The sequence below is a fragment of the Dermacoccus barathri genome, assembly GCF_015070805.1.
Taxonomy (GTDB): Bacteria; Actinomycetota; Actinomycetes; order Actinomycetales; family Dermatophilaceae; genus Dermacoccus; species Dermacoccus abyssi.
The window spans coordinates 115,344-169,309 of sequence record NZ_JADCTK010000005.1 but is presented as its reverse complement, the minus strand read 5'-3'; the positions used below and the strand labels follow the sequence as shown (position 1 = coordinate 169,309).

General features: G+C 69.0%; 60 protein-coding genes and 2 pseudogenes (2 of these 62 cut by a window edge). 27 read left to right on the top strand and 35 right to left on the bottom strand.

The window, feature by feature from the left end; all coding sequences use genetic code 11:
- Nucleotides 1-465, top strand: partial view of a GH25 family lysozyme gene (locus IM689_RS11020; RefSeq protein WP_227484747.1) — the 3' portion only. The gene continues 204 nt to the left of window position 1, outside the view; only the last 465 of its 669 coding nucleotides appear in the window; its start codon lies off the left edge, out of view; its stop codon occupies nt 463-465.
- Here the strand turns inward: IM689_RS11020 and IM689_RS11015 are convergent.
- Together IM689_RS11015 and IM689_RS11010 are read right to left on the bottom strand one after the other, a co-directional pair.
- The gene (locus IM689_RS11015) at nt 426-1,370 is read right to left on the bottom strand and encodes an AAA family ATPase (protein WP_193644008.1); all 945 of its coding nucleotides are present in this window, start codon (nt 1,368-1,370) and stop codon (nt 426-428) included. The genes IM689_RS11020 and IM689_RS11015 overlap by 40 nt on opposite strands.
- 26 nt (nt 1,371-1,396) lie before the next feature.
- A complete protein-coding gene (locus IM689_RS11010) occupies nt 1,397-1,996 on the bottom strand; it encodes an LOG family protein (protein ID WP_193644007.1) in 600 nt (199 codons plus the stop codon).
- A gap of 146 nt (nt 1,997-2,142) precedes the next feature.
- Here IM689_RS11010 and IM689_RS11005 point away from each other — a divergent pair, with 146 nt between their 5' ends.
- A complete protein-coding gene (locus IM689_RS11005) occupies nt 2,143-3,525 on the top strand; it encodes a threonine/serine exporter family protein (RefSeq protein ID WP_193644006.1) in 1,383 nt (460 codons plus the stop codon).
- On the opposite strand, the gene IM689_RS11000 is transcribed toward IM689_RS11005, so the two are convergent.
- Together IM689_RS11000 and IM689_RS10995 are read right to left on the bottom strand one after the other, a co-directional pair.
- Nucleotides 3,516-4,040, bottom strand: coding sequence for a DUF1697 domain-containing protein (locus tag IM689_RS11000; protein WP_193644005.1), 525 nt, complete (start codon nt 4,038-4,040; stop codon nt 3,516-3,518). The genes IM689_RS11005 and IM689_RS11000 overlap by 10 nt on opposite strands.
- Nucleotides 4,041-4,110: 70 nt before the next feature.
- On the bottom strand, nt 4,111-5,646 hold the full coding sequence (locus tag IM689_RS10995; protein ID WP_193644004.1) for an amino acid permease: 1,536 nt from the start codon (nt 5,644-5,646) through the stop codon (nt 4,111-4,113).
- Between IM689_RS10995 and IM689_RS10990 the strand changes: the two genes are divergently transcribed.
- Nucleotides 5,645-5,887: a hypothetical protein gene (locus tag IM689_RS10990; RefSeq protein WP_193644003.1), complete on the top strand. Its 243-nt coding sequence runs from the start codon at nt 5,645-5,647 to the stop codon at nt 5,885-5,887. The genes IM689_RS10995 and IM689_RS10990 overlap by 2 nt on opposite strands.
- Before the next feature lie 3 nt (nt 5,888-5,890).
- Here the strand turns inward: IM689_RS10990 and IM689_RS10985 are convergent, their stop codons facing one another.
- A complete protein-coding gene (locus IM689_RS10985; protein ID WP_193644002.1) occupies nt 5,891-6,580 on the bottom strand; it encodes an HAD family hydrolase in 690 nt (229 codons plus the stop codon).
- Between the two features lie 62 nt (nt 6,581-6,642).
- Nucleotides 6,643-7,968 (bottom strand): hypothetical protein, encoded by a 1,326-nt coding sequence (locus IM689_RS10980; protein WP_193644001.1) that lies wholly within the window; start codon nt 7,966-7,968, stop codon nt 6,643-6,645.
- A 130-nt stretch (nt 7,969-8,098) separates the two neighbouring features.
- Between IM689_RS10980 and IM689_RS10975 the strand changes: the two genes are divergently transcribed.
- The 3 genes and pseudogenes from IM689_RS10975 to IM689_RS10965 all read left to right on the top strand — a co-directional run bounded on the left by IM689_RS10975 (nt 8,099) and on the right by IM689_RS10965 (nt 10,850).
- Nucleotides 8,099-9,034, top strand: a complete 936-nt coding sequence (locus IM689_RS10975; protein ID WP_193644000.1) for a hypothetical protein — start codon at nt 8,099-8,101, stop codon at nt 9,032-9,034.
- Between the two features lie 55 nt (nt 9,035-9,089).
- Nucleotides 9,090-9,526 (top strand): annotated as a pseudogene (locus tag IM689_RS10970) (VOC family protein).
- A 55-nt stretch (nt 9,527-9,581) separates the two neighbouring features.
- The gene (locus tag IM689_RS10965) at nt 9,582-10,850 is read left to right on the top strand and encodes a hydroxyacid-oxoacid transhydrogenase (protein WP_193643999.1); all 1,269 of its coding nucleotides are present in this window, start codon (nt 9,582-9,584) and stop codon (nt 10,848-10,850) included.
- A gap of 104 nt (nt 10,851-10,954) precedes the next feature.
- Here IM689_RS10965 and IM689_RS10960 read toward each other — a convergent pair whose 3' ends face one another.
- Nucleotides 10,955-11,188, bottom strand: coding sequence for a hypothetical protein (locus tag IM689_RS10960; protein ID WP_129665893.1), 234 nt, complete (start codon nt 11,186-11,188; stop codon nt 10,955-10,957).
- 149 nt (nt 11,189-11,337) lie between these two features.
- Between IM689_RS10960 and IM689_RS10955 the strand changes: the two genes are divergently transcribed.
- The 5 genes from IM689_RS10955 (at nt 11,338) to IM689_RS10935 (ending at nt 15,162) form a co-directional block, all read left to right on the top strand.
- Nucleotides 11,338-12,066: a DsbA family oxidoreductase gene (locus IM689_RS10955; RefSeq protein WP_193643998.1), complete on the top strand. Its 729-nt coding sequence runs from the start codon at nt 11,338-11,340 to the stop codon at nt 12,064-12,066.
- 148 nt (nt 12,067-12,214) lie between these two features.
- A complete protein-coding gene (locus IM689_RS10950; RefSeq protein ID WP_319803863.1) occupies nt 12,215-13,108 on the top strand; it encodes an amidohydrolase family protein in 894 nt (297 codons plus the stop codon).
- A gap of 110 nt (nt 13,109-13,218) precedes the next feature.
- Entirely contained in the window at nt 13,219-14,502 is a 1,284-nt protein-coding gene (locus IM689_RS10945; protein WP_193643996.1) for a threonine/serine exporter family protein, read from the top strand.
- Nucleotides 14,499-14,660, top strand: a complete 162-nt coding sequence (locus IM689_RS10940; RefSeq protein ID WP_193643995.1) for a hypothetical protein — start codon at nt 14,499-14,501, stop codon at nt 14,658-14,660. The genes IM689_RS10945 and IM689_RS10940 overlap by 4 nt, the downstream gene beginning before the upstream one ends.
- A gap of 118 nt (nt 14,661-14,778) precedes the next feature.
- A complete protein-coding gene (locus tag IM689_RS10935; protein ID WP_193643994.1) occupies nt 14,779-15,162 on the top strand; it encodes a hypothetical protein in 384 nt (127 codons plus the stop codon).
- Nucleotides 15,163-15,231: 69 nt separating this feature from the next.
- Here the strand turns inward: IM689_RS10935 and IM689_RS10930 are convergent, their stop codons facing one another.
- The 9 genes from IM689_RS10930 to IM689_RS10890 all read right to left on the bottom strand — a co-directional run bounded on the left by IM689_RS10930 (nt 15,232) and on the right by IM689_RS10890 (nt 25,033).
- A complete protein-coding gene (locus IM689_RS10930; protein ID WP_193643993.1) occupies nt 15,232-16,524 on the bottom strand; it encodes a lipase family protein in 1,293 nt (430 codons plus the stop codon).
- Between the two features lie 121 nt (nt 16,525-16,645).
- Complete coding sequence (locus IM689_RS10925) at nt 16,646-17,650, bottom strand: 5,10-methylenetetrahydrofolate reductase (RefSeq protein WP_227484746.1); 1,005 nt, start codon at nt 17,648-17,650, stop codon at nt 16,646-16,648.
- A 39-nt stretch (nt 17,651-17,689) separates the two neighbouring features.
- Nucleotides 17,690-18,097, bottom strand: a complete 408-nt coding sequence (locus tag IM689_RS10920) for a hypothetical protein (RefSeq protein WP_193643992.1) — start codon at nt 18,095-18,097, stop codon at nt 17,690-17,692.
- A gap of 283 nt (nt 18,098-18,380) precedes the next feature.
- A complete protein-coding gene (locus tag IM689_RS10915; protein ID WP_193643991.1) occupies nt 18,381-19,046 on the bottom strand; it encodes a DedA family protein in 666 nt (221 codons plus the stop codon).
- A 76-nt stretch (nt 19,047-19,122) separates the two neighbouring features.
- Entirely contained in the window at nt 19,123-20,409 is a 1,287-nt protein-coding gene (locus IM689_RS10910) for an ABC transporter permease (protein WP_193643990.1), read from the bottom strand.
- 89 nt (nt 20,410-20,498) lie between these two features.
- Nucleotides 20,499-22,244, bottom strand: coding sequence for a pyruvate dehydrogenase (locus IM689_RS10905; protein WP_193643989.1), 1,746 nt, complete (start codon nt 22,242-22,244; stop codon nt 20,499-20,501).
- Between the two features lie 212 nt (nt 22,245-22,456).
- Complete coding sequence (locus tag IM689_RS10900; RefSeq protein WP_193643988.1) at nt 22,457-23,704, bottom strand: Dyp-type peroxidase; 1,248 nt, start codon at nt 23,702-23,704, stop codon at nt 22,457-22,459.
- A gap of 64 nt (nt 23,705-23,768) precedes the next feature.
- Nucleotides 23,769-24,386, bottom strand: a complete 618-nt coding sequence (locus IM689_RS10895; RefSeq protein ID WP_193643987.1) for a copper chaperone PCu(A)C — start codon at nt 24,384-24,386, stop codon at nt 23,769-23,771.
- Nucleotides 24,387-24,487: 101 nt separating this feature from the next.
- On the bottom strand, nt 24,488-25,033 hold the full coding sequence (locus IM689_RS10890) for a hypothetical protein (protein WP_193643986.1): 546 nt from the start codon (nt 25,031-25,033) through the stop codon (nt 24,488-24,490).
- A gap of 87 nt (nt 25,034-25,120) precedes the next feature.
- On the opposite strand from IM689_RS10890, the gene IM689_RS10885 reads away from it, so the two are divergent.
- From IM689_RS10885 to IM689_RS10875, 3 genes are all read left to right on the top strand, one after another.
- Nucleotides 25,121-25,690: a dihydrofolate reductase family protein gene (locus tag IM689_RS10885; protein WP_193643985.1), complete on the top strand. Its 570-nt coding sequence runs from the start codon at nt 25,121-25,123 to the stop codon at nt 25,688-25,690.
- A 165-nt stretch (nt 25,691-25,855) separates the two neighbouring features.
- Nucleotides 25,856-26,164, top strand: a complete 309-nt coding sequence (locus tag IM689_RS10880) for a hypothetical protein (RefSeq protein ID WP_193643984.1) — start codon at nt 25,856-25,858, stop codon at nt 26,162-26,164.
- An 80-nt stretch (nt 26,165-26,244) separates the two neighbouring features.
- Nucleotides 26,245-26,388: a hypothetical protein gene (locus tag IM689_RS10875; RefSeq protein ID WP_182434735.1), complete on the top strand. Its 144-nt coding sequence runs from the start codon at nt 26,245-26,247 to the stop codon at nt 26,386-26,388.
- Nucleotides 26,389-26,520: 132 nt separating this feature from the next.
- On the opposite strand, the gene IM689_RS10870 is transcribed toward IM689_RS10875, so the two are convergent.
- The 7 genes from IM689_RS10870 to IM689_RS10840 all read right to left on the bottom strand — a co-directional run bounded on the left by IM689_RS10870 (nt 26,521) and on the right by IM689_RS10840 (nt 33,708).
- Nucleotides 26,521-27,339 (bottom strand): GNAT family N-acetyltransferase, encoded by an 819-nt coding sequence (locus tag IM689_RS10870; RefSeq protein ID WP_193643983.1) that lies wholly within the window; start codon nt 27,337-27,339, stop codon nt 26,521-26,523.
- Between the two features lie 121 nt (nt 27,340-27,460).
- On the bottom strand, nt 27,461-28,345 hold the full coding sequence (locus tag IM689_RS10865; protein WP_193643982.1) for a Rossmann-fold NAD(P)-binding domain-containing protein: 885 nt from the start codon (nt 28,343-28,345) through the stop codon (nt 27,461-27,463).
- 46 nt (nt 28,346-28,391) lie between these two features.
- Nucleotides 28,392-29,762 (bottom strand): NAD-dependent succinate-semialdehyde dehydrogenase, encoded by a 1,371-nt coding sequence (locus tag IM689_RS10860; RefSeq protein WP_193643981.1) that lies wholly within the window; start codon nt 29,760-29,762, stop codon nt 28,392-28,394.
- Between the two features lie 145 nt (nt 29,763-29,907).
- On the bottom strand, nt 29,908-30,927 hold the full coding sequence (locus tag IM689_RS10855; protein ID WP_193643980.1) for an FAD-dependent oxidoreductase: 1,020 nt from the start codon (nt 30,925-30,927) through the stop codon (nt 29,908-29,910).
- A 37-nt stretch (nt 30,928-30,964) separates the two neighbouring features.
- On the bottom strand, nt 30,965-31,525 hold the full coding sequence (locus IM689_RS10850; protein WP_047310932.1) for a rhodanese-like domain-containing protein: 561 nt from the start codon (nt 31,523-31,525) through the stop codon (nt 30,965-30,967).
- Nucleotides 31,526-31,549: 24 nt separating this feature from the next.
- Nucleotides 31,550-32,347: a sulfite exporter TauE/SafE family protein gene (locus IM689_RS10845; protein WP_193643979.1), complete on the bottom strand. Its 798-nt coding sequence runs from the start codon at nt 32,345-32,347 to the stop codon at nt 31,550-31,552.
- Nucleotides 32,348-32,352: 5 nt separating this feature from the next.
- Nucleotides 32,353-33,708, bottom strand: coding sequence for an MBL fold metallo-hydrolase (locus tag IM689_RS10840; protein ID WP_193643978.1), 1,356 nt, complete (start codon nt 33,706-33,708; stop codon nt 32,353-32,355).
- 283 nt (nt 33,709-33,991) lie between these two features.
- Between IM689_RS10840 and IM689_RS10835 the strand changes: the two genes are divergently transcribed.
- The 3 genes from IM689_RS10835 (at nt 33,992) to IM689_RS10825 (ending at nt 36,557) form a co-directional block, all read left to right on the top strand.
- Nucleotides 33,992-34,255: a metal-sensitive transcriptional regulator gene (locus tag IM689_RS10835; protein WP_047310930.1), complete on the top strand. Its 264-nt coding sequence runs from the start codon at nt 33,992-33,994 to the stop codon at nt 34,253-34,255.
- A gap of 77 nt (nt 34,256-34,332) precedes the next feature.
- Nucleotides 34,333-34,926, top strand: coding sequence for a glutathione S-transferase family protein (locus IM689_RS10830; protein ID WP_193643977.1), 594 nt, complete (start codon nt 34,333-34,335; stop codon nt 34,924-34,926).
- 230 nt (nt 34,927-35,156) lie between these two features.
- The gene (locus IM689_RS10825; RefSeq protein WP_319803862.1) at nt 35,157-36,557 is read left to right on the top strand and encodes a purine-cytosine permease family protein; all 1,401 of its coding nucleotides are present in this window, start codon (nt 35,157-35,159) and stop codon (nt 36,555-36,557) included.
- Here IM689_RS10825 and IM689_RS10820 read toward each other — a convergent pair.
- The gene (locus IM689_RS10820) at nt 36,508-36,975 is read right to left on the bottom strand and encodes a carboxymuconolactone decarboxylase family protein (RefSeq protein WP_193643975.1); all 468 of its coding nucleotides are present in this window, start codon (nt 36,973-36,975) and stop codon (nt 36,508-36,510) included. The genes IM689_RS10825 and IM689_RS10820 overlap by 50 nt on opposite strands.
- A gap of 267 nt (nt 36,976-37,242) precedes the next feature.
- On the opposite strand from IM689_RS10820, the gene IM689_RS10815 reads away from it, so the two are divergent.
- From IM689_RS10815 to IM689_RS10805, 3 genes and pseudogenes are all read left to right on the top strand, one after another.
- Nucleotides 37,243-38,196, top strand: a complete 954-nt coding sequence (locus tag IM689_RS10815) for a pirin family protein (protein WP_193643974.1) — start codon at nt 37,243-37,245, stop codon at nt 38,194-38,196.
- A 33-nt stretch (nt 38,197-38,229) separates the two neighbouring features.
- Nucleotides 38,230-38,562 (top strand): annotated as a pseudogene (locus IM689_RS10810) (GNAT family N-acetyltransferase); the annotation flags it as partial.
- A 5-nt stretch (nt 38,563-38,567) separates the two neighbouring features.
- The gene (locus IM689_RS10805; protein ID WP_193643972.1) at nt 38,568-39,971 is read left to right on the top strand and encodes a dihydrolipoyl dehydrogenase family protein; all 1,404 of its coding nucleotides are present in this window, start codon (nt 38,568-38,570) and stop codon (nt 39,969-39,971) included.
- A 79-nt stretch (nt 39,972-40,050) separates the two neighbouring features.
- On the opposite strand, the gene IM689_RS10800 is transcribed toward IM689_RS10805, so the two are convergent.
- From IM689_RS10800 to IM689_RS10790, 3 genes are all read right to left on the bottom strand, one after another.
- The gene (locus IM689_RS10800; protein ID WP_129665847.1) at nt 40,051-41,958 is read right to left on the bottom strand and encodes a BCCT family transporter; all 1,908 of its coding nucleotides are present in this window, start codon (nt 41,956-41,958) and stop codon (nt 40,051-40,053) included.
- 188 nt (nt 41,959-42,146) lie between these two features.
- Nucleotides 42,147-42,566, bottom strand: coding sequence for a DUF6157 family protein (locus IM689_RS10795; protein WP_193643971.1), 420 nt, complete (start codon nt 42,564-42,566; stop codon nt 42,147-42,149).
- 157 nt (nt 42,567-42,723) lie between these two features.
- Complete coding sequence (locus tag IM689_RS10790; protein WP_193643970.1) at nt 42,724-43,407, bottom strand: type 1 glutamine amidotransferase domain-containing protein; 684 nt, start codon at nt 43,405-43,407, stop codon at nt 42,724-42,726.
- Between the two features lie 205 nt (nt 43,408-43,612).
- Here IM689_RS10790 and IM689_RS10785 point away from each other — a divergent pair, with 205 nt between their 5' ends.
- Nucleotides 43,613-44,533, top strand: a complete 921-nt coding sequence (locus IM689_RS10785; protein ID WP_193643969.1) for a DUF2797 domain-containing protein — start codon at nt 43,613-43,615, stop codon at nt 44,531-44,533.
- Between the two features lie 45 nt (nt 44,534-44,578).
- Nucleotides 44,579-44,995: a GNAT family N-acetyltransferase gene (locus IM689_RS10780; protein ID WP_193643968.1), complete on the top strand. Its 417-nt coding sequence runs from the start codon at nt 44,579-44,581 to the stop codon at nt 44,993-44,995.
- Here the strand turns inward: IM689_RS10780 and IM689_RS10775 are convergent, their stop codons facing one another.
- The 3 genes from IM689_RS10775 to IM689_RS10765 form a co-directional block, all read right to left on the bottom strand.
- Nucleotides 44,996-45,835: an alpha/beta fold hydrolase gene (locus tag IM689_RS10775; RefSeq protein ID WP_193643967.1), complete on the bottom strand. Its 840-nt coding sequence runs from the start codon at nt 45,833-45,835 to the stop codon at nt 44,996-44,998.
- Between the two features lie 56 nt (nt 45,836-45,891).
- Complete coding sequence (locus IM689_RS10770) at nt 45,892-46,491, bottom strand: DUF1648 domain-containing protein (protein WP_193643966.1); 600 nt, start codon at nt 46,489-46,491, stop codon at nt 45,892-45,894.
- Nucleotides 46,492-46,587: 96 nt separating this feature from the next.
- A complete protein-coding gene (locus IM689_RS10765) occupies nt 46,588-46,989 on the bottom strand; it encodes an SRPBCC family protein (RefSeq protein ID WP_129665837.1) in 402 nt (133 codons plus the stop codon).
- A 160-nt stretch (nt 46,990-47,149) separates the two neighbouring features.
- Between IM689_RS10765 and IM689_RS10760 the strand changes: the two genes are divergently transcribed.
- Entirely contained in the window at nt 47,150-47,806 is a 657-nt protein-coding gene (locus tag IM689_RS10760; protein WP_193643965.1) for an FMN-binding negative transcriptional regulator, read from the top strand.
- 7 nt (nt 47,807-47,813) lie between these two features.
- Here IM689_RS10760 and IM689_RS10755 read toward each other — a convergent pair whose 3' ends face one another.
- Nucleotides 47,814-48,140, bottom strand: coding sequence for a DUF3072 domain-containing protein (locus tag IM689_RS10755; protein ID WP_047310920.1), 327 nt, complete (start codon nt 48,138-48,140; stop codon nt 47,814-47,816).
- Nucleotides 48,141-48,238: 98 nt separating this feature from the next.
- A complete protein-coding gene (locus IM689_RS10750; RefSeq protein WP_047310919.1) occupies nt 48,239-48,439 on the bottom strand; it encodes a hypothetical protein in 201 nt (66 codons plus the stop codon).
- 155 nt (nt 48,440-48,594) lie between these two features.
- Here IM689_RS10750 and IM689_RS10745 point away from each other — a divergent pair, with 155 nt between their 5' ends.
- From IM689_RS10745 to IM689_RS10730, 4 genes are all read left to right on the top strand, one after another.
- Nucleotides 48,595-49,368, top strand: a complete 774-nt coding sequence (locus tag IM689_RS10745) for a GTPase domain-containing protein (protein ID WP_193643964.1) — start codon at nt 48,595-48,597, stop codon at nt 49,366-49,368.
- 83 nt (nt 49,369-49,451) lie between these two features.
- A complete protein-coding gene (locus IM689_RS10740; protein ID WP_193643963.1) occupies nt 49,452-50,027 on the top strand; it encodes a class I SAM-dependent methyltransferase in 576 nt (191 codons plus the stop codon).
- A 94-nt stretch (nt 50,028-50,121) separates the two neighbouring features.
- Nucleotides 50,122-50,976, top strand: coding sequence for an SDR family oxidoreductase (locus IM689_RS10735; RefSeq protein ID WP_193643962.1), 855 nt, complete (start codon nt 50,122-50,124; stop codon nt 50,974-50,976).
- Nucleotides 50,977-51,143: 167 nt separating this feature from the next.
- Complete coding sequence (locus IM689_RS10730) at nt 51,144-52,574, top strand: MFS transporter (protein WP_319803861.1); 1,431 nt, start codon at nt 51,144-51,146, stop codon at nt 52,572-52,574.
- 126 nt (nt 52,575-52,700) lie between these two features.
- Here the strand turns inward: IM689_RS10730 and IM689_RS10725 are convergent, their stop codons facing one another.
- The 3 genes from IM689_RS10725 to IM689_RS10715 form a co-directional block, all read right to left on the bottom strand.
- Nucleotides 52,701-53,132, bottom strand: a complete 432-nt coding sequence (locus tag IM689_RS10725; protein ID WP_193643961.1) for a universal stress protein — start codon at nt 53,130-53,132, stop codon at nt 52,701-52,703.
- Between the two features lie 172 nt (nt 53,133-53,304).
- Nucleotides 53,305-53,475: a hypothetical protein gene (locus tag IM689_RS10720; protein ID WP_187036799.1), complete on the bottom strand. Its 171-nt coding sequence runs from the start codon at nt 53,473-53,475 to the stop codon at nt 53,305-53,307.
- A gap of 56 nt (nt 53,476-53,531) precedes the next feature.
- Nucleotides 53,532-53,966, bottom strand: partial view of an LssY C-terminal domain-containing protein gene (locus tag IM689_RS10715; RefSeq protein WP_319803860.1) — the 3' portion only. Its footprint extends 999 nt past the window's final position; the window shows 435 of its 1,434 coding nt (coding positions 1,000-1,434); the start codon falls outside the window, past its right edge; the stop codon is at nt 53,532-53,534.

The window sequence follows — 53,966 nt, the reverse complement described above, 5'->3', positions numbered from 1 at the left end:
CGCACGTGGATCAACGACTTCGTCACCCAGTACCGCACGCGTACCGGCGTGAACCCGATGATCTACACCGCCTCGATCTGGTGGAACCGCTGCGTCAGCACCGATGCGAGTGCCGCAGGTTCGAACGGGACGCTCCCGCAGACCGGAACGACGCAGCAGGCCGTCGTCGTCAAGGATTCCGTTCTCGCCCAGAACCCGTTGTGGCTCGCGCGCTACAGCAGTTCGGTCGGCCCGCTGCCGACCATGTGGTCGTCACAGAACCGCAAGCACGCGATCTGGCAGAACGCCGCGCTGGATGCGAAGGGCTACGACACGAACATCTTCAACGGCTCGCTGACGCAGCTGCGTGCCTACGCGACCACCGGCAAGCTCCGATCCCCGCGTGAGCGGCGCCCGGGCCTTCGCTCGGGCGCCGCTCACCTGCGTCAGGACTCGAGGAACGTAGCCGGATCGTTCATGAAGTGACGCCACTGCCGCACGAGCCCGGCGTCGTCGTGATCGACCTCGCGGAAGCCCCGATCGTCGAGTTCGATGATGGTGGCGCCTGGCAGCGCCGCGAGGATCGGTGAATGGGTGGCGAGCAGGATCTGGTGCCTGCCCGTGCCCATGAGCGCGGTGAGGTGACGCAGGAGGCGCAGTTGGTTGTCGAACGACAAGGCTGACTCCGGCTCGTCGAGCACGTAGAGGCCGGGCCGCTTCGGCTTGAACCTCAGTTCCACGAGCGCGACGAACGACTCGCCGTGGCTGAGCTGGTGGAAGAGCGGCTCTTCGGGATCATTGCCCGGGTTGTCCTCGAGGTAACTGAAGAACGAGTGCATCGTCTCGGCGCGCAGGAAGTAGCCGCCCTTGCCCGCACCGGCGTTGCGCACGATGTGCAGCTGATCACCGAGACCGGCCTCGGTGTTGCGCGTGCGGTGCCTGCTGCCCGTCGATCCGCCCTCGGGCGCAAGGCCGTAGGCCATGGCGATGCCCTCGGCGAGCGTCGACTTGCCGCTGCCGTTCTCGCCGAGCAGCACCGTTGCGGGGCCGGGCGTGAACCCCTCGAGCAGGAACTGACGGACGGCGGGGATGCCCTCCCACCAGTGGTAGCCGGGTTCGAGCGGCGCTTCGGACTCGTCCTCTTCGGGCTCCTCCAGCGACAACCACTGACGTTGGAAGTCGGTGAGGCCGTCGCCGGGTTCGGCGGCCTGCTCGGCCGCTGCCGGCTCGGGCGTCCCGGCGGTCTCGGGTGAGTCGTCGGCTTCTTCGCCGGGCCACTCGACGACCTCATCGTCCTCGAGCGAGTGCGCGATGAGCCGCTCGCGGACCTCGGGCCAGGCCTCGATGGTGCGCACGGGAAGGCGCGAGCGCACCCACTCCTCGTCACTCATGAGACCCCTCCTTGAGGCGACCGTGCTCAGAAACCGGGGCGCAGTTCTTGGCCGGTCACCGTGCATCGCGCGGCGAGGGCGTCGAGGGCCCGCTCGATGGTCGGCTCGACGACGGCGTCGTCGATGACGCTGCCGCGCACGAACCCTGCGTCACTGATGCCCCGCAGCGCGTCGAGCAGCGGCCGCCAGAAACCGTCGACGTCGAGGAAGCCGACGGGCTTCGAGTGGTAACCGATGGTGCGCCAGGTCCACACCTCGAAGATCTCCTCGAGCGTGCCGAGGCCGCCGGGCAGGGCGAGGAAGGCGTCGGCCCGCTCAGCCATCCCGGCTTTGCGGGTGTGCATCGTGTCGACCACGTGGAACTCCGTGAGGTCGCTGCGACCCCACTCGCGCTCGACCATGAGCGTCGGGATGAAACCGACGACCTCGCCGCCGGCGTCGAGGGCACCCTGGCTCACCGCGCCCATGAGACCCCCGCCGCCCGCGCCGTAGACGAGCACGAGGCCACGCTCGGCGATGACGCGCCCCGCCTCGTAGGCGGCGTCCATGAGGGCAGGGTCGTTACCGGGCGTCGAACCGCAGAAGACGGCGACGCTGCGAAGCGGTGACTGGGATGACGTCGACATGCGGCACACCCTAACGGGCCGGTCCGACACGACCCGATGCTGCGTCGTGGCCCCACCCTTGCGATGAGGCCGACAACCACGACTCCAGTGCCGCGGCATGCCACGGCACCCCGGCCGACCCAACCTTCGTCGAGACGGTGATATCCTTGCCCAGTTCCAGCCCTCCCGAGCGCACAGCGCGCAGTTCAGCGACGGCGAGCGCTGACGACCTCTTCTCCTTCGCTCTGCGGATCGGGGAGTCACTCCTGCGCAATGGCGCGTCCTCGGAGGTCGTCACACGGGCCCTCCTCGCACTGGCGCGCACCAACGGTTACCCCGACTGCACGGTCAACGTGACGATGGGGCAGATCACGCTGGGCTACGTACCGTCCGAGACACTGCAACCGGTGACCCTCGTCAAGAACGTGGGATCCGTCGAACTCGACATCCCCACGTTGACGGCCATCGAGGACCTCGTGGGGGAGACGGTGACGGGGCGCGTCGGTGTTCTGGAAGCGTTCGAGAAGCTCAACTTCATCATCGACCACGGTCGCTCTCCTCTGACCCTCCGGTTGATGGGTGCCTTCCTCATGGCGATGGGGTTCGCGTGGTTGCTCGGGGCGGATCTCGCCGCTGCACTCGTGGCCGCCGCGACGGCGGTGCTCACCGAGTTCCTCTCGACCGGTGCGAGCCGCATCATGCTCCCCCCGTTCTACGCGCGTGTGCTGAGCAGCGTCCTCGCCGTCGGTGCAGCCAGCCTCGCGCTCGCCTTGACACCGCTCACGCAGCCCGGTGTCGTCATCACGGCGTCCATCGTCACGCAACTTGTCGGCAGCGCTTCCGTGAGCGCCGTGCAGGATCTCCTCACCGGCTGGCTCCTGACCGCATGTGGCCGACTCATCGAAGCCGCCCTGCTCACCACGGGACTCGTCGTCGGGACGATGGGTGGCCTCACCCTCGCCGAGAAGGCGGGACAATCGCTCGAACTGACCGCCGTGCAGCCGGCGTTGGATCTCTCCCAGACGTCGGTCGCTGCCGTCCTCATCGCCGCCGGTTACGCCGTGTACTGCCAGGCGGGGCCGCGCAGCATCATTCTGTTCTCCCTCCTCGGCGCCCTCGGGCACCTCGTCTACACCGTGTCCGATCGCTCGGGTGTCTCGGGCATGAGTTCTACGGCCGCCGCCGCTACTGTGCTCGGCATCCTCACGGTCCTCCTCGCTCGCCCCATGAACTGGCCTGCCTCGGGGGCCCTCGACATCGCCGTCATCCCCCTCGTGCCGGGAATGGCCTTGTACCAGGCTCTGGCCGGGTTCGTGAACCACGATGCCAGTGCGGCGGCCCATCTCTTCGAGGGCCTTGCCACGTCCATCGCCATCGGCGCCGGCGCCGTGCTGGGGCAGTTCGTCTCGAGTCGTGTGCTGTGGCAGGCGCGCAGAGCGCAGGTCAACCACCTCGCGAAGCGTGACGGCACGTCGATCGCCGAGGCCGAGTTCGAGGCGCAGGGCCTGACGACTCCCGACTTCCGACGCCCCTTCCACCGTCAGGCCTGATCGGGCACCATCTTCTCGAGGGTGTTGAGGTTGCGCGTGGTCGTCGTCGCCTTGTACTCCCGCTTCGCGAGCAGCTTCGCCACGGGCGTCGAGGTCGTCGAGCCCTTGAGACAACGCCAGTAGAGGTCTTCCCCGAACGCCGCGACGTGCTCGTCGGTGGGCGCCGCATCGATCGCAGCCTGGGCTGCCTCGAAGGCACTGCCACCGCCCAGCACGATGTAGCGGTGGTGGGCCTCGTCGGGCGTGAACGGCCAGCTCTCGACGAGCTCGCGCAGCGACTCGGCGTCACGCACGAGCACGTACGCCTCGTAGTCGAACGCGTCCCCGATGGCCTGCTCGGCCACCTGCTTGAGCTCCTCGGCACTGCCGTCGAAGTCGAGGCGGACGTTGCCCGTGGCGAGCCACGTCGTCACGTCGCGGCACCTCGCGTCGGCGAGCACCTTCCGCAACTCGGGCATCGGCACGCGAATGCCGCCGACGTTGATGCCGCGCAGGAACATGACGTAGGTGCTCATGGGTCGAGTCTGCACCGTCGCGAGCTACGGCGAGCAGCGGCCGGGCTCTCACGGCCCACACGGGCGGTCGTCAGAGCGCGTCAGAGGTCTCGGCGATGCCCTCCTCGGCTGCCTCGACGATCTCGCGGTCGCTTCCTCCCGTGACCCCGTGGCGCACGAAGGATGCCACGAGGACGACGGCGGCCACAGCGAGGCTGAACCAGAGGTTCTGGCGCTGCCCGGGGTCGAACGCCATCATGACGAGCACGAGGACGATGAAGGCGATCGTCGCGTACGTGAGGCCCGGGAAGAGCCACATGCGCACACGCACGGCGACGCCGGCGGCATCCATCGCCCGGCGCGAGCGCAACTGCGTGAACGAGATGCACAGGTAGACGAAGAGTGCCGCGCACCCGGCCGTCGAGAGCAGGTAGCCGAAGATCTTGTCGGGCAGCACGTAGTTGAGCCCCACGCAGAAGAACCCGACGACGACACTCGCGAGAATGGCCGCCACCGGCACGCCGCGGCTGTTCGTCCGCCCGAACGCGGCGGGAGCGTCACCGCGTTGGCCGAGGCTGAACGCCATGCGGCTCGCAGTGTAGAGCGCTGAGTTGAGGCAGCTCGCGACGGCGGTGAGGATGGCGAGGTCGAGCAGCGTCGTCAGGCGTCCGAGGCCGATCGTCTCGAGGGTGAACTGGTACGAACCGACCTCCGCGAGCTTCGGGCTTCGCCAGTTGACCAGGGCCACGACGACGAAGATCGAGCCCAGGTAGAAGATCGAGATGCGCCAGATGACGCTGTTGACCGCGCGGCGAATGCCGCTGACGGGGTTCTTCGACTCGGCCGCGGCGATCGTCACGATCTCCGTGCCGAGGTAGGTGGTGGTCGTCGTGAGCATGGCGGCGAAGATGCCGCCGAGGCCGTCGCCGAAGAAGCCGTTGGCCGTGAGGCCGGAAAGGCCCGAGACGTCACTCGTCGGCAGCAGGCCGAGGATCGCGAGGAGGCCGACGGCGATGAACGCGATGATGACGACAACCTTGACGAGGGCGAACCAGAACTCGAACTCGCCGTAGTTGCCGACGCTCACGAGGTTGGTGGCCGTGAGGATCGCCGTGATGAGGAAGGCGAAGACCCACTGTGGCCAGTCGATCCAGTTCGTCAGGATCGTCGCCCCGGCCGTTGCCTCGACGGGGATGATGAGCGCCCAGGCCCACCAGTAGAGCCATCCGATGGAGAAGCCCGCCCACTTGCCGAGCGCGCGGTCGGCGTAGACGCTGAACGACCCGGTGTCGGGGTTGACCGTGGCCATCTCGCCCAGCATCCGCATGACGAGGACGACGACGAGACCTGCAGCCGCGTAGCTGATGATGGCGGCGGGCCCGGCCAGTTTGATCGCGTTCGCCGACCCGACGAACAGGCCCGCGCCGATGACGCCGGCGATGGAGATCATCGTGACGTGACGCGGCTTGAGGCCGGATTCGAGGTGGTCGGCGCGCGGCTCGGTGCTCGTCGCGGGCCCCTCCGGGGGCGACGCGCACGTGCGCACCGGCTCGTCGTGGCGGGTGTCGTTCTGCTGCTCTGGACTCGGTGACGAACTGCGTTCGTCACCGCCTTCGTGAGTCGACATGGCGTCCACCTTCCTCCTCAGCGGCGGTGAACACCACTCGAACGCCACGATCGGCTCACGTCGTGACGGCGTGCGGCGTCAGCTCGGGCAGGGGGCGCCCTCGCAGCACGGGCGGATCCAGCCGCAGCCGTCGCAGCGTTCGTGGGAGGTTTCCCAGCGCATCATCGTTCCGCAGTTGGGGCAGGGTTCGGTGAGGTCGGCCATGCGTCACACCATGCCACGCACCGGAGACAACCCGTGAGCCTCAGGCGAGTTCGTCGATCCACGCACCGTCGCGCAGGTTGGTGACGGCGTCGTGCACGGCCACCGCACCCGCATCCTTCAGCTCTGCGGCGGAGAAACCGCCGGTGCGGACGGCGACGCAGAGCATGCCCGGCTGCGGCACGCGACCGGCCGATTCGGCGTCCCAGGTGGCGTCACCGACGAGCACACCGCGACGGCCACCGGCCCCCTCGAGTGCCGCGACGAGGATGTCCGGCTCCGGTTTGCTGTTGTCCGCGTCGTCGGAGGAGGTGACGGCGTCGACGTCGTCCCGCGTGAGCCCGAGCTTCTCGAGCGCGGCGTCCGTGAACTCACTCTCACCCGAGCTCGCGAGCGCCACCTTGTAGCCCTTCTCCTGCACGGCCCGCACGGCGTCGGCCGCGCCGTCGAAGGCCCGCACGTCTGGCAGCATCTGGCGGTACTCGCCCTCCCACGCGGTGCGCAGTTCGTCGCCGAGGCGCTCCTCGACGTCGTCGCCGACGACGCTCGGCACGAGCTGGTCGCCGCCCATGCCCACGGCGCGGTGGATGCGCCACATCGGCGGGTGGAGGTCGTGCTGCGCGAAGGCGCGCGACCACGCGACGGCGTGGTGGTAGGTGGAATCGATCAGCGTGCCGTCGACGTCGAACAGGACGGTGTCGATGGCCTCCGCGGCCTCATCGTGCGTACTCATGCGATCAGCCAACCGCCCTTCGGGTCGCCCGGCAAGGCAGGACGCCCGAAGGGGTGACGGCGTCAGTCGCGCAGAGCCGCGAGGGCCGCGGCGCCGCCGGAGACGAGCGAGAAGAAGATGACGAACACGAGGCCCCAGCCCACCGACGCGACGTCACTGACGGTGCCGTAGTCGATGAGCCCGACGATGAAGGAGATCGCAGCGGCGGCCACGATGCCCCACAGGAACTTCGCCGGAACCTTGCCGAGAAGGTGCGCGACACCGAGGCCGATGATGGCGAGCGACAGCAGCAGGACGATGACGCCGTCGCCGTTCATGCCCGAGACCGAGCTGCCCCACACGCTGGCCCACGGGCCGAGGCATCCGATGATGACGAAGAACTGCGCCGCGAGGGAGGCGAGCAGGCCGACGCGCCCGATGCGCAGCGACCCGTCCGGGTTCTTCACCTGCAGGGCTGCGGCAGCACCCTGGCCGCCGGCACCGAACGGGCTGTTCGCGTTGTTCGCGTCACCGCCCTGCCAGGCGTTGTTCTGGCCGTACTGTCCGTTGTGGCCGGGCTGACCGTACTGGTGGCCCTGCCCGCTCTGACCCGGGAAGCCGTACTGGTTCTGGCCGTACTGACCGCCCTGCGGGGACGAGTTGTACTGGTTCTGGTTTCCCTGCGGGCTCGACGAGTCGTACCCCGCACCGACCTGGGGCGCTGAGTCGTACTGGTTCTGATGGGTCGAGAAGCCCTGGCCGATCGACGAGTTCGCACCCTGGGAGTTCTGGCCGTACTGCGCGTTCTCGGTCTGGTTGGGCTGACCGTACTGGCCACCCTGCGGCGTCGAACCGGAGGAGTTCTGACCGTACTGACCATTCGACGGCGGGGCGGAGTCGTACCGGTTCTGGTTGCTCTGCGGGCTCGACGAGCCGTAGCCCGCATCGCCTTGCGGCGCCGAGCCGTACTGGGGCGAGCCGTACTGGTTCTGCCCGTTCGAGAAGCCCTGACCGATCGACGAATTGTCCTGCCCGTACTGCTGGCCCTGAGCGTTGGCGCCGTAGGGAGACTGGCCGTACCGTCCACCCTGCTGCTGCCCGTTCTGGCCACCCGCCGCGGGAGACGAACCGTACTGAGCCTGGTCACCGGCATTCTGGGTGCCCAACTCGTTGGGAGCGGTGAAGGCCCGCGTGCGGTCCTCCGAGGAGTCGTTCTGTCCCGTCGCGCCGGTGTTCTGGGCGCCTGACTCGTTGGGGGCGGTGAACGCGCGGGTGCGCTCTTCGGACGAGTCGTGCGGGGCCCCGGCGTTGTTGCTCCTCTGAGCCGGCGAGGCACCCCACTGACGCGTCGCGTCGTCCTCCTGCCCGGGCGTGCCCTGCTCGCGCTTGGTCCAGTCGTTGTCGCTCATGACGCTCCCCCGTCGGTGGTGCTCGGTCGGTCCGATGCCGCGAGAATATCCGCCCCGCCCCCGCTACGGAGCGGTTCGGCCCACACGCGCCGTAGCGGGCCACAACTCGCCCCCGACCTACGATGGCAGCATGATCGACCCGAGCCGCCACGCCGTCCTGTGGCTGCTCATCGCGTTCGTCTTCACGACGGCGGCCACCCGCACGACGACGCGCTACATCCGCCACAAGGCCGACCGCGCCGAGGCATACCTCAAGGAGAACGCCGAACCCGGGCTCATCCGCAACATCGTCGTCGCCGGCATCCACGTGCACCACCAGGTGTGGGGCATCCTCATGGTGCTCTTCAGCGGTCTGCTGCTCATCACCTACATGCCCGAGCGGGGGCTCGCGCTCAACGTCCTCGCGGCCCTGTTCGGCATGGGCGCGGCGCTCACGCTCGACGAGTTCGCCATGTGGCTCCACCTCGACGACGTGTACTGGCAGGAGGAGGGACGTCAGTCGGTGACGGCGCTCATCGTCGCGGTGACGATCACCGCGGCGCTCGTCATCGGTGCCAACCCGCTCGACGTCGTGCCCACCGGCGACGACCTGCCCGGTGCACTGCTGTCGGCGCTCGGCATCGTCAACCTCGGCTTCGTCGTCGTGACGATTCTCAAGGGCAAGCTGCCCACCGGCCTCGTCGGCGTCTTCGTGCCGCTCGTCGGGATCATCGGCGCCGTGCGCGTGGCGAAGCCGGGGTCGTGGTGGGCGCAGCGGCGCTACAAGAAGGACGGATGGCTCGCGCGACGGGCCGAGCGTCGGTTCGACGCGACGTACGACGCGCGCTGGAACGCCATCCGCGACATCATCGGCGGCCGCCCCTACCCACGCGAGCAGATGCGCGAGGCGGTGCGGGAGCAGATGAAGGCGGCGCGCGTGCGTCGTCAGGAGCTGCCGCTCGAGCGCGCCCAAGCGCGGGTGGCACGCCAGGCCCGACGACGCGAGCGCCTAGGCAACATGCCTGGTGCCGCACAGCGCACCGGCTCCACCCGAGCAGGCGACGAGCGTCCGCCCGAGGAACCGTGAGGTCGTAGCGTCGATCGGCGCGGAGGAACAGCCGCCCCTCGGTAGCGTGACGGTCATGGCCATCACCCTGGACAACGTCGGCATTGCCGTCGACGACCTCGACGCCGCCGTCGCCTTTTCACCGACCTCGGCCTGAACGTCGTCGGGCGTGACGAGGTGAGCGGCGATTGGGCCGACACTGCGGTCGGACTCGACGGCAACCACGCCAAGATCGCCCTGCTCGAGGTGCCGGACGGCTCGGGGCGGATCGAGCTGTTCGAGTACCTCCACCCCGACGCGATCGCGACCGAGCCGACGCTGCCGCACGAGATCGGCATGCACCGTGTGGCGTTCCGCGTCGACGACCTCGACGAAGCGCTCGCCGTCGCCGCGCGGCACGGCTGCCACCCGTTGCGTGGCGTCGCGAACTACCAGGACGTCTTCGCGCTCACCTACGTGCGCGGGCCGAGCGGCATCCTCGTCATGTTGGCCGAGGACCTGACGAAGCGCTGATCTTCCGGAGTCCACTGCCCACGCACGTGCTCACCTCGGGCGTAGCGTCGGAGCCATGAGCGAGACGATCTTCACCTACGGCAGCCCGCACCTGAAGTACGGCACCGGAGCTGTCACCGAACTCGGCCACGACGCGACGACGCTGGGCGCTCGCACCGCCGCCGTCGTGAGCGACCCCGGTGTGGCTGCCGCGGGCATCGTCACCCCGGTCGTGGAGGCGCTCGAAGCCTCGGGTCTGCGGGTCGACGTCTTCACCGACTCACACGTCGAGCCGACCGACGCCTCCCTCGAGGAGGCCACCGCGTGGGCGCGCGAGCACGGACCGTGGGACGTCATCGTCGCCGTCGGAGGCGGGTCGAGCATCGACACCGCTAAGGCCATCAACCTCATGACGACGAACGACGGCGACTTGATGGACTACGTCAACGCGCCCGTCGGCGGTGGCGCGAACCCGACGAAGCCGCTCGTCCCGCTCATCGCGGTACCGACGACGACGGGTACGGGCAGCGAATCGACGACGATCTGCGTGCTCGACGTGCTCGAACAGAACGTCAAGACCGGCATCAGCCACCCGGCGCTGCGCCCGCGCATGGCCGTCATCGACCCCGACCTCACGATCAGCCAGCCTGCCGGCGTCACTGCGGCGTCGGGCATGGACATCCTGTGCCACGCGCTCGAGAGCTACACGGCCAAGCCGTACACCGAGTTCGCCCGCAAGGAAGCGTCCGAGCGGGTGCCGTACTGCGGCGCCAACCCGATCAGCGACATGTGGTCGCGCGAGGCCGTACGTCTGCTCGCCGGCTCGTTCCGCACCGCCGTCGAGAGCGGCCACGACGCCGAGGCGCGCGGGGCCATGGCGCTCGCGGCGACGTTCGCGGGCATGGGTTTCGGCAACGCGGGCGTGCACCTGCCGCACGCGAACGCCTATCCGATCGCCGGCATGGTGCGCGACTTCCGGCCTGACGGGTACGACGCCGACCACGCGATGGTGCCGCACGGCATGGCCGTGGCGCTGACGGCGCCGGCGGCCTTCGCACTGCTCTACCCCGCGAACCCGGAGCGGCACCACGAGATGGCGGCGCTGCTCGAACCGGACACGTCCACACGCGACCTCGGCCGCGACGCGCTGCCGGATGCCCTGCGTCGGCTCATGCGCGACATCGGCTTCCCCAACGGCCTCGCGGCCGTCGGTTACTCGGAGAACGACGTGGCCAAGCTCGCCGAGGGCACGATGAAGCAGCAGCGCCTGCTCGCCACCGCGCCGGTCGAGATCACGGAGGCCGACGTCGAGCGCGTTCTGCGGGAGTCGATGACGCTCTGGTGAGTCAGCTCTAGCCCTGACGCTCGTTGGGCAGGGTTTCCTGCGGTTGGGCAGTGTCTGCCGCTACCCAACCGCAGGGAACTCTGCCCAGCCTGACGCTGCCCCCGTCAGCGTCCCGCGTACCCGGGCTGCTGCTTCTTCACCCACAGGAACCACGCGAGGAAACTGACGAACGGGAAGAGGAGGGTTGCGAGCAGCGCCAACGCCTTGATTCCCCACGTGTAGCTCGAGCGCAGGATCGACACGATCGTGACAACCCAGAGGGCCACCACGGCAACGGCGAAGACGACGAACGAGCCCGTGGCGACGGCTTGCGCCCCCTCGGATCGGGCCCGGGCCATCGGCCCAGCATGCCCCTCCCGTCGGGCAGCGCCGCTCGGCTCCTGTGACGGGAGGGGGCGTGCGTGTCTCCCCAGAACAACACACCGGGGTGGGGCTCCCGCCGGTGCCTGTGCGGAATCGAACCTGCCCCCACGACGTTGCACCCGGCGTGAAGATCGACATCTGGAGCGACATCGTCTGCCCGTTCTGCTACATCGGCAAGCGCCACCTCGAGCTCGCGCTCGACGGTTTCGAGCACGCTGACGACGTGGAGATCGTCTGGCACTCCTATGAACTCGACCCGACGATCGAGGCCGTTCCCGACGGCACCCTCGTCGAGAAGATCGCCGCCAAGTACGGCATGACGCCGAAGCAGTCCGAGCGCAGCCAGGAGGACATCGCCGCCCGCGCGGCCGAGGTCGGCCTCGAGTTCAACTGGCGCGAAGCCAAGTTCGGCAACACGTTCGACGCTCACCGTCTCGTGCACCTCGCCGCGAAACACGGCCGTGCCACCGAGGCGCACGAGCGCCTCATGCGTGCCTACTTCACCGAGGGCGTCGCGGTCGGCGACACGACCGAGCTGCAGCGCCTCGGCGAAGAGCTCGAACTGCCCTCCGACCAGGTGCGAGCGCTGCTCGCCGGCACCGACTTCGCCGACGACGTGCGCGGTGACGAGGAGCAGGCCCGCGCGCTCGGCATCACCGGCGTGCCGTTCTTCGTGCTCGGCGAGAAGTACGCCGTCTCAGGCGCCCAGCCGGTCGAACTCTTCGAGCAGGCGCTCGCGCAGACGTGGAACGAGCTCCACGGCGAAGCGGGCGCGGTAAGCACCGACGCCCCCAAGGCCCAGGACGCCCACGACCACGGTCCGTCCTGCGAAGGCGACCACTGCTCCGTCTGATCCGGACGGCCCGAAGGGTCGGTGGGCATGCAAATAACCGCGTGCCACCGGCCCTTTTGTCGTTCTACAGCCTGTTCACCCGGCGCGCGCAATGAACGAACGGCCGCGTTCGCCCACCGACACCGCCCCTCTGCGGCATCCTAGCGTGGTGACGAACCCGAGCCGATACGACGAAGCTGCCCAGGTCCGCGCGTACGCCCAGCGTCTGGGCCTGCCCGGCCTCATCGACGTCCACACGCACTTCATGCCGCAGAACGTGCTCGACAAGGTGTGGGGCTACTTCGACGCCATCGAGACCGCGGCGGGGCCGTGGACGATCACCTACCGCGCCGGCGAGCAGGAGCGCGTGGCCACCCTGCGTGACTTCGGCGTCGTCCGGTTCAGCTCCCTCAACTACCCGCACCGGCCGGGCATGGCCGCGTGGCTCAACGCGTGGTCCCGCGATTTCGCGGCGAGCACGCCGGAGGCGATTCCCAGCGCGACGTTCTACGCCGAACCCGAGGCACCCACCTACGTCGCCGAGGCCCTCGACGCGGGTGCGCAGATCTTCAAGGTGCACATCCAGGTCGGCGGCTACGACCCTCTCGATCCCACCCTCGACGACGTCTGGGCACAGCTCGAGGCGAAGGGCACGCCCGTCGTCATCCACTGCGGCTCCGGCCCGATGCCCGGTGAGTTCACCGGCCCCGACCGCGTCGAGACCCTTCTCGAGCGCCACCCCGCGCTGACGCTCCTCATCGCCCACATGGGCAACTCCGAGTACGGGCGCTTCCTCGACCTCGCCGAACGCTTCGAACGCGTCCACCTCGACACGACGATGGCGTTCACCGACTTCACCGAATCGCTCACGCCGTACCCGCGCGCGTATCTGCCGCGCCTCGTCGACGTCGGCGACAAGGTGGTGCTGGGCAGCGACTTCCCCAATATCCCTTACCCCTACATCCACCAGCTCGACGCCCTGGCGCGCCTCGACCTCGGTGACGACTGGATGCGCGGCGTTCTCCACGACAACGCCGCCAGACTGCTCGAGCCCCGCTCCTAGCTGGTGACGTTTGCTGCGGTTGGTGACGGTGCAACGTCACCAACCGCAACGAACGTCACCACGAACGCGAGGGGCGGCTCGGCACGTGAAGGCCCGCGTACCATCGTCCGGTGACTGCGAGCCCCGACGCCCTCACTGACGCCCAGACGCGTCAGCTGCTCGTCTACCTCGCGGCCGCGCACATGGCCGGCGGCGCCGGCGCCCACGAGGCCACCGAGGACGTGGTGCGCGCAGCCCGCGCGATCGGTCTCCCCGGTGCGCAGATCAACGCCACCCCGGACGGTGTCACGCTCAGCCTCGGCCACGGCGCCGCGGCGACGTTCGAGTCGGTCGAAGGCTCGCTCCGACTCGACCAGACGGCACGCGTCGCGGCCATCCAGCACGGTCTCGAGACGGGCGTTCTGACGCCGGGCGCCGCACTCGACGCGCTCAAGGGGCTGCGTGCCCAGCGGGCCCGCTTCCCCGTCACCGGCATGTACCTCGGTGGGTTCACCGTGGCCGCGGGCATTGCCGGCATCCTCCAACCGACGTGGCCGAGCGTGCTGTTCGCAGCCGTGGCGAGCCCCATCACGATCGCCCTCATCCGCCTCACCGGGCGACGCCTCGTACCGAGCGCCCTCCTGCCGCTCTTCGCCGGATTCCTCGTCGCCGCGGCGGCCTTCGCCGCGTTCCAAGCGGGCTTCATCACGAGCCCGCTGCGGACGATGTTGCCGCCCGTGGCCGTCCTGTTGCCGGGTGCCCTGCTGGTCACGGGCTTGTCGGAACTTGTCGCCGGGGCCATGGTCTCCGGCGCCTCACGCCTCGCCTACGGCACGACCCAGCTCGTCATGTTCGCGGCCGGTGTCGCCGGCGCGAGCATCCTTCTCGACGTGCCCCCGGAGGCCTTCGCCAACGCGCGCGTCGACGAGATCGGCCCGCTCGCGGGCTTCGTCGGCCTCTTCCTGCTCACCCTCGGCATCTGCTTCATGGAGTCGGTGCCGCGCCGCCTCGCGCCCGGGGTCCTGTTCGTCACCGCCTCGACGTACGTGACGCAGTGGTCGGTGCAGAACTGGGTCGACGCCCCGGCCTGGGGCGGCGCACTCGCCGGCGCCTTCGTCGCGAGCTTCAGCGCCTGGGTCATCGCCCTGGCCCGCCCGACGATGTCGCGCATGGTGCTGTTCCTGCCCAGCTTCTGGCTCCTCGTGCCCGGCTCGTTGGGCCTCGTGACGGTGACCCAGCTCGGCATCGACCCGCGCGAGTCGTGGCCGACGGCGATGAACGCGACGAGCGTCGTCCTCGCCATCGCCCTCGGCCTCGTCTTCGGCACGAGCGCCGCCCGAGCCCTGCGCTTCACGCTCCGCCGCGGCCTTCGCCGCCGCGCGGACGCCCGCGCGGCGTCTACCCTGGTGGAATGAGCAACTCTCCGCGTCTGCGCGTCTTCCTGCTCGGCCTCGCCGGGGTGACCCTGGGTATCGCGCTGGCCAAGCTGTCCGGAGGTTCACTCGCCGCGGTCGTCGCCATCGTCCTGGCGTTCATCTGCTTCGTCCTGTTCCGCATGCGGACCGGTCGCTGATCACAACCTCGGGAAATTACTGTCAGGTAACTATTTCGTCTCCATTCGCCGCAGTGCCGCACGCATGTTCACGGCGCGTGGGCACAGTGATGGAGACCCCTTCCTGAGAGGAACCGCCATGACCAACCCCACCGACCGTCGCCGCGTCGACGGCGACATCACCTTCTCTGCCGCCGCCTGGATCGCCATCGACCTCGTCGCTCTCGGCGTCCTCGTCCTCCTCCTGTGGATTTTCCAGCCGGAAAAGGGCCTCCTGCCCGAGCCGAGCTGGCTCATCGACCCGGTCGTCGGCTGGCTCATCGGCACCGTGGTCGGCTTCGTCGCCTTCCGCGCGCTGCTGCGCATCCCGCCGGCAGCTGTGGCCGCTGCCTGCCTCGTGCTCGTCGCACTGTCGCCTGTCGTTTTCGTCAAGTACCCAGCGATGGGTGCGTTCTTCGCGGGCCTCGTCATCGGGCTCGGGTCGGGTGCGCTCATCCACCGCGCCCGGGTCGAACAGGCCTGACGCTCCGCGCGCACGAAGGCGCCCACCCGTCGACTTCACGGGTGGGCGCCTTCATGCGTACCGGACGAGCTACTTGAGGCCCGCCGCGGTGGAGCAGTTGCCCGTCGCGGGCGCTCCGGAGAGTCGCTGCACAACCCAGTCACGCGCGGTGAGCTGGTCGGCCAGCATCGGGTTGGCGTGGTTGAGAAGCGACTTCGGCCCGAGCGAGAGGCCCGGAATCGGCGCGTACGTCACGTTCGCGCCCTTGCCACACCAGTCGAGTGCGAGCTGCTTCGACTGAGCGTGCGGGACGACGTCGTCCGCGACGCCCGTGGCGACGCGCACGGCCGCCGTCGGCTTCATCGTGCCGGTGCGCTGCGCGCGCACGAACCCGGTGACTTCCTCGTTGCGCGCCATGACGGCCGCGATGGGCTCACCGGTGGCCGTGAAGTCGCTCGTCTTGCGGTAGCCGTAGGACACGACGGTGTCGACCGTGCACTGACCCGACGTGCGCGAGAGCATCGTCTTGCCCGTGGCGTTGACGCTCTCGTCGGCGAACGCCTTGACGGCCGCGCTCGAGCTGGCCGCCCCGTTGATGAAGTAGCCGATGACGCCCGCGATCGGGCTGCCGTCGACACTGGTGAGCACCTTCTCGAGGTCGGCCGGCGGGGCTCCCACGTAGGCGGCGGCGACGTCGAGATCCGGGGCGTACGTCGGCGCGGCCTCGACGGCAGCGGCCGAGGCGCCGCCGCCCTGGGAGTAGCCGTAGGTTGCGACCTTGGAGTTCGCCTTCACGGTGGCGCCGGGCACCTTGCTCGCGACGCGCGCGGCGTCGAGCATGGCGTGCGCCTGGTCGTCACGGTTCATGTACGTGTGCGGGCGGCCCGGCGTACCGAGCCCGATGTAGTCGGTGACGACGACGGCGACGCCCTTGGCGAGCAGGTTGTTCATGCCCTGCGTCTCGTAGTTCACCCCGAGCGACCCGGGCGTCGAGAGGTTGATGGAGCTCGCCAGCATCCGCGACGGCGCGCACTGGTCGCCCTGGCCGATCGTGCCGACGCCGTAGACGACGACCGGGCGCGGACCCGGGCCCTTCCACGCGGCCCACGGCTCGATGTAGGCGCCCGTGACGGCCGTGGGCTGCCCGTTGTCGTCCTTGGAGGAGTACATGATGCGGGTCGTGTTGCCCCACATGTTGAGGCCGGTGAAGAACTTCTGCGACTTCATGAGGGTGCCCGGCTGAGCCGGAACAGCAGCCGGGGGCGTGTAGAAGTCGCCCGTCGCCGCGGAGGCGGAAGAGGCGGTGGCGGTCGTGGTGACGCCGAGGCCGAGGGAGGCGGCACAGGCAAGACCGAGGGCGGCGGTGAAACGGGAGGGTCGCACGACGGGTCCTTCGTTCGGGGTGTGGTTTACGTCACAGTAGCGAGCCCGATCGCCCGATTGGGCCCCTTCCCGAAACTCGAAAAAGGTCGCTCGTCCGTCTCGTGGCGTCGACCGCGCGGCGTCAGCGCGTTCCGGTCTGCGCGAACGCCGAGCGCGGCGAAGCCTCGGACACACTGGACTCCGGTCCGGCCTGCGGACCCCGATCGAGAATGCGCGCGACATCCTGCGCAAGCTGCACCGTGGCCTCGATCTCCACCCTGCGAGTCGAGACGCTCTCGACGTTGAAGCCGAACGGCAACCCGAGATACCGGCAGAAGCGCGCCAGTTCGTGCGCGGCCGCGATGCAGTGTTCGTACGACGCCTCGAGCGTGTCGTGACTGCGGCGCAGTTCGTTCTGCACCCAGCGCGGCACGTCGACTCCGAGCCACTGGAGGAAGTCGAGCGTCTTCTCCGAACCGCACAGCGACAGGGTGAACACGACGCGCGCCGGCGCGACGCCACGCTCCTCACACGCATAGACGTAGTCGGAGACCATGTCCTTCGCCTCGCCCGTGTCGTAGACGACCTGACTGACGAAGAAGCCCACCCCACCGTCCTGCTTACGCAGCAGCCGCTCGTGCTCGTCCTTGCTCCGCGCGTGCCGTTCGGGGATGACGACGCCGCCGAGCAGCACGTCGCGCTCGGCCTCGGCGTGCACCTCGATGGCGCGCGGGAGGGTGGTGCGCACCGGCTTGTCCGTCGAACTCGCCCCGACGAAGACGGTGGCGTCACCGGGCGCACGCTCGTCGAGGAACGCGGCGAGTTCCTGCTCCTCGTACTTGCCGACGCAGCGGTAGACGATCGCGTTGCCCTGCCACGCGGACAGAGGCCCGGCGAGAAAAGCCGCAGGGTCCATCGTCTCGAGGTAGGGGAACGGGCGCTCGTCGCCCGCACGGTCGGACTCGTCGTCGAGGTCGTAAAGGATGAGTCCGTCGACGTCGAGTTGCTCGAGGCGCGCGAGAGCCGCGTCGGCGATCTCCTGAACCCGCTCGTCGCTCGTCGTACGCCGCGGTGGCGTCATGGCGAACAGCAGCAGTTCGCGGTCACCGGAGACGAGGTCGGAGAAGGGCGCGGCAGGGTCACTCATGGGTGTCGACCCTAGAGGCGACCCCGCCGCGTCACCGATTCACAGGACGGAGGATGAGACGCCCACCAGCGTCTGCGCCTCATGTGCGCGCGTGTCGACGTAGCGCAGCTGCGTGGCGAAGACCGAACCGGGGATTCCGCCCAGCTCGGCCATCGCCTCGGGCACCTTGCGACGCGGCACCTGGTGCGCGACGGTGACGTGCGGCAACCAGACGGCCCGGCGCAGGCCCGGCACGGCAGCACGCAGGCGACCCACGGCCTCGGCCAACTCCAGATCGGGCTCGACGACATACGCGAGGGAGACCTCGGGCCCGTCACCGAGCGCGAGGATGCCACAGACGTCGAGGCGCGCCGGCAACATCGCCCCCACGATGTCGCGCGCCAGCTGCGCCGCCCCCTCCGGCATCGATTCTGCAGTGGCCAGCACGACCCGGGGCGCGCGGGCCATCGGCGACAACGATTCCACTCCATCTGCACTGAGGCCGGCGAACCGCAGGCTCTCCTGTGCAGACTCGACGTCCGATTCGCCCCGACGTCGAGCCCCAACTCGATCATGATGGCGTTCATAAATCGATCGTATGAATGATGGGTGTGCATGGCATCTATTTAAGAGAAGTAACCCCACGCAAATGCGCGAATAGCGTTGACCGGCAATGATTTTCGTTGAAAAGTCTCTTTATGCACTTGTTGGGAAAATCGCCCACAGACGGTACGGAATTAAAAACCTATCGTCAGGAGGACGCGCTCGGGCGCTGCCTCAGACGGTGCTGAACGAAGTACACGAGTGCCACGACGACCAGCCCGATGACGATCTTCTCTGCCACGCCGACGTACGGCTCGATCACCGGCCAGTTCGCTCCGAGGACATAACCGGCGAGGACGAAAGCGGTGTTCCACAGGAGGCTGCCCAACGTCGTCAGGACGGTGAACTTCCACACGGCCATGCCGGTGAATCCTGCGGGAACGCTGATGAGCGAACGGAACACGGGCACCATGCGCCCGAGGAACACGGCCTTGTCGCCGTGGCGGGCAAACCAGCGCTCAGTACGTTCGAGATCCTCGACCTTCATGAGCGGCATGCGATCCAGGATGCGCACGAGCTTCTCGCGGCCGATGGCTCGGCCCAGCCAGAACAGGGCAAGTGCACCGATGACGGAGCCCGCCGTCGTCCAGAGGATGGCTCCCCACAGGGTGATGACGCCCTGGGCCGCGGCGAAACCCGCGATCGGCAGGATCGCCTCGCTGGGAATCGGCGGGAAGAGGTTCTCCGCAGCGACGAGCAGCCCTGCCCCCACACCGCCGATGCTCTCCATGAGGTCGACGGCGAAACCGGCGATGCCGGAGGTGGGTCCACCTTCGACACGCTCGGCGGGCTGGACGGCGAGGACGGTCGTCATACCGCCAGTTTCTCAATTCCCCCACGGTGAAGCGAAATTCATCGGGGCTGCGGCCGCGTTGCTCACACCAGGCGTGTCAGCCGTCGTGGCGCGGCGATTCGTCCGGCTCCGGCGCCGCGTGGCGCCCTCGTGGTGCCGGGTGGTCACCCGCGTCGGAGTCGGCGTCAACGTCCGTGTCGTCAGCGGTGTCGGCATCGCCAGCGTCCTTCTCAGCCGGCCCGCGCGCCTCGCTCGCATCGGCCTCACTGTGCGACGGCAGGTGGTGTTCGACGAACTCGCCGACGACGCCCACCGAGTCGTCCTCGATCTCGCTGACACCCTGCGGCGAGAAGCGGTAGGTGTTGTTGCCGACCATCCAGATCATCCACAGACCGGCGACGGCCCAGGCCAGCACGACCCACAGCGGGCGTTCGAGGTCGACACCCCCGAAGTAGGACAGGGAGCGCACCGCGTCGACACCCGCGCCGTTGGGCAGGTACGGGCCGACCGTGCGCCACGGCTCGGGCAGTACGTCGTAGGCGAACGCGCCACCGGCCGAGGGGTTTCCGAGGATGACGAAGATGAGAATCGACAGGCCGATACCGATCGTGCCGAACAACGAGGTGAGCCCGTAGGTGAACGTGCTCACGGCGAAGACGAGTGCCGCCCCCATGAGCGCAATGGGCCAGAAGTCACCGCGCAACGCGTCGAGGCCGTACTGCGCGATAGCCGTGCCGACGACGCCCGACAGGAGGGCGTAACCCGCGAAGAGGAGGAGGCGCATGCGCGCGCCGAGAGCGGAACGCGCACGAGTGCCGACGGCCGTCGTCATCGCCGAGGGCAGGAGGTAGGCGCCCACGAGCCAGGAGAGCACGAGGTAGAACGAGGCCGTACCGCGAGCGTCGTCCGGCGCTGCCTTGACGAGATCGTGCGTCTTCAACCCGCGTTCGGCCTTGTCCGCGACGTTTCGGCCGACCGTCTGCGCGACCTGGGCGCGCGAGGCGCCCTGAGCGGAGGCGTAGTACAGATCGTCGCTGCCCTTCTTCTCTGTCTTCGACGGGTTGAACACGTAGACGCCGACGACCTTGTCCTCGCGCACCTGCTGAAGCGCCGCCTTCTCATCGGTGCTGATCGTGGCGCGCACCGGCTGACCCTCGACGGCGTTGAGCTTGTTCGCGATGTACCCCGCGTTGCCCTCGTGGTGGCTGACGACGAGGAACGGCGCGTTCTTCGCGTCAGGCTTGCCGAAGGCGCCCATGTAGGAAAGACCCATGAGCCCCTGCACGAGGATGCACATGAACGCCAGGATGATCATGCGCGGCACCATCGAGCGGACGAACTGCCTTTGGTCGTTGTGAGCGGACACCGACGCGGGTTGAGACATGAGAGAACTCCTCAAGAACGGGACACCTCACACTATGCCTGTTCCGGACGCTCCGAAATCTCAGCGTCGGCGGCCGACTCACGCGAACGTCACCAGGTTCGGGGAATGTTGCGCAGGTTCGAGCGTCCCATGGCGACGGCCTCGCCGGCACCACCGTTGAGGACGATCTTGCTCATCGCCGTCGCGAAACCGAACACCTGGTCGCTCGTGATCTTCGGCGGGATCGACAAAGCCCTCGGGTCGGTGACCACGTCGACGAGGCTCGGACCCTTGTGGGCGAACGCTTCGGCGTAGGCCGCCTCGAGGTCCTTCGGATCCTCCACGCGCACCGCGTGCCAGCCCATGGCCTCGGCGATGGCGGCGTAGTTCGTGCCGGGCACGTCGACACCGAAGTCAGGCAGCTTGTCGACGAGCATCTCGAGCTTGACCATGCCCAGCGTCGAGTTGTTGAACAGTACGACCGTGAGTGGAAGGTCGTACGCGTGCGCCGTCAGCATGTCGCCCATGAGCATCGACAGCCCCCCGTCACCGGACATGGAGACGACCTGCCGCTCGGGGTAGGCGAACTGAGCGCCGATCGCGTGGGGCAGCGCGTTGGCCATCGAACCGTGCAGCGCGGACGAGATGAGCCGTCCGCGACCCGACGGGTGGATGTAGCGCGCCGACCACACGTTGCACATGCCGGTGTCGGCCGTGACGATCGCGTCGTCGGCGAGCGTCCGGTCGAGCACCGACGCGGCGTACTCCGGGTGGATCGGCGTGTGCTTCTCCACCTTGCGCGTGTAGGCGCCGACGGCCTTGTCCATGAGCTTCTCGTGCTTCTTAAGCATGCGGTCGAGGAACTTCGAGTTCTTCTTCTCCTCGACGAGCGGCAGAACGGCGGCGAGCGTCGCCCTCACATCACCGTGCACCGGCAGATCGACGGCCGTACGACGTCCGAGGTGTTCGGGGCGAGTGTCGACCTGCACGGTACGTGTGTCGGGCAGGAACTGGTCGTACGGGAAGTCGGTGCCGAGCATGATCATGAGGTCCGCGTCCTCGATGCCCTCGGCGACGGCTCCGTAGCCGAGCAGACCCGTCATACCCACGTCGAACGGGTTGTCGTACTGGATGAAGTCCTTGCCGCGCAGCGAGTGCCCGATCGGGGCCTTGATCTTCTCCGCGAGCGCCATGAGCTCGGCGTGCGCGCCCTCGCACCCGGCCCCACCGAAGATCGCCACGGTCTCAGCGCGGTTGATCTCGCTCGCGAGCTGACGCACGACGTCGTCGTTCGGCGTGACGACGCCCTTCGTCGGGATGGCGACGGGCGTGATGTCGGCCGTGGCCTCTTCGTCGGCGATGTCACCGGGCAGCGTGACGACGGCGACGCCGCCGATCGTCACGGCGTGCTGGATGGCGGCCTGCACGACGCGCGGGCTCTGCGTCGGCGTGCTCACGAGTTCGGAGTAGACGCTGCACTCGGTGAAGAGGCGGTCGGGGTGGGTCTCCTGGAAGTAGCCCTGACCGATCTGGGCGCTGGGAATGTGGCTGGCGATCGCCAGAACCGGCGCACCCGAGCGGTTGGCGTCGTAGAGGCCGTTGATGAGGTGGAGGTTCCCCGGGCCGCACGAGCCCGCGCACACGGCGAGTTCACCTGTCACCTGCGCGTCCGCGCTGGCGGCGAAGGCTGCGGCCTCCTCGTGACGAACGTGGATCCAGTCGATGCCGCCGCGAGCCGCACCGCCGGTGCGACGCACCGCATCGACGATCGGGTTGAGACTGTCGCCCACGATTCCGTAGATGCGGCGCACCCCTGCGGCCTGCAACTGCTCGACGATCTGCTCTGCCAGCTTCATCCGTACTCCTCGGCATCGACGGGCCGCACCCACGCTTGGCGGGGCGTGGAAAAACCCTGAAAGCTCTGATCAGTCAAGTACCAGCCACCGATAGCGTCAACCGCTCGCACGTGTGACGCTCGCCGCCGGCGCGCGAAAGCGGCCCCAGCGCGTCCCGTGCTCCCGGCATACGGGGAACTTCCCGCCCACGCGGGTGGGCGGGAAGCGCGCCGTCAGGCCTCGACGATGTCCTGACCGAGGTAGCGGCCCGGACGTGGCGCCGCAGGCAGGAGGTAGACCCCCGAGCCGATCGGTGTCGTCCAGGTGTTGAGCAGGTCGGCTTCGGCCAACCGTTGCTGGATGGGGACGAACTGTCTGACCACGTCGGCGCAGAACGCGACGAACACGAGCCCGCGATCACTCGTGCCGTCGTCACGCGCGACCTCGTAGCTGTACGGGCGCCGCAGGATCCGCTCACCCGTCTTCTTCGGCATCGCCCGCGGCACGTGCGCCGCAGGGTTAATGACGGTGAGGCCGAGCTCGTCGGTCTTCTCGAGGTCGATCGGATCGGTGGCCTTCGTCCCCGTGAGCGGAGCGCCGTTCGTCAGGCGCCTGCCGATCGCGTTCTCCTGAGCCGTGCGGTCGAGCGACTGCCACACGTCGACGTCCATGCGGATGCGGCGGATGACCATGCCGGTCGTCCCCTCCATCCAGGACGCGCCGGGCTGGGCCGCGTTCCACACGCGGCCCGCCTCGGCGCCCGCGACGTTCGGCTGCTCCATGCCGTCGAGCTGACCGAAGAGGTTTCGCGTCACCCCGCCGTCGCTCGGGCGAGCTCCAGCGGCGAACCCCCGTTGCTGCCAACGCGGGGTTGCCGTGCCCTTGAGTGCGCTGACGAGCTGGCCGACGACGTGACTCACCGTGACCGGGTTGTCGGTGTCGACCTGGACGACGAGATCCGTTTGCTTCCACGGCTTCTCGAAGTCGTCGATCGTCATGGACGGAATGGGCTTCAGCCACGCGGGAGCCTCGGCCCGCATGCCGTCGAGGTCGAAGACGCGGGGGCCGAGGCCGACGGCTATCGCCACGTCCCCGGCTCGTGGAGCCAGTTCGTGGGCAACGTCGGGCAGGGGTGACGCGCCCTTGACGAAGCGCGCCGCCGCATCGTCGAGGACGACGAGGGCGCGACGCAGTTCGTCCTTCGTCGCGTCGTCCGGTAGGTCGAGCCCGACCCAGTGCGCGTGCGTGCCGGGCTTCGTCGTGACGCCGCTCTGACGCGGCGGCCCGGAGGCCACCGTCCAGGTGGCGCGTTGGGCCGATGTCGCCGACGACGAGCCGCGAGACTGCGCCTCGCAACCGGTGAGCGCCAAGGCGCCGAGGCCGGAGAGCGCACCGGCGACAACACCTCGTCGCGTGGGACGAACTGCCGGCGTTGCGTCGTCGCTCGTCACCGGGCAGGGGCCGGCGAAGAAGTTTTCCATGGGTTCCTCCGGACCGGGCGCGGGGCGTGAAGCCTCGCGCCCGGCCGTGTCGGGACGAGTGGGATCAGTGCGACGACGAGTGCGTCATGCCGGGCATTTCTGACGTGCCCGATGCACCGGACGACGGCGACGCGTCACCCGACCCGGCGTCGGAGTACTTCTCCTTGGCGCCGTCGTAGGCCCGCACGGGGAACGTCAGCTTCGTGCTCGAACCGTCCTTGAACGTGATGGTGAGCTGCTGCTCGTCACCGGCCGCGAGCGCCTTGCTCAGGTTCATGAACATGAGGTGGTTGCCACCAGGGGCGAGCTTCAAGGTGCCACCGGGCGCCAGCGTGAAGTTCGACGTCTGCTTCATCTCCATGCCGTTCGCGGTCTTCGTCGTGACGTGGAGTTGGACGGGCCCGGCGCTGCCCTTCGCGCCGGTGATGACGACGGGCTCGTTACCCGTGTTCTTCCAGGTGCCGAAAGCGGCGCTCATGCCGCTCTCGGCTGCCTTGGCCCAACCGTCCGAGGCCTTGAGGGAGGTCGCCATCGTCACCTTCGACGAAGCGGACGACGTGCTCTGGGGGCTCTTCGACGACGCAGTGTCGTCCTTCGAACAGGCTGCGGCCGTGAAGGCGAGCGGGGCGATGAGCGCGGTGGCGGCGACTCGGCGAACGGTGGGCAGGGTGGAGCGAATCATGGTGAGGACTTTCGTTTCTCGTGCCGCACGCAGGCGGCGGCGCCTCGATCACTCGGGGGTGCGCAGGTAGCGCGTCCCGGTGAGGGCGCGTGGGGTGGAAATCAGTGCGAGAGAACGAAAACCGCAGGCGGCGCGCGGGAGGCGCGAGGGCTGCGCACAAACGTCGGACGAGGCACTCGGACGGCGTCGAAAGCCGTGTGGCGGACGACGAATTCGCCCCAGGCGGGGACGACGAGCTGCGGCAGGACGCGGCGCAGTGTCCACGCGAGTGCGCGTTCGCCGTACGCGAGGCACAGCGAGAAGAGCACGGTGGCGACGATGTGAGCGGCCGCCATCTGCGTCCAGCCCTCGCCCGCCTCGACAAGTTGCGGTTGCACATGGTGCCCGGCCGGCATCGACATCGTCATGACGGCGTGCAGCAGAACCTGCGCGAGGCCCATGACAACGACGATCTGGGCGAAGCTCCAGCGGCGCCTGCTCAGCGTGAACATGATCGGCGTGCCGACGGCGGCGAGAAGGACGAGCAGCCCGACGGGCGCTTCATGGGCGCCCCCGACGACGTGGGCGATGCCGGCGCTACAGGCCGTGAGGGCGGCAACGAGCAGGCTGCGCAAAAGGCGCACCGTCGTCGTCGGCCCGAGGCTCATACGATCAGCCTATTGCACTGCCCTTTCGCGTTTGCGGGCGCGTGGCAGCCTTGGGCGGAGCCGAGCGCCCCGCCCGAGAGGAACCCCATGCGCCCCATCGTCGTCACCGAATTCATCAGCCTCGACGGCGTCGTCGACTCCCCCGGCGACGGTGAGTACGAGCACGCGGGCTGGACGTTCAAGGACATCGAGTTCGTCCCGGAGGCCTACGCCGTCAAGGGTCGCGAACAGGAGGAGGCCTCTGCGCTGCTCCTGGGCCGCGTGACGTTCGAGGAGTTCGCCCCCGTCTGGCCGACGATGGACGACTTCGCCACGTACAACGCCATGCCGAAGTACGTCGTCTCGCGGACGTTGGACGATGCGGCCGTCACCGACATCGACTGGGCCGACTGCCACGTGCTGCGTTCACTTGACGAGGTCGCAAAGCTCAAGGAGGCCGACGGCGGCCCGATCCTCGTCCACGGTTCGGCGGCCCTCGTTCAGAGCCTGTTGGCTGCCGGGCTCGTCGACGGGTTCACGCTGCTCGAGTTCCCCGTCGTCCTCGGTTCGGGTAAACGGCTGTGGGCCGACGGGATCGGTCGAACGGATCTACGCCTTCGTAACACCGAGACGTACTCCAACGGCATCCGGCTCGCGGAGTTCGACGTCGTGCGGTGAGGGCGCGCGCAGCTTAGGCCGACGAATTTTCGTCGTCTGGCGCAGGCGCGACAATTTAAAAGACGGTCGTCTGACTCACCATTTCTCCGCCGAGTGGAACTCGCATAACTCGAACTTAGGGACGTGAAAAGTAGGAACCAGACGGTCTCTTATTATTCTGAGTTCATGAAGACCCAGCTGGCCCAGCGACGCGCATCGACCACCCCGGTCGTGCGCGTAGAGGCGACCCTGCGCAACGCAGGCGCCTCGGTGCTGGCCGCCACCGGAATCCTGGCCTCCCCGTGGATCCTCTTCGCCATCGCGTACAAGACGTACATCTACTTCACCACGGGCACGTGGTACTTCCTGGGCGCGCCCACCCCCATCGGCATGTTCAACCGCGTCGTCCTCATGGGAATTCTTCTCGGAGCGACCCTTGGCGCCACGATGCTGTTCAGTGCCGCCCTGTTACGCAAGAATCGCCCACGCAAATAAGCACCCTTATGGGTGTAGGTGACTATTACGTCAACCACGTAACGTCGAGCTGATATCCGTTTCTCGGAAAGGTTTCAGCCATGATCACCCTCGGACTCATCCTGCTCATCATCGGCCTCATCGCGAAGATGTCGATCCTGTGGACCATCGGCCTCGTCCTCATCGTCGTGGGCCTCATCCTCAACCTCGTGCCGATCGGTGGAACGCGTCGACGCGTCTTCTGATCCACACCGTCAGCTGACTGGGATGAGGGGAACCATCCGGCGCGAACCACATCGCGTGTGTGGCTGACAACGAGAGGGAGGGTGTGCGTGAATCTCACGCACACCCTCCCTTTCGCGTGCCGCTTGCGAGAATCAGCGAGTCCAGATGTACGGCGTCGTCGTCGTGACCGCCTGTAGGCCGCTGCGCTCGAGGATGGGGCGCGAGAACTCCGTCGAGTCACTGTGCAGGTAGCGCACTCCTCGTTCGATTCCCCAGCGTGCCCGCGCCGCTGTGAGGGCCCGGTAGATGCCATGCCCGCGCCATTCGGGGTGGGTGACGCCGCCCCAGATACCAGCAACGTCCGTACCCTCGACGACGCTGAGGCGCCCAGCGCTGACCACGCGACCGCCCGCGTCGGCCACCCAGAAACTCATTGTCTCGGGCTGGGCGTCGAGGTTGCGCAGCGCGTCGTCGAGCGAGCCGGCTGGGTGACCGAACACTTCTTCCTGCAGCGCGAGCGCGGCCGCGAGATCCGCTTCGCGCGACGCCGAGCCCGTCCCGACTTCCCGGATGACGACGTGGTCGGCGCTGCTCAGGCCCAAGCCGCTGATGCCGTCGGCAACGGTGGAGGCGGAACCGAGCATGACCGTTTCGAGCTCGTCAGCCACGAAGCCGTGAGCCAGCAAGCGCTCGGGCAGGTCGTCCGGGGCGTCGTGGCCGCGGGTCTTCCACTCGAACTCGGTGACGTTCGTGCCTTGTCGGAAGTACGCCACGACGGAGGCGATGAGGTCGTCGAGCACTTCCCCGCCCAGACCGTCGAGGCTGGAGTAGCTGACGAATCCCGTACCGCGCGAATCGAACTCGCCGGCGTGGACCGGCCCGATCCGCTGACGTCGGACGGTGTTGCCCATCTCGGCCTCACCGCGCAGGCGGGCCTCGTAGACGGCGAGCAGGTCGGCGTTGGTGGTCATGGACAAAGTGTGGGCAGTCGCACCGCGGACGTCACCTGAATTTCGCGGAGCGCCCCGGTGATGCGGGAAAGGTCAGGTTGTGCCCGATATTTCACGCACACCCTGCACGTTCGGCGATCAGTCAGGGATGACGCTCGCCCTCACCGGCGAGGATGCTCGCGTAGCCCTCGCGGAACGTCGGGTAGGTGAGGGTGAAGCCCGTTCCACGCAGGCGCGCGTTGCTCAGCCGCCGGGTGGCCGAGGGGCGCGCTGCGCCCTCGTGTCCCGTGAACGGCTCGGTGTCGACGCCGAGTTCGCGCGCGAGAAACGTCGCGACCTCGCGCGCCGGAGCAGGTGCGTCGTCGGTGAGCAGGTACAGCTCGTCGGCTTCGCTGCTCACCGTGAGCAGGTGGACGACGGCCGCCGCGGCGTCGTCGCGGTGGATGCGGTTCGTCATGCGGTCGGGGTCGGCGAGGTTGCCGGCACGCACCTGGTCGATGAACCACTCGCGTCCCGGTCCGTAGAGACCGCTGGGGCGCACGACGATGCCCCGCGTTCCCACCGGCAGGCCCGCGAGGAAGTTCTGCTCGGCCTCGGCGAGCACGCGGCCCGTGGGGGTGTCCGCCGCGTCGGACGAGGTTTCGTCGACCCACGCGTCGCCGTTCTGCGCATGCCCCATCGCGCCGGTCGACGAGACGAACAGGGCCCTCTCCGGCGCCCAGCCGCGTGCTGCGACGTCACGCAGAACGGCGTCGACACCGTCGAGGAAGGTGGCACGGTACCGCTCTTCACTTCGGCCGCCCGCGGTGAGGCAGATGACGAGGAGGCGTGGACCGTCACCAGCACCGTCGAAGGCGGGCAGATCAGGCAGTCCGTCCGAAACGTCGCCCGCCACACCGACGAGCGGAGCGGGCACGAGTGCTGCCCGTCGTCGGACGGCGACGACGCCGCGCCCGGCCGCAGCGAGACGAAGGCCGATCTCGGTGCCGAGGTCGCCGGCGCCGATGAGGAGCGTGTCAGCAGTCATGCCACCAGTCTCCCCGCCGACGACCGGCGCGTCGAAAGACCCTCGATCAGGAGGCGACTCGGACGAGCTTCGTGTTGGCGAATTCGGTGAATCCGCACCGTCCGAGCTCGCGCCCGTACCCGGAGCGGCGCACGCCGCCGAAGGGCAGACCGGCCTTTGTCGTGCCGTGTTCGTTGACGTAGGTCATGCCGACCTCGAGGCGCCGAGCGATCTCTTCAGCCTTCTCGACATCCTTGACCCAGACGGAGCCGGACAGGCCGAACGACGAGTCGTTGGCCACGCGCACGGCTTCGTCGACGGAGCTGTACGGGAAGATCATCGCGACCGGGCCGAAGATCTCCTCGGCGTACGCGTCCATCTCGCTCGTGACGCCGGTGATCACGGTTGGCGCCATCCATGCGCCGTCCTTGTCGAGCGCATCACCGCCGGCACGCAGCGTCGTGCCCTCGGAAACGGCCTTGCGCACCTGCTCGACGACGCCGTCACGCGCCTCGATCGACGACAGCGGACCCATCTCGGTGGCTTCGTCGAGCGGGTCGCCGACCTTGCGCTCCCCGACCGTCGTGACGACGACGTCGGTGAACTCGGCGAACATGGCCTGCGGCACGAAGATTCGCTTCGGCGAGTTGCACGCCTGCCCGGCGTTGCTCATCCGCGCCTTGGCGACCGCCTCGGCCGTCGCTGCGACATCCACGTCGTCGAGGACGATGAGCGGGTCCGACCCGCCGAGTTCGAGCACGCTCTTCTTGAGGTTCTTCGCCGCAGTTTCCGCGACGGCGATTCCGGCGCCCTCACTTCCCGTGAGGGAGACGCCGCGCACCCGCGAGTCCTCGACGATGCTCGTCACCTGGTCGTTGCTGACGAAGAGGTTGAAGTACGCGTCCTCGGGCACCCCGGCGGCGTGGAGGATCTCCTCGATGAGCACAGCGGACGAGCCGCAGATCGACGCGTGCCTGAGCAGAATCGTGTTGCCCAGCATGAGGTTCGGCGCCGCGAAGCGGGCCACCTGGTAGTGCGGGAAGTTCCAGGGCATGACGCCCATGAGCACACCGATCGGGTCGGTCACGACGACGGACGACGCCTCGTCACCGATGTCGAGCTTCTCCTCCTCGAGCAGGCCGGGGCCGTGCTCGCCGTACCAGCGGAAGATCGAGCCGGCCAGCTCGACCTCGCCCTTGGCTTCTGTGAGGGGCCTGCCCATCTCCGTCGCGATGGTGCGCGCCAGTTCGTCAGCTCGCTCGTCGTAGGCATCGGCGACGCGCTTCCTGGCGTCGGCGCGCGTCTGAGCCGATTCACGACGCCAGGTGTCGAAAGCTGCGTGGGCACGTTCGACGGCTGCGCGCACGTCGGCGTCGGAGGTGGAGTCGCACTCCTTCTCGACGACGCCGGTGGCGGGGTTCTCGATGCGGTAGGTCATGGATCTCCCTTCGTGAAGTGATCTCACTTCTCACGAGGGGGATGAGTGGGTCGGTCGAGAATCATTCAGTTCCAATGAGATTCAACCCGCAGGGGTGTGTGGTTCCACATGAAACATCCCGGGTGCACACGACGGGAGCAGGTGCCTACTTCGTGCCGATCCGCCGCCACAGGAGATCGCGGGTGGGCGACAGGGCAACCCGCATTCCCCACCCGGCCACCGTGCGGGCGACCTGGGTGACGGGCAGTCGGCGCGCCTGCCACGCTGCGAGCGACCGATTGGTGTTCAGGGTGCGCGCCAGGGAGGCCGCATCGAGGACGGCGTCACTCGCACCGCGTCCGAGGTTCGGCAGAGCGGCGTGGGCGGCGTCGCCGATGACGACGTACCGCCCCGAGACGTAGCGATGCATCGGCGGCGTGACCCACAGGCGGGTCGCGAGTGTGTCATCGCCCGCGGCGTCGAGCACCTCCCGCAGATGCGGGGCAGGCGACGCGAAGCGCTCGCGCGCCTCGGCGACTACGGTCGTCACGTCGAGCGGCTCCGGGCCGAGGTCGCTCACGTGTCCGGTGAACCAGTAGAGCGCACCCCCGACCGGCGCGAGCCCGAACAGCGTTCCGGCGCCCCAGTACTCACCGACCAGTGGCCGCAACCTGTCGGCCGCAGCGCCGGCGGGCACGATGCCACGCAACGTGACGTAGGGCGTCTCACGACGCTCGGCCGCGCCGGGCTGGACGAGGCCACGCACCCGCGAGCGCACGCCGTCAGCGCCGACGACGAGGTCGGCGTCGAGGGTGCTCGGATCGGTGACCTCGGCCATCACGCGACGAACGCTTCCGGGCACAGCCGCAGCGAGCGCATCCATGAGGGCCGGGCGCATCACCATGGCGAGATCCGGGCCGCGGACCGTCGCGACGCGGGCGCCGTCGAGGCGGTAGAGGCCGCCGTGGTCGGCCTTCGTCGGCGCGGGAAGTGCGATACCGAGGCGCGCGAGCGTGCGGCGAGCGCCGGGCCACAGGCCGAGCGCGGCACCCGTCGTCCGCTCGGGTTGGGCCTCGACGAGGGTGACGTCGAAGCGCGCCGGGTCGAGCGCCGCGGCCAACGTCAGGCCCGCGATTCCGCCGCCGACGACGGCAACACGGGTCAGTCCGGAGGGCGCGTCACTCATGCGCCACACGGTAGCGGGACGAGCGAGTGGCCCGCCCTCAACGCAGCTGAGCCGTCACCTGGCGCACCGACGGCGCGCCGGCACCCTGGTTGTAGGGCAGCTTCGACAACAGGTTGCCCATGGCGCAGGTGTTCGACAGGGCCGCGAAGACGAGACCCCCGCCGACCGCGCCCGACAGCCATTTCGCCTTCGGCACGAGCGTGCTCGCCAGCACACCCGTGGCGACGAGGGAACCCGCCACGAGGCGCACCTGCCGCTCGAGATCCCAGCGTGCCTCGCCGTACTCGACGTCCTGGCCGGCGTCACGCCACGCCTCGAAGCCACCCTCGAGCACCGACGTGCGGGTGACACCGACACCGGCGAGTGCTCGCTGAGCGCGCTCGGCGCGCGGCCCGGCACGGCAAATGAGCACGGCGTCCCTGTCGATACGACCACCGATGACGGCGGCGTTCGCGTCGAGCAGATCGACCGGCACGTTGATCGAGCCGGGGATGTGGGCGGTTCCGTACTCGGCAGGCGTTCGCACGTCGAGCAAGAGCAGGTCATCCGAGTTCGCCGAGGCGAGGCCGGCGGCGTCGATACGGGGCGTGATGGTCATGGGGGTTCTCCTTCGAGAGGTTGATCAGAACAGGTGAGGAATGCTGCGCCACGCCGTGTAGAACGAGACGAGGAGGAGGAAGGACGCGAACCCGAGTTGCAGGGTACGTTTCGGGATCTTCGTCATGAGTCGGCCACCGACGAGCGCACCCGCGACGGCCATGGCGAGGAAGGGCGTCACGATCGACCAATCGATGACGCTCCCACCGGAGGAGTGGAAGAGAAACGAACTGACGCTGTTGATCGTGACGACGAGCAGCGACGTACCGACGGCAAACGGCATGCCGTAGCCGAGAACCAGAGTCAGAGCCGGGACGATGGCGAATCCACCACCGACGCCGAAGAAGCCGGTGAGCAACCCTACCCCGGTCGCCGTCACGACGAGCTTCACGATTCCGCCGACGTCACGCCTGCCCTCGTCGTCGGAGTGAAGCACGTCGCGTGGCCGACCCTCGACGTCTGCGGAACCCACGAGCGCCTTGCGGATCATGAGTGCCGCGACGACGACGAGCAAGCCGGCGAACATCGCGAGCAGGAGGTTGCCGTCCACCCCGGCCGCTGCGCGGGTGCCGAGGTAGGCGCCGCCGACGCCCAGCACACCGAACGTCAGGCCCTGGCCCCACTGCACGGCGCCGCGACGATGGTGCGGCACGAGACCGACGAGGGAGCTCACACCGACGATGACGAGCGACGCCGTCGTCGCCTCGTGCGGATCCTTGCCCACCGCGTACACGAGCACCGGGAGGGTGAGGACGGCGCCACCTCCGCCGAGGCCACCGATGAGAAGCCCGACGACCACCCCAGCGACAAGAGCGATGAGCACGAGGATCAGCCTGCCACCAGGCTCAGGCCCGTCTCGGCTGCATTCGCGAAGCTGTCATCGACGGCGACCACGTGGTGGCCCGCAGCTGCGAGGAGGGAGGCCGCGATCGAGGCGCGGTAGCCACCTGCGCAGTGCACCCACAGTTCGCCGGAAGGAATCTCGTCGAGGCGCTCGAGCACGTCGTGAAGCGGCACGTTGACGGCGCCGTCGATGTGGGACGGGCCGAACTCGTCGGCGCGTCGCACGTCGAGGACGGTCACTTCGCGGTGGTGACGCACCTGAGCGAGGTCGGCGAACGTGGCGCGCTCGAACGACTGGAGCGCCTCGTCGGTCCACTCCTGCGGAGCGCCCGTGGCCTGCCCTCGGAGGCGCTCGATGCCGATGCGCACGAGTTCGCGCTGCGCTTCGGCGACCTGCTCGGGGCTGTCCCCGAGCAGTGTGAGCGAGGCGCCCCAGGGCATGATCCAGCCGAGGTACGTGGCGAACTGGCCGTCGACGCCGAAGTTGACCGTGCGGCCGACGTGCCCCTTGGCGTACGCCTCGCGATTGCGCAGGTCGACGACCCACTCCCCGGCTTCGAGGGAGGCACGGATCTCATCCTTGTCGACGGTGGCGGGCAGGGTGAGATCAGGGGCGTCCTGCGGAGCGTCGGCGTTCGCCGGCCCCATGTGCGCGTAGTACGCGGGCCACTCGGACAGGCCGGCGAGGATCTCCTCGACCCACTCGTCCTCGCTCTTCGTCAGGGCCGGGTTGGTGCGTTTCTCGGTGCCGATGGTCGAGCAATCGGCGTCGGACTGCGTCGCGGAACAGAAGCTGCCAAAACCGTGTGTCGGAAGCACCTGCGCCTCGTCGGGCAGTTCGGAGGCGAGGCGCTGGACGGAGTCGTACTGGTGGTGGACGAGTGCGTCGGTGTTCTCCTCGCCGAGCAGGTCGGGGCGCCCGGTCGAGCCGAACGTCAGCGATCCGCCGGAGAAGACGCCGATCGTGCCCTCGTCGCCGACGAGGGCGTACGACAGGTGGGTGAAGGTGTGGCCTGGTGTCGCGAGGACGGTGACGCTCATGCTGCCGACGGTGACGACATCACCGTCACGCACGCCGACGCGCTCGAACGAGACCTCGTCGTCCGCGTTGACGTGGTACGTAGCGCCGGTCTCGTTCGCGAGCGCCCGGCCCCCGGTGACGTAGTCGTTGTGGATGTGCGTCTCGAAGACATGCGTGATGCGCACCCCTTCGCGCTCCGCCACCGCGAGGACGCGGTCGACGTCGCGTTGCGGGTCGACGACGAGGGCGACCTCGCCGTCGTGGGCCAAGTAGGAGCGGTCGCCGAGTGACGGCGTGTCGATCGGGACGATGGCAACCATCGTGCCCTCCTTCCGCGCGACCACCGGGCCGCGTCTCGCTTCGATTGATACCCCCTGGGGTATCTGGCTCCAGTAGATCACAGATACCCCCACCCGTATCAAGCGGGGTGACTTCGCCCGAATTTCCGCGGATTCCGCTACGGATGATCCGGGGAGCACCCGACGTTGACGGGAGTGACATTCGATACCCCACCCCGTATGCTGACACTCTGCGTCGCCGGGGCGGCACCGTCTCCCTCGGGCACCACCGAGGCCCCGCGACCACCGAACCGAAAGGCTTGCCATGCAGCTCTCACCCGATGACATGACGCCCGTGCTCAACCGCCTCAAGCGGGCTCAGGGTCAGCTCGGCGGTGTCATCCGACTCATCGAGAGTGGCGCCGAGTGCCAGGACGTCGTCACGCAACTCGCCGCGACGAGTCGCGCCCTCGACAGGGCCGGCTTCGCCATCCTCTCCTCGGGGCTGCAGCAGTGCCTCGCCGAGGAGGGTTCCGTCAGCGAGGAGAACGCCAAGACGCTCGAGAAGCTCTTCCTCACGCTCTCCTGATCCACACGCCTGCGACTGTTCGCGGCGGCGCACAGGGCGCTACGGTCGAAGGGCAATCCGATGAGAGGTGGGGACTCATGGCCGACAAGAGCGGCGCCTACAAGCGCGACACCAACTACATCCAGACCCGCATCACCCGCGACGGCGAGGACGGCTACCCGGTGGGGGCGCACCGCTACCGTCTCGCCGCGGCACGTGCCTGCCCGTGGGCGAACCGTGCGCTCATCGCGCGCCGCCTCTACGGCCTCGACGACGTCATCTCCGTCGCCATGGCCGGCCCGACCCACGACGAACGCAGCTGGACCTTCGACCTCGACCCGGGCGGCGTCGACCCCGTGCTCGGCATCCACTTCCTGCGCGACGCCTACAACAAGCGCTTCCCGAACTCCGAGCGCGGCATCACGGTGCCCGCCATCGTCGACGAGCGCACCGGCGAGGTCGTGACGAACGACTTCGTGCAGATCAAGGAGCGCTACTACATCGTCCACACCGACGTGAACCCGGCGGGCATCGTCCCGAAGGGTCCGGCGTTGGACGGCTGGCTCACCCCGCACGGACGCGACCACCTCGAGGCCAACACGTGGGGCGACGGCGGCACGCCTCCCCCGCCGCCGCTCAAGGCCGAGGTCGTCGACCCAGCGAACACTCCCCTGCACGTAGAAGGCCGCTGAAGCGCGGCGAATGCCGGATTCTGTAGACGTTCGGCGTCGGATGTGACGCCGAACGTCTACAGAATCGGTCCACCCACCCGGCACGTGTCCCCAACCCGCCGTGGCACGTCCGTGCCAAACGAAATTTATGGCACTTTCGCGCCGATAGTCTGCCGATGCGTCATCCGGCGCATCGACGACCCGCGCGAGCCGCCTCCCCCGGCGCAGCCCGGCAGGAGGGAAGCACGCCAGTGAGTACCGCGAGCGCCGCTACGCAGAACGAGGGCACGGCCGCCCGACGCACCCCCGACGTGGACGACCTCCACGACGTGCCCACGACCCTCGAGGGCGGGCCGGCCCCGCGCAACCTCGGCCTGCTCGACCAGCTCGGTATGTGGGGCAACCTCGGCATGAGCCTGCTCGCGTTCGCGGGCGCCATCGTCGTCCTGCAGCCCCTGGGCGAGCCCGGCATGGGGATGGGGCAGGCCGTGCTCGCGCTCGTCGTCGGCACCCTCGTCGGCACGGCCGGCGTCTCCGCGATGGCCCTCGCGTCGTCGCAGCAGGGTCAGCCCGCCATGGTCATGCTGCGCGGCCTGTTCGGCGGCCGCCTGTCGTACGTGCCGACGGTGTTCAACATGATCCAGCTCCTCGGCTGGGGCACGTTCGAGATCGTCACGACGACGATGGCCGCCCGCACCCTGTGGCCCGAGCTGCCGCGCTGGCCGATCGTCGTCGTCATCGGCGCCGTAACGACGCTGCTCGCGCTCTACCCGCTGCGTTGGGTCAAGGTGCTGCGCAAGTACGTGACGGTGGCGGTCATCGTCACGCTCATCTATCTCGCCTCGCAGCTGCTCACCCGCGACGTGCCGGCCCACGCCGGGCACGGTTGGGGCGGCTGGATGGTGGCCGTCGACGCGATCATCGCGCTGTCCGTCTCGTGGGTGCCGGTCGCCGGCGACTACGCGCGCCACTCGACGTCCCACCGCGCCGCGGTGCTCGGCAGCTACCTCGGCTACTGCGTCACCCAGATCGCGGTCTACTCGATCGGCATCATCACCCTGCTGCTGGCCGGCGGCAACGGCGACGCCGTGTTCTCGATCTTCCTCGGCGTCGCGGGCGGCTCGCTGTGCTTCCTCGTGCTGACGCTGCGCGAGATCGACCAGTGCTTCGTCGACGTCTACTCGACGACGGTGTCCCTGCAGAACATCGCGCCGCGCCTCGACCGTCGCCTCATCGCAATCGCGCTCGGCGTCACCTCGACGGTGCTCGCCCTCGCCGTCGACATCTACGGCTTCGCGCACTTCCTCGCCCTCATCGGCTCGGTGTTCGTACCGCTGCTCGGCGTCTTCCTCGTCGACTACTACCTGTTCGGCGGGCGTCACCGCTGGAACACCGCGGTCGACGCACCCTCGCGTCCGCTCATGCTCGTCGCCTGGGCAGCCGGGTTCGTCGCCTACGAGCTCGTCGCGCCCGGCACGCTCGGCGCGTGGTCGGACATGTGGCGTTCCATCGGCGAGGCCATCGGCCTCAGCGCACCGACGTGGCTGAGCGCCTCCCTCGTCGCGTTCGGCGTGGCGGCACTCGCCACGATCGTCGTCGAGATCAGCGGCGGCGGCGCGGCGGGTGCGCGCTTGCGATCGACACGCGGTTGAACGCGTTGATGAGCACGATGGCCCACTCGAGGGCCGCGAGCGCCTCCGTCGACATGACGTCCGACGCGTCAGCGATGGCCGCGCGCAGATCGAGTTCGCGCGGGTTGGTGAGGGCCTCGGCCAGTTCCAACGCCACGCGCTCGACCTCGGTGTAGAGGTCGGCGTCACGCCACGCGGGCAGCAGGTCGATCTTGAGCGGGTCGACGCCGGCGTCGCGGGCGGCGGGCACGTGGACGCTCAGGCACGTCACGCAGCCATTGATCTGCGAGACGCGCGTGTTGACGAGCTCGATGAGCCCGACGTCGAGGCCGGCCTCCTTCGACGCGGCGCGCGAGCTCTTCGCGGCCTCGATCATCGCCGCGTGCGTGAGGGGCTGAACCTTGTCGATGTAGGGGCGCTCCGGGTTGCCACCGCTCATGTCGGACTCCTTCTCACCGCACCGCATCGTGGGCGGCCTGGCCGAATCGTTCGAGGGACGGGCCCAACCTAACGGCCGTCGGCCCCCGAGACGCTGACCGACGTTGCCGGGGCGCCGACGGCGTCATACGTTTCAGATGCACGCTCGTGTCCGCGACGCGCCCCGAGCGGGGTGCGGGAAGGGGTAGGCGCCGCGAGTCGTTGCACCGAACGTGCCCGTCGCGCCGTCCGCCAGGACGACGCACCGCGAGGAGAAACGAAGGTTCGCATGAACGACGTCCAGGTACTCGAGGCCCGTCAGGTGCCCCTCGGCGGCATGCGATCGCTCGAGGTGCGCCGCACCCTTCCGCACAAGGATCGCTCCTTCGTCGGCGCGTGGTGCTTCGTCGACCACTACGGCCCCGAGCCCGTGCGCGACCTCGAACGCGACGGCATGGACGTGCCGCCGCACCCGCACACCGGCCTGCAGACGGTCTCGTGGCTGTTCGACGGCGAGATCGAGCACCGCGACACCGGCGGCGTGCACGGCATGGTGCGCCCCGGCGAGATGAACCTCATGACGAGCGGTCACGGCATCGCCCACTCGGAGGTCTCGACGCCGGAGACCGACACACTGCACGGCGTCCAGCTGTGGGTTGCGCTGCCGGACGCCGACCGCGAGACGGCACGCGCGTTCGAGCACCACGCCCCGGACGACGTCGACCTCACCGGTGACGACGGTGGCTTCGCCGGCGTCGCGCTCGTCTTCCTCGGTGAGCTGCCCGGCGTCGATCGCTCGCCCGTGACGACGTACAAGCCGTTGCTCGGCGCAGAGCTGCGCCTCGAGGGGGGCACCGAACTCACCCTCGACGTCGACTCGTCGTTCGAGCACGCCGTCCTCGTCGACTCCGGCGACGTGACGTTCGAGGGGACGCAGCTCAAGCGCGGCGACCTCGCGTGCCTCGACCCGGGCCGCTCGCAGCTGCACTTCTCGATCGGCCAGTTCCCCGCCCGTCTCGTTCTGCTCGGCGGCGAGCCGTTCGAGGAGGAGATCGTCATGTGGTGGAACTTCGTCGGCCGCAGCCACGAGGAGATTGTCGAAGCCCGTGAACAGTACGAGGCCGGGGACCCGCGCTTCGGCCACGTCGAGGGCTACACCGGCAAGACCGACCGCATTCCGGCACCGCCCATCCCGCCTGTCCACCTGCGCCCGCGCAATCGTCGCGGCCGTATCGGCGGCTGACCCCGCCTCCGATCCGACCGTCCCGACGCACCCAGATCCCCCGAGGAGATCGCCATGTCCGACCTGACCATGAAGCACAACACCGAAGCCAACCGCTACGAGGCGTGGGACGGTGACGCGCTGGCCGGTTTCGCCGAGTACCAGCTCACCGACGAGCTCGCCGTGTTCACCCACACCGAGGTCGACCCGGCTTACGAGGGCAAGGGCGTCGGCTCGCAGATCGCCCGTTTCGCGCTCGACGACGTGCGTGACGAGGGCACCCGCAGGGTGCTGCCGCTGTGCCCGTTCATCAAGGGCTGGATCGGTCGTCACCGCGAGTACGTCGAGCTCGTCTACGACGCCCCCGCCACCACTGCGAAGGACTGACCCGGATGACTGACACTGACGAACTCAACGCCGACGTCGTCGTCATCGGCGGCGGGCCGGTGGGTGAGAATGTCGCCCAGTACGCCGTCGAGGGTGGCCTGAGCGCCGCGCTCGTCGAGGGCGAACTGCTCGGCGGCGAGTGCTCGTACTACGCGTGCATGCCGAGCAAGGCGCTCCTGCGCCCCATCGACGTGGCCCACACGACGGCGCACCTGCCCGGCGTCGAAGACGCTGCCGTCCAGCCGAAGGAGCTCCTCGCCCGCCGCGACACGTGGGTGTCGCACTACGACGACTCCGGCCAGGTGGAGTGGGCCGACGGCGCCGACATCACGCTCGTGCGCGGCCACGGCCGCATCGTCGGGGAGAGGCGCGTCGAGGTCAGCGGCCCCGACGGCACGCGCACCGTCACGGCCGAGCGCGCTGTCGTGCTCGCGACCGGCTCGGTGCCGGTCGTTCCGCCCGTCTTCGACGGCGTGAGCCCCTGGGGTTCGCGTGACGCGACGGGCGTCGTCGAGGTGCCCGAGCGGCTCCTCGTCGTCGGTGGCGGCGTCATCGCCGTCGAAGCGGCCACGTGGATGGCGGCCCTCGGTTCGCAGGTGCGCATGCTCGTGCGCGGCCCGGCACTGCTCGAGAAGAACGAACCGTTCGCGGGCGACATCGTGCGCTCCGCCCTCGAGAAGGCGGGCATCGCCGTCGTCCTCGGCGCCGACGTCACCTCCGCGGTGCGTGAGCACGCGGACGGCACGGGCCTGGGGCGCATCCACGGCGGCGAGGTGACGGTGACGACGTCCGCGTCGGGCACGTTCACCGCTGACGAGGTTCTCGTCGCGACCGGACGCCGCCCCAACCTCGCCGACGTCGGCCTCGACGCGCTCGGTCTGTCCGCCGACGACGTGCGAAGCGGCACCTTGCCCGAGTGGCTGCACGCCGTCGGCGACGCCGGCCCCGGCGCCCCGCTCACCCACATGGGCAAGTACGAGGCGCGCGTGCTCGGCTCGAAGCTCGCGGGTGCCGACGAGGCTCCCGCTCCCGCGAACGTGCCGGTGCCGCAGGTGGTCTTCACCGACCCACAGGTCGCCTCCGTCGGCCAGAGCGAGGCCGAGGCGCGCTCCGCGCTGGGCGACGACGCCGTCGTCACCTCCGAGGTGGGCTTCGGCACCGCCGCCGGAACGTCGCTGCTGCGTGACGATGCCGACGGGCGCGCGAAGATCGTCGTCGACCGCCGTCGCGGCGTCGTCATGGGCGCCACGTTCGTCGGCCCGGACGCGGCTGAACTGCTCCACGCCGCGACGATCGCCATCGTCGGCGAGGTGCCTGTCAGCGTGCTGCGTCACGCCGTGCCGAGCTACCCGACGGCGTCGGAGCTGTGGTTGCGCATGCTCGAACAGCTCCCGCGCGACCTGCGCTGACGCGGGTTCGATCCGGCCGCCCACAACGAACGGCGGGCCACCCCTCGTGAGGGTGGCCCGCCGTTCGCGTGCCGCAGCGTCAGTCGGCCTCGGGAGGAGGCGACGTCGGGACGCCGCGTCCGCCGCCGCGCGGTGACGTCGTCCGCGAGATGCGGTAGTCGATGCGCGGCTCGACGTGGCGGCCAAAGTGCTGGTCGAAGCTCTCCTGGAACTCCTGTTGCAGCGCTCGGATGCGCTCGGCCGTCTCGTCACGACGGCGCAGCGCCAGGTCCGCACGCAGCGCTCGCAGCGTGGCGAAGCACATGAGGATGAGCACCGCGCTGAACGGCAGCGCCGTGGCGATCGCCGCGGACTGCAGCCCGCTCAGACCGCCCGCGAGGAGCAGACCGATGGCGAGCGCACCCTCGAGCACGGCCCACAGCACACGCGACCAGGTCGGCGGGTTGGGGTGACCGCCGGAGGCCAGCATGTCGACGACGAGCGAACCCGAGTCGGAGGAGGTGATGAAGAAGACCGCCACCAGTGCGATGGCGAGGATCGACAGCACCGAACCGAGCGGCAGGTCCTCGAGCACGGTGAACAGCACCGTCGAGGCGTCCACGCCCTCCTTCGGGTCGACGAGACCGCCCTTGCCGAAGAGCTCACGGTCGAGGCCCGTGCCACCGAGCACGGAGAACCACAGGAACCCGACGATCGTCGGCACGAACAGCGTGCCCGCGATGAACTCGCGGATCGTGCGACCGCGCGAGATGCGCGCGATGAAGACACCGACGAAGGGTGCCCACGAGATCCACCAGCCCCAGTAGAAGATCGTCCAGCTCGCGTTCCAGGTGGCGCCCTTCTCACCCGTGTAAGCACCGACGTCGAACGTCATGTTCAGCACGTTGGCGAGGTAGACACCGAGCGACTCGACGAAGTTCTGGAAGAGGAACAGCGTCGGGCCGAGCAGCAGGATGGAGATGAGCAGCAGGCCCGCGAAGCTCAGGTTGATGTTCGACAGGTACTTGATGCCCTTGCCGAGACCCGAGACGCACGAGAGCGTCGACAGGAACGTGATGACGACGATGAGCGTAACGAGCACGGCGTTGTCGGTGTTGTCGACGATGCCGATCGACTTCATGCCCGACGCGATCTGCTGCACGCCGAGACCGAGCGACGTGGCGACACCGAAGACGGTGCCGAAGATGGCGAGGACGTCGACGAGGTCGCCGAGCCAGCCCTTGACCCGATCGCCGAAGAGGGGCTCGAGGGCCCAGCGGATCGAGATCGGGCGACCACGGCGGTGGATGGCGTACGCGAGCGCGAGACCGATGACGGCGTAGACCGCCCACGGGTGCAGACCCCAGTGGAGGAAGGTCTGCGCCATGGCGAGTTGCGCCTTCTCCGTCTCGCTGCCCTCCCAGCCGGGCTTCGGGTCGCTCGTCGCGTAGGTGAGCGGTTCGCCGACGCCGTAGAAGACGAGGCCGATGCCCATGCCGGCGGCGAAGAGCATCGCAAACCACGACAGGAGCCCGAACTCAGGGTCTTCCCCGTCGCGGCCGAGACGGATGGTGCCGTACTTGCTGAAGCCCACGAACGCCGTGAAGGCGATGAAGAAGCCGATCGCAAGCATGTAGTACCAACCGAAGTTGGTGACGATCCACGACTGCATGTCGACGAGGACGTCACTCGTCGATTCCGGGGCGGCGATGCCGACCACGGCGACCGCGAGGATGACGATGAGCGCCGGCCAGAAGACCCGCGGGGAAACCATTCCCTTGCCGAGGCGAACTCCCTGGAGCTTCAGCTTCTCGGTGATGGTCTCGTCGTCGTCCTCCTCCGCGATCTGCAGGTGCGGGGCGATCGGCTTGGCCGAGTCGCGCACCTCGACGTCGAGTTCAGGGAAGGAACTCTGCAGGGTGGACGAGTAAGTGGACGCGTGTTCGTCGAACGCGGACGCGCCCTGTGATGCTTCGCTCTCTGGCGGAGCGTCGGATGAGTTCGCCATGTGACCTCCTTGTCGTCAACAGGTCACGGCAGCCCCCATAGCGGGCCCGTAGGCAAGGTGAAGAAAGCACTGCCGCAACGGATTCGCCTTCCACCTTGTCACCGATGTGCGGTTCACCCAAGACGGGAGGGGTGGGGTTCCTCACCCCTTGAAGCTCTGAGGTGCTTCAGAGAGCGCTCGAAATCCGCTCAACGGCGCGACTTCATGGCCGGGTGCTTGGTCACGGCGTCGTCCTCGACGAGTTCGGCGTAACGGGGCGAGTCGACGGCCACGAGCGCGACCCGGCTGTCGGCGTCGAAGTGGAAACCCCACCCGTACGTCTTCGCCAGCGGTGACGTGCGCAGGCACGGTTGGCCCGTAAGGAAGAAAGCCTCGCGTGCGGCGTGACGCTCGTCGTCCGGGACGCCGCTGCGATCGGCGCTCACGGTGAACAGAACGTCGTCGCTCGTCAGCTCGTAGTCGTGCCCATGGAGCAGCGCGAACTGACGCTCGGCCACGCTGCCCTTGCCGGTGGGCGGGTGCGAGCCCGCCACGGCGCGGGTGTCTGGCGCGACCGTGATGAGTGTGTCGGCGTAGTTGGTGGTGTGCCCGCCCCCTGGTGTCTTCATGAATCGAGCATGACACCGGCCACCGACAACGTGACTCCACGCGGCTCGGGTGCGGAGCCTCCTTGGGCAGAGCTCGGTGCGGTTGGGCAGTCGGACACCCTGCCCAACCGCACCGAGATCGACCCAGCGCCCTGAGGCGCTCGGGCGCGGCGACGCGTCAGCCCAGACGCTTCTTGAGCTCCTCGGCGAGGGGCTTGCTGGAGGCCGGGTTCTGGCCGGTGAGCAGGTCGCCGTCGACGACGACGTTGGGCTGCCACGCTTCGCCGACGGAGAGCTCGGCGCCGTCCTCACGGAGGCGGTCTTCGAGCAGCCACTTGGCGTTGTCGGCGTTGCCTCCTGCGCGCTCCTCCTCGTTGGAGAAGGCGGTGAGCTTGCGGCCCTTGACGACCGGATCGCCGTTCTCGTCCCGCGCGGGCAGCAGCGCCGCCGGGCCGTGGCAGACGATGGCGACGGGCTTGCCCGCTGCGAGGGTGTCGGCGATGAGCTTGCCGGACGTGGCGTCGACCGCGAGGTCCTCCATCGGGCCGTGACCGCCGGGGTAGAAGACGGCGTCGTAGTCGTCGAGTGCGACGTCGGACAGGTTGAGCGGCTGCTTGAGCGCGTCGATGGCGTCGAGCTCGGGCCGCACGTCGTTGCAGTCGTTCATCTCGGGGGCGAGGCTCGCCTCGTCCGCGACGGGTGCGACGCCGCCGGGCGTCGCGAACTCGACGGTGTCACCGGCCTCGGTGAAGAGGCGGTACGGGGCGAGCAGCTCCTCGGCCCAGAATCCGGTGGGGTGCTGCGTGCCGTCCGCGAGCGTCCAGTTCGTGGCTGCGCTGACGACGAAGAGAATCTTCGACATGTCGAACTCCTTGTTCGGGGTCGTGGTTCGCAGGAGCCAACAGGGAACGAGCCGCACATGTTCCGCCGAACGCGCGGGCAGCTGATGCACTTCGGTGCACGTGACGCACTCTGAACCCGCTCACAACGCATCAGGCGCGCCGAACTGCGTCAGCTGCGACGACCGGCCAACTCGACCCGACCGCCACCGTGGTTTGCTGGGCACCATGCACGACGACTTCTGGCGCTCCGACGCCCCTGCTCTCGTGCAGACCACCTCGTGGGCGGGCGGTGAGCCGCACCTCGTCGTCCTGACCGACCACGGCGAACGGCTCCGCGCGCCGATCATGAACCGCCGCATGGCGTTCCGCGTCCAGCCCGACGTCCGCTTCTGCACCGGCCGCTTCGACGCAGCCCGCCCCGGCGACGCCCGTCACGTGCCCTGCGACGGGCGGCGCACCGTCACCGTCGGAGTGCAGTGCGAGCAGTGTGCCCAGCGCGACGACTCGCGCTTCATGCATCACGTGCACCGCGGCGGCTACGTGCCCGAGTCGCTGTCGGGCTATCTCGCGCGGCCGCATTGGCTCTACATCGCGACGTTCGCGGACGGCGCGAGCAAGGTCGGCACCGCGTCGGCGTCGCGCGGGAGGACACGCCTCGACGAGCAGGGCGCCGTGCGTGCCACCTACATTGCCCGAGCAGCCGACGGCACCGCCGTCCGCGTGCACGAGGACGCGGTGACGGCCGAGACCGGCATCCCGCAGACGAAGCACAAGAGCAGCAAGGCCGGGTCTCTCACGAAACCGCTCTCCCGCGAGCGCCTCGACGGCGCGCACGCCGACGCGGTCGAACACGCCCGCGCGTTCCTCCAAGCCAGTGGCCTCGAGCTCGCGCTCGACCCGTGGGACCCACCAGCGCAGCACGCGGGGTTCTTCACCGGTGACGGCGTGTTCGGCACGTACCCGCACCCGCTCAGCCGCGGCGAACACTGCCTTACCCCGACCGCTGTTGTCGGCGGTGTCGCGCTCGTCACCGTCAATGACGACGACGCCCCACTCGTCGTCGACCTCGACGCGCTGCGCGGGCGACGCATCGCCCCGGCGGACGTGCGCTCCCCGGAGACGATGAGCCAGCAGAGCCTGTTCTGAGGCCACTGTTCACCACGACGACCCCCTGACCCGAGAGGAGCCACCGTGCACCCCGACCACGACCTCACGCTCTCGCCTCCGCCACTCGCGGATTACCTTCGGCTGCGCGCCGATTCGGGCCTGTCACCCGTCACCGAGGCCCAGGGCGAACCGGCACTCGTGAACTCGTGGGCGTGGGTGCACGTGCGTCATCGCGCCAGCGGCGAGGTCGTCGCGATGGGCCGCGTCATCGGCGACGGCGGGTGGTACTTCCACATCGCCGACATGGCGACGCTGCCCGAGCACCAGAAGAAGGGTCTCGGGCAGGCGGTACTGGAAGCGCTCCTGGCGAAGATCCGTGAGGAAGCGCCGCCTCGCCCCTACGTCACGCTCATGGCCGACGAGCCGGGGCGCCCGCTCTATGCGAAACTCGGTTTCGTCGAGACGGCCCCGCACTCGCTCGGCATGATGCTGCCGCGCTGATCACTCGCGCACCCGGGCGAGAATCGCGTCGGCCAACGGCTCGGGCTGAAGGTCGCTGATCCAGTGACCCTCGTCGAGCTCGACGAAGGTGTACGGCGCCTCGACGAAGTCGGCCGTGCCCTCGGCGGCGCGGCGTCCGAAGGCCACGTCGGTGTTGCCCCAGACGTACGTCGTCGGCACAGGGATGGGGCCCAACGCGAGGCCCGTCTCGGGGCGGTAGGCGCGGTAGTAGTTGAGGACGGCGGTGAGGGCGCCGGGCTGACCGAGCAGACGCAGATGCTCGTCGAGGCGCGCGCCGTCGAGGTTGCCGATCATTCGGCGCAGGTACGCCCAGTCGTCGGCCGCGAGCTTCTCCTCGGCCACCCCCTCCTGACGCAGGAGGTTTATGTACTGCAGCTTCTCGTGCTGCTCGGGGTCGGCCATCGTGGCGCGGACGACGGCCTGCGGGTGCGGGGTGCTGACGGCGGTGTACGTCGTGAGGAGCTCGGGGTGTTCGCCGGCGACGAACCACCCGATGATGCCGCCCCAGTCGTGGCCGACCAGGTGCACGCGCTCCGTGCCGAGCGCCTCGATCATTCCGACGACGTCACCGCTGAGCTGCTCGACGCCGTACGCCTCGACGCCCTCGGGGCGCGCACCGGGCGCGTAGCCGCGCAGGTTCGGGGCGACGACGTCGTAGCCCGCCTCGGCGAGGATCGGGCCCACGTCGCTCCACTGGGCGTTCGACTCGGGCCAGCCGTGCAACAGAAGGATCGTCTCGCCGTCGCTCGGGCCGCAGCGCAGCGCGTCGAAGGTGAACTTGCCCACGACGAGTTCGTCGTCTCTCCACATCTCAGCCATGCCCCCACTGTGCCCTGCCGCGCCGACACTCGGGGCGATTGGGGCGACGCATGCGCTCAGTCGACGGTGTCGGTCGGCGTGTAGCGACTGCCCAGCATCCGGGTGACGAGGAAGGTGAGCATACCCACCACGAACAGGAGGGACACCCCGCCGATGAGCCAGCCGGGCATGGCGCCACCGGGTTGATGTGCGGCCCAGCCCGTCATCGCGGTGAGGAGGGCGAAGAGCCCGAAGATGAGCGCCGACAGAAGCACCATGTCCTCCCGCATCAGCCGCTCGAGCGTGCGCAACCGTTGCGGTGTGCGCAGCCACTCCTCCTTCTGCGGCGCGTTGATGCTCTGGGGCCAGCGCATCACCAGCCCGCTGACGAGCACCAGCAGAGCCGAGATGGCAATGGGCGTGAGAACGAACAGGGCGATGGCGCCCGTGCGGCTCGACCACCCGTCGGGCGTCTCACCCGACCAGTGCGTCGGAACCCGCTCCGGCAGCTTCGTCGCGACCACCGCCACCGTCACGGCCCACACCGCGACGACGAGCCCGAGACATCCCAGCACGCCCCGTTCGAGCTGTTCCCGCGGGAGGTCTCGTGCTTCCTGCGCGACGCGACGAACCTCCTCCGGCGACGGGCCGACGTCGAACGCTGACTTCTTGCTCATGTCTCGACGCTAGCGCCGAGACTCAGGGTGCGCCTCCGCCCAGCGGCGGAAATCCGCGCGGCAATCCGCGGCTCAGGGCCGTCGAGCGGCGGCGGATCAGGGCGCTTCGAGCAACCCCTTGAGCCGCTCGAGGTCTGCCTCGACCATCGCGGTGTCGCGGTCGAATTCCTCGTCGTTCATCGCGAGGCGCCGCAGCGTGAACACGACCTCCGCGCCGTCCGGGTGAGCGAGGACGCGCAGCGGATTGTGGACGACGGCGCCGTCCGGCAGTGTGACGTCGTGGTCGAGCACCCCGAACGGATTGTCGGGGGCAAACGCGAACGTCACTGTGCCCATGGGAGATTCGGCGACGAGTTCGCCGTCGCGATCACCCGGGTGCACCTCGGCGGTCGCGAGGCCCGCCGCCCAGCGCGGCAAGTTCTCGACATCGCGGGCGAAGGCGTAGACGGCCTCCGGCTCACGGGCGATGACGACGCTGAGGTGACGGGTGTTCGACATGCGCTCACGCTAGCGGCAGCCACCGACACCGGTGCCGCGAGGCCGCCCGCCAATCCGCCCGACACAGTGCGACACTGAGGCCTCACCGGCCCGATCGGACGCCCGCGCCGTCCTCACGCTCGGAACTCGCAACATCGCACGTCAGCACAAGAGTCGACGCATGGGCTACAACCCCGACCACGACCGGGTCGACGCCGTCGACGTGCTCGCAGAGTTCGTCGGCGCCCACCCCCTCGCCACGCTCATCACGCATGACCGCGTGACGCCGCAGGCCGATCTCGTGCCACTACTCGCCGTCGACGATGCCGAGGCGCCGAGCGGCAAGGCCCTCGTCGGACACGTGGCCCGCGCGAACCCCCTGTGGGAGGACGGCAAGCACGTGGGCACGAGTCTCGCGACGTTCGGTGGCGGCGAGCACTACATCTCGCCCACGTGGTACCCGAGCAAGGCCGAGCACCACCGCGTCGTGCCGACGTGGAACTACCTCGTCGTTCACGCGTGGGGGCCGCTCGTCGTCCACGACGACCCGAAGTGGGTGCGCGGCGTCGTCGCCCGGCTCACCGGCGCGATGGAGGCCGGGCGCGACAACCCCTGGCGCATGGGGCAAGCCCCCGGCGATTACATCGACGACATGCTGACGAAGATCGTCGGCATCTCGCTGCCGATCGAGCGCTTCGAGGGCCGCTTCAAGGTGAGCTCACACCGCACCGACTCCGATCGGCTCGGCGCGCGGGACGGCGTCGTGCGCGAGTCAGAGGGACACGCGCACGACGAGCTCGCCGAGGCGATGACGAACCCGCCCCGGCGAGAGGAGTGAGCCGACCTCAGTCGACGCGGTTGCTCTTACCCTGCAGGCGATCGATGTGCTCGCTCGCCTCGGCCTTCGTGAGGTCGGCCGGAAGCTGCTCGCCGGATTCCTTGGCCAGCGTGTCGAGGTACGACTTCTGCGCCTCGGTCATGGGCTCGTCACCCGTGGCCCACTCCTGCGGGTCACGCTGAAGCGCGTCGTTGCGGCCCGCGTCGCTGTTCGGCGTGGCGCCGATCGTCTCTGCGCCACCCTGGGCGCCGGACGGCTCACGCGCGGCGCCGGCGTCCTGCGCCGCGGCACTGTCGGGGTCGGTGGGCGGCTGCTGTGCATTCATGTCGGTCATGTTCGCGACACTAGCAACGCCCTCCGACAACCGGTACCCCCCAACGGATTTCACCCCTGGAAGCGCGCCGCGACGTCATTACCCGCCGGTCGGCGCGCTCAGTTCGCGGTCTTCGGCGAGTCGCTCTGGTTGGGCGTGCGCGGGCTCGTGCCACCCGTCGTGTTCTCGGGCACGGCGTCGGCGCCGGCGTCGGAACCGCTCAGCCCGCTCCCGCCCTCGGAACGCTCGGCACCGGAGCCCGGCTTCTCGCCCTTGGGCTCGTCGTTCTCGGCTGCTTCGTGAATGTCATCGCGTGTCATGCCCCCACGTTAACCGGCACGACCCTTCGCACCCCCACCCCTTGGAGGGAGTTTCGTCCCCCTGCTGTCGCGGTGGCCGCGCTGACGTGCACGAGTACGCAGGTGACGTCCGTAAGGTTGACCCCGATGTACATCGACGTCACGCGAGGTAGAACGTGAATACCATCGGAAAGGCCGTGAGCGGCTCCGGCAAGGCCGCCATCGGCACGAGCATCGCCGGAAGCGCTCTCACCGCGGTGTCCACGGCACCGGAGAAGTTGTCGACCCTGCTGCACCGCCGTTATCCGACCGTCGCCGTCACCGGCATGACGGGTGTCGGCAAGACACGTCTCGTCGACCGGCTTGCTCGACGCACGACGCCGGAGGCCGTCACCGAGAACGGGTCGGCGACGATGGAGCGCCGTACGTCCAAATCCGCGCGACTCAAGGGTTTCCGCTTCCGCGTGGTGCCGGGTGACAACGCGGCGACGCGCCTGACGGCCCTCGACGAGGTCTTCTACGAGGCACCCGTCGACGGGGTCATCCACGTCGTCGCCTACGGCCACGCCACGCCCCGACGCAGCGGCGGCGTGAGCGGCGCGGCCCCGGAACGAACCGTCGAGGAGCAACTCGCCGCCGAGCTCGAGGACTGGACGATCACCGCGCACCGCATCGCCGCCATGGCCGTGCGCCGCGAGCGCCCCGTGTGGGTCGTCGTCGCCGTGACGAAGGCCGACCTCTACCCCGAGCGTCTCGACGAGGCAGTGCGCTACTACTCAGCCGGCAGCGGATCGCCGTTCGCGGCGAAGCTCGACGAACTGCGCGCCCTCGCGGGCGGCGCGAAGATCTCCATCGACGTGCTGCCCGTGAGCGCCGAGAACTCCAAGGAGCTCGACTCGCTGCTCGCCACGCTCGAAGCACGCATGGCGCAGCTCAGCGGCCACGTCTGATCGCGCGATGAACACCCCCTCGTTCGACCGCGACGGCTGGGAGCAGCGCTGGCAGCAGGTCATGGCGTCGCACCCCGACATGCTTGCCACGAAGGCGCCGAACCCGTTATGTCACGGGTGAGCTCGAGGAGCTGTTCACCACACGTCGCCCTGACAGCGAACCGTCCGTTCTCGACGCCGGCGCCGGCCACGGCGCGGAAGCCCTGTGGCTCGCCGCGCACGGCTGGAACGTCACCGTCGTCGACTTCTCGCTCGCTGCGCTGGACTTCGGGCAACGCAACGCAGCACAGGCCGGGGCCGACGTCGCCGAGCGCATCACCCTGGTCGAGGGCGACCTCGGCGTGTGGGCGCCGGAGCCTCGCGCGCACGACGTCGTCCTGTGCCTCTACGTTCACTGCGCGGGCGACATGGCCGAGACGATCACGCGCCTCGCCAGCGGCGTCGCACCCGGCGGGACGCTGTTCATGGTCGCCCACCAGAGCGTCGATCCGGCCACGGGCGAACCCACCCGTGCCGCAGGGCAGCACCAGGTGAGCATCGACGAGGCGGGCGCCGCGCTACGAGGCGACGAGTGGGAGATCGTCACCCTGGAGAACCGCCGCCGCGACGACCAGATGGGCGGGGTCGACGCCGTCGTACGCGCGGTTCGGCAGCCCTGACGCGTCCACCTGCTGATCCTCGGGCGGCGCCTTGGAAGCATCCGCGTGGGGGCGCTGTTGTATGTGCAGTATCCGCCCCTGGCAAGGACCTGCCATGACCACCCTCGCCATTACCGGCGCCACCGGAGCGCTCGGCCGCCTCGCCGTCGCCGACCTCCTCGAGAGCGGCACCGCACCGGACGAGGTTGTCGCCGTCGTCCGTAACCCCGCCAAGGCTGCGAGCCTCGCCGAGCAGGGCGTCACCGTCCGCGAGGCCGACTACGCCGACCCGGCCGCGCTGCGCACGGCGCTCGAGGGTGTCGAGCGGCTTCTGCTCATCTCCGGCGACGCCGTCGGCGCGCGCGTCGAGCAGCACACCAACGTCATCGAAGCGGCCAGGGACGCCGGCGTCGCTCACATCGTCTACACCTCGATCCTCAACGCGGACGCCTCGAGCAACCCCCTCGCCGACGAGCACATCGCGACGGAGAAGGTGCTTGCCGCCAGCGGCGTCGCGCACACCGTCCTGCGCAACGCCTGGTACTCAGAGAACTACACGACGCAGCTGCCGCAGTACCTCGCCACCGGCGAGATCCTCAGCGCCACGGACGACGCCCCGATCTCCGCTGCGGCACGCGCAGACTTCGCCGCTGCCGCTGTGGGCGCCCTGCGCTCCGCGGGCGCCGAGTCGCGCACGTTCGAACTGGGCGGCCCTGCCTTCACGCTCACCGAGCTGGCGGAGGCCATCACCGAGGCCACGGGTACGACGGTGGTGCACCGCGTCGTCAGCGCCGACGAACTCGTCACCACCATGACGAGCGACGGCCAAGACGCCACGTGGCCGAACATCCAGGCACGCGTGGACCGTTCGATCGCCGCCGGTGAGATGCACACCGACTCGAACGCCCTCGAGGAGCTCATGGGTCACGCACCGACGACGATCACGGAGGTCGTGCGCGCGGCCGTCTGACGGCCTCCCTTCGATTCGCCCCGGTGCGCGATCCGCCCTTCGCGGTCGGTCGTGTGCCGGGGCAAATCTCATCCCTGAAGTGGCCCGGAACACCCGGAACCACGCGGAAAAGTGATCGAGCCCACGTCTGCTAGAGACCGGCGCGAGGGCGGGCGTACAGTCGTTCGGTGAGCACCGAACAGACGACCGAACAAACCCCTGAGGTCAGGCCCCGTCGGCTCCTGACGGTGCTCCTCATCCCCCTCTTCATGGCGCTCGTCGCCATCTCGGTCATCAACGTCGCGCTCCCGGCGATCGGCGAGTCCACCGGCGCGAGTTCGGGTGGCCTGCAGTGGGTCATCTCCGGTTACGCACTGGCCTTCGGCGTCCTCCTCGTGCCGTCGGGCCGCGCCGGCGACGTCATCGGTCGGCGCCGCATGCTCCTCGTCGGCATCGCACTGTTCACGCTCGGCTCGCTCATGGCCGGCCTGGCGCAGGACATCGTCGTCCTCAACATCGCCCGTGTCGTACAGGGTCTCGGTTCGGGCCTCGTCAACCCGCAGGCCATCGGGCTCATCCAGCAGCACTTCCGCGGCCAGGAGCGCGCCAAGGCGTTCGCTCTCATGGCGACGACGGTCGCCGTCGCCACCGCCGTCGGACCGGTCATCGGTGGCCTGCTCATCCAGATCCTCGGCAACGATGCCGGCTGGCGCTGGATGTTCTTCATCAACGTGCCGCTCGGCCTCGCGTCGCTCCTCCTCGGCCTGCGCTGGGTGCCGAACGACCGTCGTCGACCCGATCAGAAGCTCGATCTCGACCCGGTCGGCACCGTGCTGCTCGCCGTCGCGGTGCTCGTCATCATGCTGCCGTTCATGGAGCGCGGTGCCGGGGCTGCCGTCTGGGCGCTCCTGCCGGTGGGCCTCGCGCTCGTGGCGGCGTTCGTCGTCTGGGAGAAGCGGTACAAGGGCCGTGGACGCCCGCCGATGGTCGACCTCGACATCTTCCGTGCCGAGTCGTTCCGCAACGGCATCCTCATCGTCACGGCGTTCTTCATGGGCATGACGAGCATCTGGATCCTCATCCCGCTCTACCTGCAGATGCACCTGCACCACTCGGCGTTCGAGTCGTCGATCGTCGGGCTGCCCTCGTCCGTGGGCGCCGCCGTCTCCTCGCAGATCGCCGGGCGCTACGTCATGACGCTCGGGCGTCGCCTGGTCATCGCGGGCTTCGTCGTCGCGTTCATTGCGGTGCTCGGCGTCGTTCTCGTGGCGGGGCCCGTCGAGTCCGGTTCCCTGCCGTACTGGGCATTCGCGGTGCCGCTGACGCTCATCGGCGTCAGCCAGGGCATGACGATCGCCCCCAACCAGACGCTGACGCTCAATGCCGTCGACCCCAAGTTCGGCGGCGTCGCGGGCGGTGTGCTGTCGCTCGGTCAGCGCGTCGGCACGGCCGTCGGCACGGCGCTCATCCCCGGCGTGCTGTTCACGCTGACGGAGGGTGGCACGGCGTGGCCCACGTCGTTCCGCATCTCGATGGGCCTCATCATGCTGCTCATCGTCGTGGCCACCGCGTTCTGCATGTACGACCGCAAGCGCGAGCGCGCCGAGGCCGCCGCCTGAGCGTGCGAGTTGAGCGGTGAACGCGGCACGGATGCCGCACTCACCGCTCAACATCGGTGGTCCGCCTCTCCCCCAGGAAGAGGCGGACCACCGGACCAGGGGCCGACGCTCGTCGGGGCCAGGGCGTCAGTCGCGGACGACGAGCACCGGGCAGTGGGCGTGCGTGACGCAGTAGCCGCTCACGGAGCCCAGCAGCATGCCGGTGAGTTCACCGTGGCCGCGGCATCCGAGCACGAGCATCTCGGCCTCGGAGGAACGGTCGACCAGAACGTTGCGGGGCTCGCCCTCGACGACGTGCGCGAAGAACGTCACGTCACGGTGCTCCGACGCAGCCTTGCGCACGACCTCCTCCACCATTTCTCGGGCCACGTCGTCCGGGCGGTACGTGGTTTCGAAGGCCATCGCGTAGCCGTAGTTGGTCGGCCACTGCCACGTCGTCAACACCTCGACCGGCGCGCCGGTGACCTGCCCCTGCCGTGTGGCCCACGCGAGGGCGCGGTGGGAGGGCTCGGAGCCGTCGAATCCTACGACGATGGGGCGAAGCTCCTGCTCTGACATGGCGACTGCCTTTCTTCGAAGGATCACTTCCCACGCTAGGCGCAGCCACCCCGAAGGCTTAGGGACCTTCGGCCCGGTGAGTCGCGTAACCAGCCTGCTCGCTGCCTGCGGATCCCCCGACGCACGAGGGGCCACCGAGCGCGCGTTGCTCGGTGGCCCCTCGTGCGGTGAATCAGGCGTTGTCGGCGTCGCCGTGCTGGCCCTCGTCCTTGCTGCCGGCGTCGGACTGGCCGCCGCTGGCCGTGTCGTTGTACTCGCCGCCGTCGCCGCCGGTCTGTGCGCCGGGGCCGCCGTCCTGCTGGTCGACGTCGGGCTTGAAGGTCTCGTTCTCGTTGTCACTCATGGTTCGAATCTAGCCACTTTCGGTCGACGGCGGCCAGCCCTCGTAGGGGTGGGGACTCAGTCGCTGGACACGCCCTCGGACGCGGCACGCCCCGTCTCGGCCCACTCCCGCGACGCAAGGCTCGTGAGCGCGTAGACGATGAGCAGGTCAATGCTGAGGCCGAGCAACGCCGTCATCGTGGGGCGTCCACCTTGCAGGTACTGCCACATCTGCCACGCCTGGGACGCCGTGACGAGCGCGATCATCGTCAGCCGCGCCCACAGGCCGCCTCGGAACGTGCGCCACGCGAGCCAGAGGATGGGCACGTAGGCGAGCACGCTGATCCACAGCGCTGTCGTCTCGGAAACACCAACGGGCACCCCGTTGATGACGTCCGGGCCGCTGTCACCGAGCGCCTCGTGGTCGCGCCACAGCAACCCGACCATGGCCAGGAGCGCCGATGCCACCGTCAGAACGAAGGCCGCGACGACCGGGATGGGCCGTCGACCGAC

Bases quoted from the DNA above. Each gene is read 5' to 3' on its own strand.
- IM689_RS10985 (WP_193644002.1), bottom strand. From the start codon at position 6,580: ATGAGTACGCACGATGAGGCCGCGGAGGCCATCGACACCGTCCTGTTC.
- IM689_RS10725 (WP_193643961.1), bottom strand. From the start codon at position 53,132: ATGTCAGAGCAGGAGCTTCGCCCCATCGTCGTAGGATTCGACGGCTCC.
- IM689_RS10885 (WP_193643985.1), top strand. From the start codon at position 25,121: ATGCGCCCCATCGTCGTCACCGAATTCATCAGCCTCGACGGCGTCGTC.
- IM689_RS10770 (WP_193643966.1), bottom strand. From the start codon at position 46,491: ATGAGCAAGAAGTCAGCGTTCGACGTCGGCCCGTCGCCGGAGGAGGTT.
- IM689_RS10820 (WP_193643975.1), bottom strand. From the start codon at position 36,975: ATGAGCGGTGGCAACCCGGAGCGCCCCTACATCGACAAGGTTCAGCCC.
- IM689_RS10900 (WP_193643988.1), bottom strand. From the start codon at position 23,704: ATGGAAAACTTCTTCGCCGGCCCCTGCCCGGTGACGAGCGACGACGCA.
- IM689_RS10720 (WP_187036799.1), bottom strand. From the start codon at position 53,475: ATGAGTGACAACGAGAACGAGACCTTCAAGCCCGACGTCGACCAGCAG.
- IM689_RS10800 (WP_129665847.1), bottom strand. From the start codon at position 41,958: ATGGCGAACTCATCCGACGCTCCGCCAGAGAGCGAAGCATCACAGGGC.
- IM689_RS10870 (WP_193643983.1), bottom strand. From the start codon at position 27,339: ATGACCACCAACGCCGACCTGCTCGCCGTCTACGAGGCCCGCCTGCGC.
- IM689_RS10880 (WP_193643984.1), top strand. From the start codon at position 25,856: ATGAAGACCCAGCTGGCCCAGCGACGCGCATCGACCACCCCGGTCGTG.
- IM689_RS10860 (WP_193643981.1), bottom strand. From the start codon at position 29,762: ATGACCTACCGCATCGAGAACCCCGCCACCGGCGTCGTCGAGAAGGAG.
- IM689_RS10915 (WP_193643991.1), bottom strand. From the start codon at position 19,046: ATGACGACCGTCCTCGCCGTCCAGCCCGCCGAGCGTGTCGAAGGTGGA.
- IM689_RS10840 (WP_193643978.1), bottom strand. From the start codon at position 33,708: ATGGTTGCCATCGTCCCGATCGACACGCCGTCACTCGGCGACCGCTCC.
- IM689_RS10805 (WP_193643972.1), top strand. From the start codon at position 38,568: ATGACTGACACTGACGAACTCAACGCCGACGTCGTCGTCATCGGCGGC.
- IM689_RS10795 (WP_193643971.1), bottom strand. From the start codon at position 42,566: ATGAAGACACCAGGGGGCGGGCACACCACCAACTACGCCGACACACTC.
- IM689_RS10830 (WP_193643977.1), top strand. From the start codon at position 34,333: ATGGCCGACAAGAGCGGCGCCTACAAGCGCGACACCAACTACATCCAG.
- IM689_RS10790 (WP_193643970.1), bottom strand. From the start codon at position 43,407: ATGTCGAAGATTCTCTTCGTCGTCAGCGCAGCCACGAACTGGACGCTC.
- IM689_RS10835 (WP_047310930.1), top strand. From the start codon at position 33,992: ATGCAGCTCTCACCCGATGACATGACGCCCGTGCTCAACCGCCTCAAG.
- IM689_RS10775 (WP_193643967.1), bottom strand. From the start codon at position 45,835: ATGGCTGAGATGTGGAGAGACGACGAACTCGTCGTGGGCAAGTTCACC.
- IM689_RS10890 (WP_193643986.1), bottom strand. From the start codon at position 25,033: ATGAGCCTCGGGCCGACGACGACGGTGCGCCTTTTGCGCAGCCTGCTC.
- IM689_RS10785 (WP_193643969.1), top strand. From the start codon at position 43,613: ATGCACGACGACTTCTGGCGCTCCGACGCCCCTGCTCTCGTGCAGACC.
- IM689_RS11015 (WP_193644008.1), bottom strand. From the start codon at position 1,370: ATGAGTGACGAGGAGTGGGTGCGCTCGCGCCTTCCCGTGCGCACCATC.
- IM689_RS10990 (WP_193644003.1), top strand. From the start codon at position 5,645: ATGGCGTCCACCTTCCTCCTCAGCGGCGGTGAACACCACTCGAACGCC.
- IM689_RS10865 (WP_193643982.1), bottom strand. From the start codon at position 28,345: ATGACTGCTGACACGCTCCTCATCGGCGCCGGCGACCTCGGCACCGAG.
- IM689_RS10905 (WP_193643989.1), bottom strand. From the start codon at position 22,244: ATGAAGCTGGCAGAGCAGATCGTCGAGCAGTTGCAGGCCGCAGGGGTG.
- IM689_RS10815 (WP_193643974.1), top strand. From the start codon at position 37,243: ATGAACGACGTCCAGGTACTCGAGGCCCGTCAGGTGCCCCTCGGCGGC.
- IM689_RS10875 (WP_182434735.1), top strand. From the start codon at position 26,245: ATGATCACCCTCGGACTCATCCTGCTCATCATCGGCCTCATCGCGAAG.
- IM689_RS10995 (WP_193644004.1), bottom strand. From the start codon at position 5,646: ATGTCGACTCACGAAGGCGGTGACGAACGCAGTTCGTCACCGAGTCCA.
- IM689_RS10765 (WP_129665837.1), bottom strand. From the start codon at position 46,989: ATGTCGAACACCCGTCACCTCAGCGTCGTCATCGCCCGTGAGCCGGAG.
- IM689_RS10750 (WP_047310919.1), bottom strand. From the start codon at position 48,439: ATGACACGCGATGACATTCACGAAGCAGCCGAGAACGACGAGCCCAAG.
- IM689_RS10910 (WP_193643990.1), bottom strand. From the start codon at position 20,409: ATGTCTCAACCCGCGTCGGTGTCCGCTCACAACGACCAAAGGCAGTTC.
- IM689_RS10895 (WP_193643987.1), bottom strand. From the start codon at position 24,386: ATGATTCGCTCCACCCTGCCCACCGTTCGCCGAGTCGCCGCCACCGCG.
- IM689_RS10755 (WP_047310920.1), bottom strand. From the start codon at position 48,140: ATGACCGACATGAATGCACAGCAGCCGCCCACCGACCCCGACAGTGCC.
- IM689_RS10920 (WP_193643992.1), bottom strand. From the start codon at position 18,097: ATGGCCCGCGCGCCCCGGGTCGTGCTGGCCACTGCAGAATCGATGCCG.
- IM689_RS10735 (WP_193643962.1), top strand. From the start codon at position 50,122: ATGACCACCCTCGCCATTACCGGCGCCACCGGAGCGCTCGGCCGCCTC.
- IM689_RS10925 (WP_227484746.1), bottom strand. From the start codon at position 17,650: ATGAGTGACCCTGCCGCGCCCTTCTCCGACCTCGTCTCCGGTGACCGC.
- IM689_RS10855 (WP_193643980.1), bottom strand. From the start codon at position 30,927: ATGAGTGACGCGCCCTCCGGACTGACCCGTGTTGCCGTCGTCGGCGGC.
- IM689_RS10935 (WP_193643994.1), top strand. From the start codon at position 14,779: ATGACCAACCCCACCGACCGTCGCCGCGTCGACGGCGACATCACCTTC.
- IM689_RS10965 (WP_193643999.1), top strand. From the start codon at position 9,582: ATGAGCGAGACGATCTTCACCTACGGCAGCCCGCACCTGAAGTACGGC.
- IM689_RS11010 (WP_193644007.1), bottom strand. From the start codon at position 1,996: ATGTCGACGTCATCCCAGTCACCGCTTCGCAGCGTCGCCGTCTTCTGC.
- IM689_RS10980 (WP_193644001.1), bottom strand. From the start codon at position 7,968: ATGAGCGACAACGACTGGACCAAGCGCGAGCAGGGCACGCCCGGGCAG.
- IM689_RS10850 (WP_047310932.1), bottom strand. From the start codon at position 31,525: ATGACCATCACGCCCCGTATCGACGCCGCCGGCCTCGCCTCGGCGAAC.
- IM689_RS10940 (WP_193643995.1), top strand. From the start codon at position 14,499: ATGAGCAACTCTCCGCGTCTGCGCGTCTTCCTGCTCGGCCTCGCCGGG.
- IM689_RS10960 (WP_129665893.1), bottom strand. From the start codon at position 11,188: ATGGCCCGGGCCCGATCCGAGGGGGCGCAAGCCGTCGCCACGGGCTCG.
- IM689_RS10975 (WP_193644000.1), top strand. From the start codon at position 8,099: ATGATCGACCCGAGCCGCCACGCCGTCCTGTGGCTGCTCATCGCGTTC.
- IM689_RS10760 (WP_193643965.1), top strand. From the start codon at position 47,150: ATGGGCTACAACCCCGACCACGACCGGGTCGACGCCGTCGACGTGCTC.
- IM689_RS11000 (WP_193644005.1), bottom strand. From the start codon at position 4,040: ATGAGCACCTACGTCATGTTCCTGCGCGGCATCAACGTCGGCGGCATT.